Annotated in this window: 32 protein-coding genes and 9 pseudogenes; 24 read left to right on the top strand and 17 right to left on the bottom strand. The window is 55.7% G+C overall.

From position 1 onward, the window contains the following. Window positions 1-371, bottom strand: a pseudogene (locus tag G9463_RS12930) (histidine kinase); the annotation flags it as partial. A gap of 244 nt (window positions 372-615) precedes the next feature. Between G9463_RS12930 and G9463_RS12925 the strand changes: the two are divergent. Beyond that, window positions 616-888: pseudogene (locus G9463_RS12925) on the top strand (IS5/IS1182 family transposase); the annotation flags it as partial. Window positions 889-1,171: 283 nt separating this feature from the next. Here G9463_RS12925 and G9463_RS12920 read toward each other — a convergent pair. After that, window positions 1,172-2,218, bottom strand: coding sequence for a PAS domain S-box protein (locus G9463_RS12920; RefSeq protein ID WP_004966438.1), 1,047 nt, complete (start codon window positions 2,216-2,218; stop codon window positions 1,172-1,174). Between the two features lie 169 nt (window positions 2,219-2,387). On the opposite strand from G9463_RS12920, the gene G9463_RS12915 reads away from it, so the two are divergent. Together G9463_RS12915 and G9463_RS12910 are read left to right on the top strand one after the other, a co-directional pair. After that, window positions 2,388-2,591, top strand: a complete 204-nt coding sequence (locus G9463_RS12915; protein ID WP_004966200.1) for a hypothetical protein — start codon at window positions 2,388-2,390, stop codon at window positions 2,589-2,591. Further along, on the top strand, window positions 2,584-2,799 hold the full coding sequence (locus G9463_RS12910; RefSeq protein ID WP_004966437.1) for a hypothetical protein: 216 nt from the start codon (window positions 2,584-2,586) through the stop codon (window positions 2,797-2,799). The genes G9463_RS12915 and G9463_RS12910 overlap by 8 nt, the downstream gene beginning before the upstream one ends. A gap of 179 nt (window positions 2,800-2,978) precedes the next feature. Here G9463_RS12910 and G9463_RS12905 read toward each other — a convergent pair whose 3' ends face one another. Beyond that, window positions 2,979-3,476: a hypothetical protein gene (locus G9463_RS12905; RefSeq protein WP_240150031.1), complete on the bottom strand. Its 498-nt coding sequence runs from the start codon at window positions 3,474-3,476 to the stop codon at window positions 2,979-2,981. Window positions 3,477-3,671: 195 nt separating this feature from the next. Here G9463_RS12905 and G9463_RS12900 point away from each other — a divergent pair, with 195 nt between their 5' ends. The 3 genes from G9463_RS12900 to G9463_RS12890 all read left to right on the top strand — a co-directional run bounded on the left by G9463_RS12900 (window position 3,672) and on the right by G9463_RS12890 (window position 5,777). Beyond that, window positions 3,672-4,358, top strand: a complete 687-nt coding sequence (locus G9463_RS12900) for a hypothetical protein (RefSeq protein WP_165896906.1) — start codon at window positions 3,672-3,674, stop codon at window positions 4,356-4,358. Window positions 4,359-4,415: 57 nt separating this feature from the next. Beyond that, a complete protein-coding gene (locus G9463_RS12895) occupies window positions 4,416-5,315 on the top strand; it encodes a transcription initiation factor IIB family protein (RefSeq protein ID WP_165896905.1) in 900 nt (299 codons plus the stop codon). A gap of 75 nt (window positions 5,316-5,390) precedes the next feature. Further along, on the top strand, window positions 5,391-5,777 hold the full coding sequence (locus tag G9463_RS12890) for a hypothetical protein (RefSeq protein ID WP_165896904.1): 387 nt from the start codon (window positions 5,391-5,393) through the stop codon (window positions 5,775-5,777). Between the two features lie 8 nt (window positions 5,778-5,785). Here the strand turns inward: G9463_RS12890 and G9463_RS12885 are convergent, their stop codons facing one another. Then, window positions 5,786-6,154 carry a hypothetical protein gene (locus G9463_RS12885; protein WP_165896903.1) on the bottom strand — a complete coding sequence of 123 codons (369 nt, stop codon included), beginning with the start codon at window positions 6,152-6,154 and terminating at the stop codon, window positions 5,786-5,788. A 106-nt stretch (window positions 6,155-6,260) separates the two neighbouring features. Here G9463_RS12885 and G9463_RS12880 point away from each other — a divergent pair, with 106 nt between their 5' ends. Both G9463_RS12880 and G9463_RS12875 read left to right on the top strand, forming a co-directional pair. Beyond that, the gene (locus G9463_RS12880; RefSeq protein ID WP_165896902.1) at window positions 6,261-6,701 is read left to right on the top strand and encodes a hypothetical protein; all 441 of its coding nucleotides are present in this window, start codon (window positions 6,261-6,263) and stop codon (window positions 6,699-6,701) included. Between the two features lie 53 nt (window positions 6,702-6,754). Then, window positions 6,755-6,886, top strand: a pseudogene (locus G9463_RS12875) (PadR family transcriptional regulator); the annotation flags it as partial. A 91-nt stretch (window positions 6,887-6,977) separates the two neighbouring features. Here G9463_RS12875 and G9463_RS12870 read toward each other — a convergent pair. Beyond that, window positions 6,978-7,499, bottom strand: coding sequence for a winged helix-turn-helix transcriptional regulator (locus tag G9463_RS12870; protein ID WP_004966427.1), 522 nt, complete (start codon window positions 7,497-7,499; stop codon window positions 6,978-6,980). 194 nt (window positions 7,500-7,693) lie between these two features. Here G9463_RS12870 and G9463_RS12865 point away from each other — a divergent pair, with 194 nt between their 5' ends. From G9463_RS12865 to G9463_RS12840, 6 genes are all read left to right on the top strand, one after another. Beyond that, the gene (locus tag G9463_RS12865) at window positions 7,694-8,053 is read left to right on the top strand and encodes a hypothetical protein (protein WP_205254234.1); all 360 of its coding nucleotides are present in this window, start codon (window positions 7,694-7,696) and stop codon (window positions 8,051-8,053) included. Between the two features lie 465 nt (window positions 8,054-8,518). Then, window positions 8,519-9,034 carry a hypothetical protein gene (locus G9463_RS12860; RefSeq protein WP_165896908.1) on the top strand — a complete coding sequence of 172 codons (516 nt, stop codon included), beginning with the start codon at window positions 8,519-8,521 and terminating at the stop codon, window positions 9,032-9,034. 268 nt (window positions 9,035-9,302) lie between these two features. Further along, window positions 9,303-10,115 (top strand): N-6 DNA methylase, encoded by an 813-nt coding sequence (locus G9463_RS12855; RefSeq protein ID WP_240150029.1) that lies wholly within the window; start codon window positions 9,303-9,305, stop codon window positions 10,113-10,115. 63 nt (window positions 10,116-10,178) lie between these two features. Next, window positions 10,179-10,454: a hypothetical protein gene (locus G9463_RS12850; protein ID WP_004966348.1), complete on the top strand. Its 276-nt coding sequence runs from the start codon at window positions 10,179-10,181 to the stop codon at window positions 10,452-10,454. Between the two features lie 116 nt (window positions 10,455-10,570). Next, entirely contained in the window at window positions 10,571-10,858 is a 288-nt protein-coding gene (locus G9463_RS12845) for a PadR family transcriptional regulator (protein ID WP_004966347.1), read from the top strand. An 803-nt stretch (window positions 10,859-11,661) separates the two neighbouring features. Next, on the top strand, window positions 11,662-12,858 hold the full coding sequence (locus G9463_RS12840) for a Cdc6/Cdc18 family protein (RefSeq protein ID WP_165896900.1): 1,197 nt from the start codon (window positions 11,662-11,664) through the stop codon (window positions 12,856-12,858). Between the two features lie 145 nt (window positions 12,859-13,003). Here the strand turns inward: G9463_RS12840 and G9463_RS12835 are convergent. From G9463_RS12835 to G9463_RS12820, 3 genes and pseudogenes are all read right to left on the bottom strand, one after another. After that, a pseudogene (locus G9463_RS12835) lies at window positions 13,004-13,666 on the bottom strand (tyrosine-type recombinase/integrase); the annotation flags it as partial. A 59-nt stretch (window positions 13,667-13,725) separates the two neighbouring features. Beyond that, window positions 13,726-14,127 (bottom strand): hypothetical protein, encoded by a 402-nt coding sequence (locus tag G9463_RS12830; RefSeq protein WP_229380460.1) that lies wholly within the window; start codon window positions 14,125-14,127, stop codon window positions 13,726-13,728. 356 nt (window positions 14,128-14,483) lie between these two features. After that, window positions 14,484-18,947 carry an MSCRAMM family adhesin SdrC gene (locus G9463_RS12820; protein ID WP_240150028.1) on the bottom strand — a complete coding sequence of 1,488 codons (4,464 nt, stop codon included), beginning with the start codon at window positions 18,945-18,947 and terminating at the stop codon, window positions 14,484-14,486. Between the two features lie 968 nt (window positions 18,948-19,915). Between G9463_RS12820 and G9463_RS12815 the strand changes: the two genes are divergently transcribed. Next, a complete protein-coding gene (locus G9463_RS12815) occupies window positions 19,916-20,830 on the top strand; it encodes a hypothetical protein (protein ID WP_165896899.1) in 915 nt (304 codons plus the stop codon). Between the two features lie 92 nt (window positions 20,831-20,922). Here the strand turns inward: G9463_RS12815 and G9463_RS12810 are convergent, their stop codons facing one another. After that, window positions 20,923-21,945, bottom strand: coding sequence for a site-specific integrase (locus G9463_RS12810; RefSeq protein WP_165896898.1), 1,023 nt, complete (start codon window positions 21,943-21,945; stop codon window positions 20,923-20,925). Between the two features lie 312 nt (window positions 21,946-22,257). On the opposite strand from G9463_RS12810, the pseudogene G9463_RS12805 reads away from it, so the two are divergent. Further along, window positions 22,258-23,422 (top strand): annotated as a pseudogene (locus G9463_RS12805) (ISH3 family transposase). Between the two features lie 235 nt (window positions 23,423-23,657). Here the strand turns inward: G9463_RS12805 and G9463_RS12800 are convergent. From G9463_RS12800 to G9463_RS12790, 3 genes are all read right to left on the bottom strand, one after another. After that, a complete protein-coding gene (locus G9463_RS12800; protein ID WP_370457913.1) occupies window positions 23,658-24,308 on the bottom strand; it encodes a universal stress protein in 651 nt (216 codons plus the stop codon). Window positions 24,309-24,559: 251 nt separating this feature from the next. Then, a complete protein-coding gene (locus G9463_RS12795; RefSeq protein WP_165896896.1) occupies window positions 24,560-25,213 on the bottom strand; it encodes a TrkA family potassium uptake protein in 654 nt (217 codons plus the stop codon). A gap of 2 nt (window positions 25,214-25,215) precedes the next feature. Next, complete coding sequence (locus G9463_RS12790) at window positions 25,216-26,670, bottom strand: APC family permease (RefSeq protein ID WP_014030785.1); 1,455 nt, start codon at window positions 26,668-26,670, stop codon at window positions 25,216-25,218. A 211-nt stretch (window positions 26,671-26,881) separates the two neighbouring features. Here G9463_RS12790 and G9463_RS24530 point away from each other — a divergent pair. The 4 genes and pseudogenes from G9463_RS24530 to G9463_RS12775 all read left to right on the top strand — a co-directional run. After that, window positions 26,882-27,150, top strand: a pseudogene (locus G9463_RS24530) (NAD-binding protein); the annotation flags it as partial. After that, entirely contained in the window at window positions 27,142-27,534 is a 393-nt protein-coding gene (locus G9463_RS24525) for a TrkA C-terminal domain-containing protein (RefSeq protein WP_370457914.1), read from the top strand. The pseudogene G9463_RS24530 and the gene G9463_RS24525, both read left to right, overlap by 9 nt. 389 nt (window positions 27,535-27,923) lie before the next feature. Further along, window positions 27,924-29,603, top strand: a complete 1,680-nt coding sequence (locus tag G9463_RS12780; RefSeq protein ID WP_165896895.1) for a TrkA family potassium uptake protein — start codon at window positions 27,924-27,926, stop codon at window positions 29,601-29,603. A 172-nt stretch (window positions 29,604-29,775) separates the two neighbouring features. After that, a complete protein-coding gene (locus G9463_RS12775) occupies window positions 29,776-30,327 on the top strand; it encodes a diadenylate cyclase (RefSeq protein WP_014030783.1) in 552 nt (183 codons plus the stop codon). Between the two features lie 168 nt (window positions 30,328-30,495). On the opposite strand, the pseudogene G9463_RS12770 reads toward G9463_RS12775, so the two are convergent. Both G9463_RS12770 and trkA read right to left on the bottom strand, forming a co-directional pair. Beyond that, window positions 30,496-31,086: pseudogene (locus G9463_RS12770) on the bottom strand (cation:proton antiporter); the annotation flags it as partial. Window positions 31,087-31,701: 615 nt separating this feature from the next. Then, window positions 31,702-33,060, bottom strand: coding sequence for a Trk system potassium transporter TrkA (trkA, locus tag G9463_RS12765; protein ID WP_255458698.1), 1,359 nt, complete (start codon window positions 33,058-33,060; stop codon window positions 31,702-31,704). A 163-nt stretch (window positions 33,061-33,223) separates the two neighbouring features. On the opposite strand from trkA, the gene G9463_RS12760 reads away from it, so the two are divergent. The 3 genes from G9463_RS12760 (at window position 33,224) to G9463_RS12750 (ending at window position 38,260) form a co-directional block, all read left to right on the top strand. Further along, window positions 33,224-34,756 (top strand): TrkH family potassium uptake protein, encoded by a 1,533-nt coding sequence (locus G9463_RS12760; protein ID WP_014030780.1) that lies wholly within the window; start codon window positions 33,224-33,226, stop codon window positions 34,754-34,756. 838 nt (window positions 34,757-35,594) lie between these two features. Next, window positions 35,595-36,026, top strand: a complete 432-nt coding sequence (locus G9463_RS12755) for a universal stress protein (protein ID WP_014030778.1) — start codon at window positions 35,595-35,597, stop codon at window positions 36,024-36,026. Further along, window positions 36,023-38,260, top strand: coding sequence for an amino acid permease (locus tag G9463_RS12750; RefSeq protein WP_014030777.1), 2,238 nt, complete (start codon window positions 36,023-36,025; stop codon window positions 38,258-38,260). Before G9463_RS12755 ends, G9463_RS12750 begins: the two co-directional genes overlap by 4 nt. A 658-nt stretch (window positions 38,261-38,918) precedes the next feature. Here the strand turns inward: G9463_RS12750 and G9463_RS12745 are convergent. After that, the gene (locus tag G9463_RS12745) at window positions 38,919-39,311 is read right to left on the bottom strand and encodes a hypothetical protein (protein ID WP_165896894.1); all 393 of its coding nucleotides are present in this window, start codon (window positions 39,309-39,311) and stop codon (window positions 38,919-38,921) included. Next, complete coding sequence (locus tag G9463_RS12740; RefSeq protein WP_165896893.1) at window positions 39,311-40,192, bottom strand: ParA family protein; 882 nt, start codon at window positions 40,190-40,192, stop codon at window positions 39,311-39,313. The genes G9463_RS12745 and G9463_RS12740 overlap by 1 nt, the downstream gene beginning before the upstream one ends. Before the next feature lie 492 nt (window positions 40,193-40,684). Between G9463_RS12740 and G9463_RS12735 the strand changes: the two are divergent. After that, window positions 40,685-41,407: pseudogene (locus G9463_RS12735) on the top strand (RNA-guided endonuclease InsQ/TnpB family protein); the annotation flags it as partial. Window positions 41,408-41,559: 152 nt separating this feature from the next. On the opposite strand, the pseudogene G9463_RS12730 reads toward G9463_RS12735, so the two are convergent. Further along, a pseudogene (locus tag G9463_RS12730) lies at window positions 41,560-41,665 on the bottom strand (IS5/IS1182 family transposase); the annotation flags it as partial.

Here is a 41,665-nt window from a genome sequence, read left to right as displayed (position 1 = left end):
TCGGAAGCTTGGACGTAGTGGACGGCCACGAACTCGGACGTGAGGTCGTCCGATTCGAGCAAGAGGTAGTCCCTGATGACGCCCGGTTGCCCGTTCTGGAACTCCTTGACCGACGAGAGCGTGCGGGTCTGCCGCCGGAAGCCGTCAACCCAGTTATCGAGGCCGTCAGCCTGTAACTCGGCGGTCGAGACGACCTGTGCCTCTACGCGCTGGTCAAGCGTTCGCGTCGTATCAGTGTAGAACACCGCTCCGATTCCTCCGGCAACCAGGACCGCCACCAGCACCGCAGCCACGAACTTCCGGACGAAGCTCCCCCGCACAGCGGCCGGGACGAGGTTGGCGACTCGGGGACGGAAATCTCGGTTCACCATTCGTTCGGCGGTTTCCAGTTATCGTACAAAAAACTACCAGATATATAGAAGTACTGATACAAGTATATACGAACAATCTGGATAAATTCAGGCAATAGAACGTCTAAAAGGCTGTCTCCAGAACCACCTGTCTGATAATCCGACATCGATATACATCCACTCATTATCAAGTTCAATATTTCGGTGTGATACGGCTCAATTGAATCTACAGATAGTGCCGGGACAGGTCGTTAGAATCACGAGTATGGAGCGGGAGAGTGATGTTATGTCCAGCCCCCTCTTCGGCTTCATGAAGCAGGTGGCTTCACTCGCTCAAAAGCTTACTGACGCTGTGCTGATGGAACTGAGTGATCCAGCCGGCAACGGGTTTGCTGGCTGGAAGCACGCAGTTTTGCTCTATCTGCGTGAACGTATGAGCGCGGAATACAAGGAAATTATCGACTGGGCCGAAGAGATGGAGCGTGTTCGAGTGGTATTGAACCTTCAGCGCGGGGAGTTCCCCGCGCATTCGACGCTGTTTGACATCCTCCCCGCGCTAAACAGTAGTTGCCGAATCAGATTCACATCGAAGCAGCCAGGGCGGTGTTTGCTCCAGAATCGCAGCGAGTGTGACTCTTCTCCCAGCTGTGAGGCTCGGAGCCAGCGAGGGAGCGCCGCCGGCAGGGCGCCGCCAGGCTTCACACCGCATCCAAGCAGACGCTTCCTCTAACCCGATGTGATCGACTGAAGCGGAGTGAGCAAGAAAGAGTGGATCACTAGAACGCCTACGCCAGCGGCATACTCGCCGTCCACAGCGGTAGTTACTGGTCTGACGGACTTGCTTCTGGAGGGAAATAGAAAGAGACAGTATTACCGGAATTAGTCCGATCAAATGTAATTTCGCCACCAAGGGATTCCACACACCACTTCATTACAAACAGTCCCACCCCGGTGCCATGTGAAACATCCGTATTTTCTATCGATTCATCGAGCGCATTCAGCTCAATGTCTGGGATAGGAGGACACGAATCACTGATACTGACTTCGACCCGACCGGTATTCGGTGATTCGCCAATAGTTATCGTGACTGATGGGGCTGTACTGTTGCTGTGGACGATGCCATTCTCAATAGCGTGCCTCAGTGCCTGATTGAATGCCGAATCAATACTGAACCACATCTCGGTCTGTTTCTCAACAGTGAGCTTCGCGGTGGGGTACTTATCAGATAATTTTTCAACAGTCTCCGTGACGGCAGCGAAGGTATTCCTGCGGACCCGTTTGGTTTGGGCTGGCGTTGTCGCACGTTCGATCTCTCTCACAGAGTCCGTTATCCGATCAATATCGTTCGTCTTCTCTTCAATTTTCTCTGTGTGCTTGCTGATTCGATCAGTATCAACCTCTGACTGTATTTGCTGTGCCCGCCCAGCGATGACAGTCAAGTCGTTCCGGAGGTTATGACGCATAATACGGGAGAGTAAGCTTACTCTGCGGCTAGTGTTTGTGTATTCGGTAATATCCCGTATCTCGGCGAGGGCGAACGGTTCCCCATCAATGCTAAGTCGTGAGAGATCAATCTGGGTCCAGATTAGCCTCCCGTCTTGTCGTTTAATCCGCCACTTGAAACGCTGGGGCTGACCATCGACTGCCAGTTGGATCTGTTGAACGACATCATCTCTGGAAAACGCATACGTATTTGCACTGTATGCTTCAACACTCATCTTCCGGAGAGCTTCCGTAGAGTACCCGAACATTGACTCCAGACTCTCGTTGGCATCAACGATCGTCCCCGACTCAGGGTCAAACAGTGCAATCCCGACACGGAGTTGTTCAAACTGCTTCGGGAGCCGAGTGGGTACCTGATAGGCCATGATTACCCATGTCTAATTAAACAGTATCATTGTTCCTATGAAATATATATAGTCTGCCGACCACTCCTGTCCGAGAATAGAATCACGCTTTAACCAGCTCTAGTCGCCGAATTTTCTGTGCCCCAGCGGGGTGAGGGGCGTCCCACTGAGGGCGCTCTGCCGACTGATTATGAGTAAGAACAAGACAGACAAGACGGCTGCACAGCAGTACGACAACTACCCCGATCCCGACGCCATCGTTCACTTTGGCGATGTCTCGGAGGAACTGGTCGAGTTGGTCGAGGAAACGCTAGAGACGTCCGAGTTCCTGTCGACCTCTCGCGACGACCTGCCGGAAACGACGCTGCTCGTCGAGGCGGTCGAAAATGAGTGACGACCACCTGTTCATCGTCGTGGAGGGTGTCGGGCCAGCAGATTTTCCTGAGAACGAGGCGAGTTCCAACACGCAAGACGAGGCCGTTGCTCTCGCGAACGATATCCACGACCTGATTCGTGAGGAGTACGGCAAAGACGAGATCGAGGGCGTCATCCCGGTTGTCAATCCCGACGCACACGAGCAGATGCAGGCGACCGAACTCTGACAGGCGGCGAAACGGCAGTTTCTTTAGCCATGATGCTGGCTGCAACGCCTGCTCAGTAAGCGTGCTTACTCCTCGCTCAAATTCATAACAATAATTGAATATTTGGGAGAAACTGTCCAGAAGAGGACACGCCAGTAATTTAGTAAGATTTGAAACAAAACGTTCTGGCTACTGGCAATTCAGGAGTTCTGTTTTTCTTTCGCCCACTCAAGTGCGGGCTCAAACTCTTTGAATCCCTTCGTAAGTACATTATCAGCTTCATTTTTCTGGCTGATCGAGAGTCGTGCAATCCCATCAGCAACATAAGCTGTGAAGTCGACATCCGACTGTTCAGCTACATCGGTCCAATTGTCTTCGACATGGTCCAACACCTTGGAATCCATCTCTTCTACGCCACCGATGGTGACGACAACGCTCTCCATTTCTGGGTCACTGGCTGTCTCAACGTAGTGCTGCTCTGCGTTTTCCATATCGCCTGCTTCGATAGCTGCGGGCAGATCCTCAATCTTCCAGATTCCAACACCGTCGTCTTCTTCGTAATCAACGTATTCGGATACTGAAGTTGCCATCAAATTAATAATCTCTGGCATCGCATAAGAATCAATCCCACAGGTTCTCAAGAACGATACTGAGAGTAGCAGTCCCTCCTGAGCCCGTTTTAATATCGTGGTCAGCATAGTACAAACCTCCTGCATTGTGTCTCATTTTTCGGAGAGTTACAATAGACGGTTGGCATTTTCGACCATTCCTACAGCCTGTGTTTCCCGTTTTAACTCGAGAATAGCCGTCCATTTCAACAACTCTAGTCCCCGAATTTTCTGCGCCCCAGCGGGGTGAGGGGCGTCCCAGAGAGGGCGTGCCGCCTGTTGCACATGGCTACCACAGAATCCCATAGCGACGCCGGCAGCATCGACGAGAGCGAACTGGAGGAGGCTGACCCGAACAACCGGACCGTTCGGGCGTTGACCGAAGTGATGACCGTGTTGGACTCGATTGGTCAGGCACGAAACGCCGACGACCTCTTCCTGGTCAACTCCGGGTCTGGCTCAGAGTACCTTGTCGACACTCGAACAGGGAGTTGCGAATGCAAGTGGAAACAGTTCAACCCCGGTGAGGAGTGCAAGCACCAGAAGCGAGTCGCCTTCGCCACCGGCGAGCGACCCATCCCGCAGTGGGTTGACGACGACGCTCTCGACGACCAGTTCGGATTGCACGTCGACGGCGAACCCCGCAAGGCAGTCGCTGACGGTGGAGTCATGCAGGTTCGGTTCAACGACGGCGGCGTCACGGACCCGACTGAGGACCCTTTGGCTGTCTCTTCTGAGGACGAACCACGCACGAAACGAGCGAAGCAGGAAGATATCGACGTTTCCTTCCTCGCAAAGCCCGGTCGCTACGAGGTTCACTCAGCGTCGGATAGCCGGTACGAGGTCGACGTGCTCGAAGAGACGTGCAGTTGTCCCGATGTCGCCGAGCGATGCAAGCACCGTCGCCGGGTCGAGATCGAGATTGACGCCCAGCGAGTCCCCCGCCCGGATGGAAAACTGCCAGACGCCTAACCGGGGGCCGCAGTGTGTTTTCTGCGCCTCTAGTCAGGTGAGAGGATGTCTCGAAATATGTCTTCACAAACTGTCCAGACAGCGTTGTCTGCAGCTACGCCGGGTTGTCCCGAGTGTGGCGGCGAACTCGATAGCAGCGGGCGAGAAACGAACTGCGAGGACTGTGGCCTGGTGACCGACCAAGACCAGATCGACCGCAGGCCAGCGTGGCGGACGTACGACAAGGAGGAACAGAAACGGACGGGCGCACCTCGGACGGTCACTCGCCACGACCGAGGCCTGTCGACGAACATCGGCTCGGTTGAGAGTGCAGACATCTCTCCGAGACGGCGTCGACGGCTTGCTCGCCAGCGACAACTCCACGGCCGGTCGAAGTTCACCAGCAAGCGCGACCGGAATCTTGCTCACGGGCTTGGCGAAATCCGACGCATCGCGAGTGCGCTATCTGAGAGCAACGCGGTGAAAGAGCAGGCATCAACGCTCTTCAAGAAAGCCCAAGACAAGGACCTCCTGATCGGACGGTCGATTGAGGGCGGTGCAGCGGCCGCTGTGTACGCCGCCTGCCGGTGCAATGGCCTCGTGACGATGGAGACGGTAGCCGACGTTGCCCGGTGTTCAGACTCCCATATATGGAACTGCTACCGGACGTTCTTGGTGGAACTCGATCTCCCAATCCCAGTATCGCTCCCGGTGGACTGGGTGGCGCGGATTTGTTCGGACCTTCCATTCGACGTTGCCCCGGAGATTCGCCAGCGAGCGCTCGAACTCGCAGAGCAGGCGACCGAGTCCACCGAGATCAACGGGCGACCAGACGGTATCGCAGCCGGCGCTCTGTATCTCGCCAGGAAAGAGTCAGATATCCGGCTCACACAAGCGACGATCTGCGAGCCACTGGATGTGCATATTACGACGGCCCGTCAGTGGTTCCAGGAGATCGAGGAGCATATCGTTGAATGAATTCTCGCGACCGTTGTTTTGCGTACCCCGGCGAGGGTGCAGGGCGAGCCAGCAAGCACGTCCTGAGAGAGACATATGTCAGTTACTGATACTCCAGAATCGGCGGCACAGCACGACTCTTCGAGTGTTTTTGCGGCGGTCCCAGCGCCACGGTCGCCAACGAAAGTCGCATCATTTGTCGAACGAGTCCTTGTCGAACTTCGCCACGAAGCGGTGGCTGCTCGGTACGTGACTGATCTAGACCAAGCCGGAGCGAAGACGATCTGGTGTCGAGTCGAGCACACGCCGTTGGATGTCGACGCAGAGTACGTCCAGATTCGAGACGATCCGCGATTAGGGGTTGGCGTCGAGCCGTGTTCGCAGGCGACGGTTCGAGAACGACTGTGCCAGTGTCTTGACCACGACCGGACTGGGCGCGTCGACGTTCGGCCGCTGGCCGACGTTTCGATGGGCGACGGCTGAGCTGTGCTTCAGGTCTGGTTCCGCATCGGCAGGTCGAGATCACCGAGGGCAGCGTGTTGGCGGAGAACACAGAGATGTGGGCAGACGGTCGTCGCCTGGAAGACTTCGCAGCTGCACCAGCCGGCGTGGGTTCCGTTAGGATGCTCGGCCAGCGAGCAGTTCACGGGACAGTCGTCGTCAACGGAGACGAGGAACAGGTCCGGGCGACCGCCCTTCGTTACGTTGACACTGGCATCAAGGGCGGTGTTCCACGTTGCTGACCGACGCTGTCGGATCTGCTGGAAGTCAAGATCACGGGTCCCGCTGGGCTGGCGGGATATCCACTGATCTGGGGGAGAACACTCGCTAGTCGTAGTGGGGGACTCGGCTGTTTTCATGATGAGTCCTCGTACTAATACATATACCCTCAAACAGCAAAAAAGTTGCGACAGAGGCGATACAGAGCTGATTTTGTGTTTCTCTAGTGGCTGAGAGAATCCAACAATGAGTAGTGGATACCGACGAGGGACTACCGGGCCGAAAAAGTTGAAGTGGCGATGGAAAGATGAGACTGAGAATCGGTCGCTGCCCCAATCGTGGGCCGACAACGGTCGCACAGAATCTCCCGAAGAAGATGAGGTGCAACTGTATGCAATCCAGTGTCGGGCTGGGCTCTTACTTGAGTGGCTGGTGAATACACGAACAGGAAAGCTACTCAGAGGGCCACTGAGTGAGAAGCCGGGGATTCGTGTTCTGTACGTTACCGCCGACGGTGAGTATGCGGTCATGAGGCAGCTGGAGGCCCGCGAAATTGATGACAGTTGGAAGCCGCCCAAGCAGTTTACCAGCATCATCGCGAAGCACCCGGAGGAGGCTGATCCAGTTCTAGACTCCAGCCAAGACCACTATCGACGGGGGGTCAAAGACCTGTACGACGTGGAGTGAAAGCGGCGATCTCATACCAATATGCTCATATATGTAATATTGTAACCGCGAATATGCACGACCTGACAGGATTTCAACGGGACTTATTATTCATCGTCGGTGGCTACTCCGAACCGGCCGGAGTCACGATCAAAGACGACATTGAAGAGTACTACGGGAAGGAGGTTCATTACGGCCAACTTTATTCTGTCTGGCGGTATCTCCGCTGGGAGAACGTGACGACATCCCACCATGGCGAGGGTCGCCTCTGACAGTGGTCGTTCAGGAGGGTCATGTTCAGCGGTGTTGCTCGCTGAGAAGGCTATCGACGAGTCGGGTGAACCGGTCGACGAACCGGTCCGGAATAGACGGGGAGATCTCACGGAGCAGTTCGTGCGTCCGCTCGGGATGTGCCACGACAAGTGTGATACGGTTTTGCTCGTCTCGCTCCTTTAGAATTACATCTTGTTCGATGAGGTGACTTAGGTGCCACTCAAGCGTGCTCCGGGCGATACCGAGCGAATCCGCCACCGCCTGTGGTTTGACCGCCTCGTTTTCGAGCAGGTACCCAAGTATTTCCCGTGATGTTTCACGCCGGAACAGCGCCAGTGCACCTCGTTCCCACGAATCGAACTCCGGGGGAAAATAGTGGGTGCGACCGTACAGGCTCTCCTCTATTACTTCAGCTTCGTCTGACAGCTTTCGGGTGTGATACTGAATCTGGCCTGGAGCAAACTCAAGTGACCGCACCAGTTCGTTGAAGTGGGTTCCAGGATTCCGGCGAATCTGGAGTTCGATTCGTGTACGTGTCGTTGTCATAGGTCTATCCGAACGGTGACAGCCTTCTGCGGCACCGTTGTCTACAAGTCTCCCATGTTGGACCCTATATCTCACGGTCCGACAGTTGCTTTCGGTGAATGAACCAGAAGGGAAGTGAGATAGGGGGACTACCAATCATATCTATGCAGGCATCCACATCGGATTGTCCTGACTGAATCCGAGGCTCGACCCAGATGGCCTTGATACTACACACTAGGATCAGTATCGCTCAGCCGCTCCACTTTGGAACCTCAATGTCCGAGAGTCTACTCGTCACCGCTCTCGGGGTGGGAGCAGTGTTCTCGATGCTTGTGGCGGTGCTTTCGTTCATGGCGTTCTACCATCGCCGGACGGAATCCTATCTACTCATCGTAGTAGCGTTCTCGACGTTTCTCGGGAAGACGAGCGCTGGAGTTGCGTATCTAACGGGGTGGATGGATGCCGGTATGCACCACTCGTTTGAGCATTTACTTGACGTTATCATGATGACGCTCGTACTTGCCGCGGTCTATTATGCGGGTTCCAATGAAGCCCCGCGAATTGGTGCGGAGTGATCAAGATGCACGCTCGCCGCTGGCCCGTCGGGAGCGTACATCTCGTTCCGATTCACCACACCTGGCTGGGAAATCATCCAGATCGAGAGAGCAGTATACCCGATCAGCAACATGAGCAGCAGCATATATCCTTTTCGCGCCGCCGACAGGGAGCGGTAACGCTCGACAGCGACAGTATAAAATACTGGTTCGCTATAGGGATAGCCGGGCTGTCTGCCTCATACTGTTGGCTGTACCTATTGTAGGATATTCGCCAGTTTGAGTGGCGAAATGCGTCACAGACGTACAGCCGACAGTATCAACTATTCACTGTCGGGCTGGATTCGTTGATTGGACCAGAATCACTATACAGCGAAGCCCCGTCGAGCTGTTTGTAGGATGTCAGATCGACAAACGAGACTTGACCCAACACAACTGGCACAGAGTACTACGACCCGACGACGGCTGCTTAAACGTACAGCCGGTGTGACGGCGGCTGCGGTATCCATCCCTGCGGTCAGTGGCCTCGCAGCAGCCCATTTTCCGAACAAGCTCGATATTGACGTCCAACCTGACAACGCCGACAATTACATCGATGTCGACGAACACGACACTGTAGAGGTGGTCGTCCAACCCGTCGAATTCCTCAACAGTGATGGCGATCAGGAGACATTCGACCCGACGGCAGAGCCCGTCCGGTACCGGTTCGGTTCCCGCTCAATGGTCGAAGACGGCGATGGTGCCCGACCGGAAGACGACGGCGAAGTCCGTGAATTCAACGGCCACGATGGCGAGAGCTACGAAGCCCTCGTAATGGAATTCCCGGTCGACAAGATGGGCTTTGATGGCGGCGAAGAGACGGCATGGCTCTACTGGGAGCGCGACGAGTCAGGGGAACACGGCTACGCCGGCATGGATTCTGTCAGTATCCACGGGACAACCGCCTCGAATCAGGACATTATAGAAGTGCTACAGCAGTTACTAAGCAGGTCCAACGAGTAGATAATATCGCAGTTCGATGGGTGGGGTATTATTCATCGAAGGCACCGGCGCGCGCATTACTACAGTTGGTTCATGCAGAGGGGTACTGGTGAGCAGTAAAAACCATCTTGGCAGTGGCTCCAGTAGTGTTGGCGCGCGGTGACTTGCTATCGGCCGTTTCCTTTTCTCTACCCGCTTGAGCAGGTGATTACCAAACTTTGACCGTGCCGTCGAACAGGACGGATCCTGACCGACGTTCCCGATGGCATCTTGCAGACTCTCCAGAAAGATGTCGGACGTCGACGAGATTGTTGCAACGCTTGAGCAAATTCGCCAGCGCGGGCACAGCGCCCACACAGTCTTCCGAGACTGGGTCAATCTCATGCTGTTCGCACTGCAGGACCGAGACGATCCGTATCTGGAGATCGTCGACAACTATCGCGAACGCGGCGATATGGACCATCCAGACGGACAGCGCTCGGTCGACCTCTTCGCCAAGGCGTTCGGCCAGCTGCAAGAACGGATGGCGGCTACCGACGCTGATGTTCTGGGCGCTGTCTACGAGGAATACGGAATGTCCAGCGATGCGTTCGGCCAACACTTCACGCCCCACTCTGTTTGCGAGACGATGGCCGAGATCGCCGGCGTCGGAGACGAGAGCGATAGCGATGATAGACAGACGGTCCTTGACCCGGCCTGTGGGAGCGGTCGAACACTGCTGGCCGCCGGTCGAAAGCAGCCAGACGCGCTGTTTGTCGGGCAAGATAAGGACCCACTGTGTGCCCGAATGACGGCGCTGAACTGCTGTTTCCTGAATCTGGATGCCTACGTTATTCAGGGCGACTCACTGACTGTCGAGTTCCAGCGAGCGTGGCAGACGTCGTACTCTTCGCTGGGTGGGAGCGTTCGCGAGCTAGACGACGAGGAGGTCGAAGAGCTACACGAGTGGGTGACCGACGCCTTCGAGAATACGGTCGAGGCGGAGAACCAGCCCAGTCCAACGCAGGGGACAGGCACGGGCTCGGAAGATCGAACACCTCCCGTTGCGACATCTGTTCCGAGTGAGCAGGCCAGTCTGGGTGCGTTCGAGGGTAGCGATTGACGGCTGTTTTGTGAGCCCCAGTCGGGTGCGGGGCGTTCCAGTGAGAGCGTCCCGAAGAAAACCATGTCAGAAGAATCAGACACAGAGCCAGACACGGCTCCAGACCCAGTTGAAAAGGTTGAACGAACAGACGTTGGCTGCAGTATGGAAGCACGGTTGGATCGAGGCACTGACACTCGCGATCAAGACAGAGTGACGATCAAATCGAAGGGTGAGACTGCCGAGGAGACGATTGTGGAGTTCTACAAGCTCCTAGAAGAGTACGAGCAGGAAATCAGTGGTCGGCTTCGGAATGTTCAGCCCGAGGAAGACGAGGCAGACAAGGAAGACGAGGATTAACAGCTAGTTTACCATCAGATTTCAGCCGGTTTCGAGACCGGTTCTAGCCATCAATGCGTCTGGATTTTGGTCAATTTCATTAGACTTAATGGCGCAAAGTTGTTAGCCATCCTGAAATGTTTGACCTCACCAGTTTTCAACGTGACCTGCTGTATGTGGTGTACGGTCTAGACGGCCCACATGGCCTCGCAATCAAAGAGGAGATGGAAGAATACTATGAGGGAGAAATCCATCATGGGAGGCTGTACCCGAGCCTTGACACACTTGCCGACAAAGGGCTCATTGAGAAGGCACAAAAAGACAGACGGACCAACATCTACTCAGTCACGCGACGTGGCGAACGAGAGATAGCTGCTCGAAACGAGTGGGAACAACAGTACGGAACGAGTGAGCTTTCTAGATGACTGTCAACTCGCCTGATTCTGATCCGACTCTGAATGGCCACGCCGCAGTCGAGATTGAGAGCGTGGTTCACGCGGTCGTCTCAAAATACGATGAACAGGGTTACAGGGGGTAATTTACAGAGTGTGGCACCAGATTGGAAGACTTCCAGACGGCGAGACCATCCGCGGTGATCGTAAGGAGGTAGAGGGTGTGAGACGTACTCTATGGCACGCCAGCATTAGACTGGTCTGCAGTCGCACCCCTCATTGCCGCTGTAAACAATCGAGAACAGTTGCCTGTCTCTTATTTTTATGTAAGGTCATGTTTGTACACCCCTCATTGCCGCTGTAAGTGAATAGGTAAAGCAGCCACAGCGTGTTACCATATCAAGTTGATAACTCTGCGCAGCCACCGAATTAGGACAGGCATCATCAGTTTTATTATGGTCTATGCTGTTTGGTACCGTATCACGCTTTAGCGTACTAAAATAACGACGCTTTAGCGTCGGTAGCATGAAATACCGGTTTTCACTCTTCTACACAGGGTCTGTTCGAGCGCGTGTAGATAGCGTGTCGGTATGATATCACTCATTATGTGCCCGCTTTCATCTGGAAACTCATCTCAACTGTTACAGCGGCAACACGGGGTGTGGGAGTACTACTACCTTCTAAATTCATACAGTATCCTGGAGTAGGATATCACCAATAGATGGGAACTGAGCGACTGATATACGACTTTTCAAATATAGCATACCAATCTTACCTGTTTTACAGCGGCAAGGTGGTGGACAATATTAATATGAGGTCCATGAGATTGTGTTGGTATGAATGAGTCTGAGTCGTTCTTCGGCAATCCAGATCCAATCTTTGCTGACAAGGAACTCCTCAGAGTGAGCCACCTTCCGGAGAGTGACCGGATAATCGGACGCGACACTGAACTTCGAAAGCTCGCTAATGCTATCAAAGACGCCCAGCGGGGAGACACCCCGAACAACGTATTGGTTTACGGAAAAACGGGTACGGGCAAAAGCCTGTGTTCAAAGTATATAACTCGCGATCTCACTGAGGCGGCAGCCGACAACGGTGTCAAAATCGGCGTCGCATACGTGGACTGTTTCCAAGAATCAACTGAGACACAGACAGTCCGCACAATTGCTCAAGCACTCAATAGCCCAGAAGAGACAGAAATAACAGTTCCACATACTGGGGTGAGTACCTCGGACTATTACCGCCGTCTCTGGGATATTCTTGATGCACGGCTGGATGTTGGAATCATTATTCTTGACGAAATAGATAAATTAGAAGGTGACAACGTACTAATGCAACTGTCACGCGCTGCCGAAGCAGGCAAGGTGACAGAAAGTACTCTTGGTGTGATTGGTATCAGTAACAAAATCCGTTACAAAGACTCTCTCAATGAACGACTTAAATCAAGCCTGTCGGAACGAGACTTCGTTTTCCCACCGTATGATGCGAACCAGCTCCGTGAGATCCTCAAATCTCGTTCCGATGCTTTTCGTGAGGATGTTCTAGATGAAGATGTTATCCCGAAAGTAGCAGCACTCGCAGCGAAGGAACATGGAGACGCGCGCAAGGCAATCGATATCCTCCGATATGCAGGGGAGATTGCCGACGAACACGACGATGATACAGTAAAAATCGAATATGTTGATGAGGCGCATGACCGTGAAGAGCAGGCTAGACTTTCTGAGCTCATTGCCAAGCAGCCAGAACACTCAAAACACCTGTTACAGTCGCTTGCGTTACAAGTACAGGATACGTCAGGTGAGAACCCTCCAATCCCAACGAAAAGCGTCTATTCGGTGTATGAACGCCTTTGTGAGAGCAATGGAGTCGATCCACTGAAAGTGCGACGTGTTCGGGATCTACTCTCCGAACTTGCGTTTCTCTCGCTCGTTGAGCAGGAGCGCAAAGGGCGGGGAAAGGGCAAGGGCGCACACACAGTAAACCAACTTGTTGACGACCCTGAAGTTGTGATTAAAGCGTGCAAGTCAGCGTAAATCGCCCGAGGCCAAGCTCTATTCGCCTTGACCACGAGTGAAAATCGCGAATGTGACTGAACCAGTAATTGTGATCTGGGGTGACAGGCACGGATCGCACTCCAGAGCCCGAACTACTCAGCACCCTTTGCAATAGCTGTATCTTTCACTGCTTTCCAATGATATCGTTCGCTTCATCGCGTGTCCGCTTTGCGGCCTCCTGAGCGTACCCTTCATGGGTCGTTTCGATTGATTTGTGACGGAGTACATCTTGCGCCAGCTGTGGATTCTCGCGATAGATCTCCCGCCCGAGGCCACGGCGGGCACCGTGTGGCTTCAGCGGGTCTTCGAACTCGTAGTCGGACCACTCGCAGAGTTTGGCAAGGATATCCCGGGCCGACTGCGTGGTGATCGACGGCGTGGGATCAAGCGCTTTCGCAGCGTTGTCGAGTCTGGGGAACACGGCCTCATTCTCGTCAGGTTCTCGAAGTTGCTTCCAGCGCCGAAGCGGGCGAAGTGCATCGTCGAGGATCGGCGCAGACTCGCGGGAACGGTTCTTGCCGAATACTTGCATTGTACCAGCCTCTAAATCGACGTGACGCCATCGCAGGCCGTTCCGTTCTTCATCATCAGAAACAGCGACGAGCTCCGCGCTGCGAGCACCGGAGTAGGCGAGCAAGAAGACGAGTGCCTGGTCGCGGTAGGCCGCCGTGCGGTCGACGTCATCGCTTTCGCCGGCGTCGTCGACGCGGGCGGTCGCAGTAGCGTAGATAGCATCGCGGTCGCGTGTCGTCCAGTACTGCTGGTCTGTTTCAGTCTCGTCTTCGAGAGCGGGCACGCGAGATCCGTCGCGATGAATTATTGTAGACTTTAGATCTAAAATCGCGGTCAGTGATAGCGTTCCGTTTTCGCTAGCGAGAGACCGAGCTGGTCGGCGACTTCCTCACACTGCTGGCCCTCGTGTCCGCACTGCTTGGGTGGTTCCGTGACGGCCATGAAAACGCCACCTGAGTCGAGTTCTTCGACGTAGTAGGCCGGTGCCGACAGGACTTGCTCGCGACCGATTGCCTCGACAGTTTCCGAACGGAAGACGTTGTACTCGTACAGCGGTGGTTTGGTCCTCGTCGCAAGGTCTTCGACCGTCTCATCTTCGCCGATAGCGAGGCCACCGCGGCGGCCAAAGCCCCATTTTGGTTCGAGAATGTTTGCGGCTTGAGCAAGTACTTCGACAAACTCTTTCCGCATTTTCTTCACTTCGGGAGGAGAGCCATGATCATCTGAATCTTTCATCGCGTAAATCCAGGTTGAAAATTGCAAATTGGGCTTTGATAAGTCTGACAGTAGACCCAATTCGCTCTTTCTCCGTGCAATTGTCAGATCATCGTGGCTCAGCAGCACCTCAACTGACCACTCTGGATACGTAGATATTGTTTGGAGTATCTCTTCACGCCCTCCGACTATATCTACTTCATTGGTGTATTCATCTATTTTACTGGCACGTATCCCATATTCTCGAGGTCCGCGATCTCGCCTACCGTACTCCGGGAACGCGTTAATGAGCGTCTCGAAGATATCACTAGACGGTTCCTCATCGAGGACATAGGTAAGTTCAATCAGATCGTAATCTTCCATTAGTAGCCTCCAATTTAATCCGTGATAATTGATCCAGAGTCTTCATCGACCACTTTGATCGTAATGTCTGCAGACCCCCATTTGCTCTTCTGCTCCCATTCCGTAATCTTTGAACTGACCAAGTTTTGATCCCCAACGCGATTCGCCCGGATCTCCAGTGTGTTGCCATCGAAAGCAACATCCTCATGTTCCTTCATAGTTCTAAGCTTTCTGTCGAATTGTTGGTCAATCTTGCCTTTCGTATATCCGAACGATCCTTTCGATTCGACAATCTTGCCAGATTCGACTTGGATATCCAGTTCCCCGTCATACTCATTCGAATCGGGGAGTTCAATACTCATCCGCTCGATATTCTCTGCACCGATTTCATCGGCCCGACGCACTTCATCAAGTGCACCACCAACGTTTCCAGGGTCTCTTGAATTGATGAAATCATCGACGGGACCGCTATTCAGACCATCGACACCTTCCAGATTGTCGGCATGTGTGGCGAATTTCTCGATATCATCGGTGTCGGCATTGCCTCGTTCGAGATTGCGAGCTGCAGCCGTGCGGAACTCGTCAGCACGGTCGATATCCAAGTCGAGTACCCGTTGGAGCCCGTCGCCGTCTAACTCGTCAACGAGCTTGACGCCAGCACCGTCAGTCTCAGCAATGAGTTTCTTGGCCCGTCGCTGCTGAGTGCTGTCGAGGTTATCGACCTTTTTGACGGCCCTATCGATCTGGTCGAAGGAGTCGACGCTGTCGTCATCAGCCGCGCGAGCGACGGCCCGGCGGAAGGACTGGTCGAGGTCGCCGGAGCCGTCGGCGAGAATGCGGACGGTTTCGCCGTCGGCTTTGGCGATAAGTTCGGTGCCGTCGTCTCCGGTTGCAGCAAGGACGTCGTCAGCACCGCCTTTGCCGCTCGCGTCGAGGTTGTCGTAGCGCTTGACGGCGGTGGCGAGTTCATCGCTATCGACCTCGCCGCTCTCGTAGGCCTCAGTAAAGCGCCGCTGGGTAGCGGCGTCGTCTATCTGGAGGAGCGCGTCGGCGGCGTCCTGATCGCTTTCCGCCAGATCGTTGAGTGCGCGACGCCCACTGGGCCCGGTGTTCTCGAAGAGGTCGGTGGCCTTCAGCGTCGGGTCGTTGATGTCGGTGTTGCCCAGGTAATCGCTCCCGTCACTGTCGAGTTGGTCGAACTGCTCGGTGGTCCGTTGGCGCTTCGGCCCGGGCATGTCGTTGAGCTTCGCGCTCATGCGCCCGGTCGGCACGTCCGCGTCGGGGACCGAGTCGTCGACTTTCCCAGCCCGCCGTAGTGCTGTCGGCTTGACGCCGTTTGGCACTCTGTCGGGTACCGCCGAGTCGGCGGCGTCGACCAGCCGTCTGAGCTTCGATGAACTACTCAGTCCCTTCTGGAGGACGCTCGACCCGCCAGAGGCAAACGCGGGCGCCACTGTCCCAGTCGAGTAGCCCAGCGACCAGCCGCCGCCAAACTCTTGGTAGTACTGCTCGCGGGAGTCGAAGGGATTGCGGGTCTCGTGTTGCTGGCGGAGCTGGCTCGCCATCATCTGGGGCAGTTTCGTGATTATCGCGGGGTTGTTGGCGATGGTCGTCGCCAGCTGGGCCATCTGGCTCGCGTAACCGCCAGGGTCGGAGACCATCTGGGCGACGCCAGCGACGCTCTCACCGACCACCGTCGACGCGCCCGAGGAGAGGCCCATCCAAGCGACGAAGCCGCCTTTGCCAGGACTGGCCGGGAAGCTTGCGTATTTGTCGGCCGCCTGTCCGAACGTGTCCGGCCCGCTGAGCTCCTTGCGTTTGCGGTTGTCGTGGATATCCGTGGCGCTGGCGTCGACGGTCACTGGCGTGAAGAAGCCGGTTGCGCCGGTGTATATGGCATCTAGCGCGTCACGCTCGACCTCGATGCTGGCGTCGAAGTTTCGGGCGGTCGCGCCATCGCCTAGGCCCGACCACTGCCTGCTTCCGGCCTTGTAGAACTCGATTCGGGAGATGCCGCTCTGGTCGGAGACGCTGACGCGAGCTGTGTAGCTGGTTCGGGCGGTGTTGTCGGCGCTGACTTCAAGCGGTTCGACCAGTGGCGCTTTGTGGTCGTGGATGGTCGGGTCGTAGTCGTTCGAAACCTCGTAGTAGTCGTCACTGCCGTCGTTGTCGGAGTCGGCGACAGTCGGGCTGGTCCCGAGGCGACGCTCCTCGTGGTCGTCCAGCAGGTCGCCGTCGGTGTCTGTCGACAGTGGGTCGGAGCTGACGTTTTGCTTCCAGAGCACGCCGAGGGCGTCCCCACCGTTCTGGCGGGCGCTGACGAACTGTTCAGCCGTTGAGGGCGAGCGCGCGAGGTAGGTGTTCCACCCGCGGTTTTCCTCGAGGTCGGTGAGTTCGTCCCCGTCGCTGTTGACCTCGGTCGGATCGGAGTTGGCGACCGCGATGCTCGTCGTGAGCGTGCCGTTTTCAGCGGTAGTCTTGTAGATGACCTCCTCTCCGTCGGGGATGCCGTCTCCGTCAGTATCAGCGTCGTACGGGTCCGTCGAGAACGTGCTTGCGGCGGCGGTCGGGAGCGTCCAGTTCTGGTTCTCTACAGAGTCACGGATGCCATCGCCGTCACTGTCGAAGGTCTCGCGTGGGACGACCTCCGCTCGCATATTGACGCCGTCGGCCGAGAGGCTGATGTTCGCGGGGCCGTGAGCGAGCGTGGAGACGTTGACCGTCGTCTGAACGGTGCCGACGGTCCCGATAGCGAGTTCTTTCGAAACTGTGGTTCCGCTCGCACCGGTCACCTCGATGCTCGCTGCCGGATTGGTGTTGGTCTGCTCGGTCTGATACACCACCGTGAGGTCGTCAGTGCCAGACGAGAGATTGTGCGTGATATTGGCACTACCCGTGTCGCCACTGACGTTACTGGAGGCGTTCTCGTTGGGGTCGCCCGGGACGCTGATGGTGATGTTCTGGTCTATTGCCAGTGACTCGTTGGTTGGGTCGGTCGCGCGTCCGGACAGAATCTCCCAGTCATTGAGTTGGCCGGGGGTGATCGGGTCTCTCACCGCCTCCTCGTTGAACCTCGGTTTGATGGTAAACGTCGCGTTGGTCAGCTCGCCTCGGAACGCCCCTCCGTCGGTGTTGTCGTCGTTCCAGCTCCAGTCAGGCGTCGTGCCGTAGTTGTCTCCGGGGTCGTCCCGAACAACCCAACTCCCGTCACTGATCGGGAACTCGTAGAGTTCGAACGAGACGGCGGCACCGGACCCATCTCTCGGTTTATCTTGCAGTAAAACCAGACTGAGGCCGTTCGGACCGGACCAGAAGAACAGCCGACTGGTGTCGCTTTTCGCGACCGGCAGCGGAGAGTTGATCTCAGCGTTCGCGTAGTCGTAGAATTTCTCGATGGTCTGCCCGTTGCTCAGTGGTACCACCTCGTAGCTGTCCCCGCCCTGTTCGATGGTTATCTTCCGCGTCGTGGGTTCCCCGCCAAGCACGACGGTCGAGTTGCCGGTCAGGTTACAGGCGTTCCGACAGCGGAACGAGTCGCTGGCGTTGAAATCGACCGGCTCGCCGATACTGACCTGCGTCGCGCTGACCCACTCGTCGGTGTCCAGCACGGTGAAATACGAGAAGTGCTCGACGGTGGCTTTCGCCGTCCCGTTCTCGATAGTCGTCTCGACCTTGCTCCAGGTGTCTTTCGAGGAGCCGTTCCATGTATAGATAGAGAGGTTCTCGTACTCAGACTCGGGGACCGAGGCGTCGACCGGGAGTTCGACTGTCGCGTTCTCGAAGGCCGTGCGGTTCTCAAGCTGTATCGTCGGGCCGGCACTGGCCGATGTGTTCTCGAAGAAGTCGGGCTTGGCCTCCATGGTGACGCCGGCCCCCGACCCGTTCGTCCGGAGCGTGACAGTGGCGCCGGTCGATTCGCTGTCCATCGCCGTCTCGAAGGTCTCGTTCCCGTCGAGAACGCCGTCGCCGTCTGAATCGTTGTTCAGCGGGTCGGTTCCGATGGCGAGTTCCTCGTCGTCGTCCAGTCCGTCGGCGTCCGTGTCCGGCAGCGTCGGGTCCGTCCCCAGCTCGATTTCGCGACTGTCGTTCAGCGAGTCGACGTCGGTGTCGGGTCGGTCGACCAAGGTCCCGCGCTGGGCCTCCTCACCATTGGTCAGTCCATCACCGTCAAGGTCGCCCGAAGCGTCGCTTGTGCCGTCACCGTCCGTATCGGCATCGAGCGGGTTGAACTGGTTGTTCCGGTATTCGAAGCCGTCTGAGAGGCCGTCATCGTCCGTGTCGCTCACGAACGGGTCCGTGCCGATGGCGTACTCGACGTATGTCCCCAGCGTGTCCTGGTCGAAGTCCTCCATCCCATCGATGACGTCGTTGTCCGCTTCGGTGTAGTTCGTCAGAGGGGACTCGCTATCGTTGTCGGTGGGGTCGGTCTTTGTGACGTTGCGCTCGTAGCTATCGGGGAGCCCGTCGTTGTCACGATCGTTGTCCAGATAGTCCGGCATCCCGTCGCCGTCGCTGTCGGCGGTGCCCTCCGTCCCGTCGGGGGCCCCGTCGCCGTCGGCGTCGGTGTCGAGCCAGTTGACCGTCTCGTCGAAGTCGACGTCGTGGCTGTAGTTCTGGCCGTCAAGCGCTTCGGTCCGGGTGGTGATGCCGTCGCCGTCGTCGTCGGTGTCGCGGTAGTTGGGCGTCCCGTCACCGTCAGTGTCTTTGGTCCCTTCGCGGATGTCGGGGATACGGTCGCCGTCGCTGTCCGCGTCACGGGCATCGATGATGCCGTCGCTGTCCGTGTCGATGGGCTTACCGCCGTTGGTTTCGGTCCAATCGCCGATTCCGTCGCTGTCGGTATCGGTGTCGAATGCGTTGGTGCCGAGCGCGATTTCGACAGTATCGTTGAGTCCGTCGCCGTCAGCGTCGGTCTCGGTCGGATTGACAGCCTGAACGTAGAGCCACTGGCCGTCGCTGACCGTGACTCATCCGTCACCAGTGAAGTCGAAACTCGAACTGTAGTTCTGGACGGAGGCGTTCGTGAGATGAGCAAGCAACGCCTGGCTGTCGACGACGTCGAAGCTGCCATCACCGTTGACGTCCTCGAAGCGTCCATCACCGTTCGGGTCGGTCGGGCCCGCCGAGCCGACGACCGGGTCAGGTGTCACAGCCGTGTTTCCGGCGCCAGTGCCGATGCCGGTGTTACCCGCGCCCGTACCGGTGTTGCCTGCATTGCCGGCCTGTGTGAGTGCGCCGGCCGGAACCGCTGCGACGACTGGGCTGGTGACGAGCAATACGGTCAGGATGACCGCCAACAGCGGCCGTGCCTGCTCACTTACGAGTTCGATACCCTCACGAGTACGACTGTGACCTCTAGACATGAAGTATTCCAGTGTTAATTCAAGGATTACTTTCGGTTTATTTAATACTGTGGGAATCGGGTTCGATAATATCGATGCAACTCGCTCGTCTCATGAGGGTAGTATTGGTTAGCGCTGCGCTGATTGGGAGTACTGCTGTCGTTTCTGGTGCCGGCGGGACAGAGGTTCGACTTTCGCCGGCTGCAGAGAGCGTTGATTCGGGCGCAACCGTCGAGTACGAGCTGGTGGTGGCCGAGGCCAGCGGTGGTGTCGGTACGTTCAACGCGACAGTGTCGCTCAACGACAGCAGCGTCGCGACCATCGAGAGCGTCAGGTATGCCGACAGCCCAGCGTACGCCAAGCAGCCCGATGGCGGGGCGTCAGTGCAGTTGGCGGCGACGGGAATGAACACGCTCCAGAGCGGCCCAGTGGAACTCGCGACTGTCACTGTCCAAGCCGAGAATTCCGGAACTGTCGGGCTCTCCGTGAGTGTCGCGGCGCTGGGTGACGAGAACGGCAGTGCCTACTCGGTCACCGGAACAGAAGGGCGCGTCCTCACCGTCGAAGGCCAAACCGACGATGAGAATGGGTCGACACCAACGCCGACGGAAACAGCCACACCAACACCAACGGACACGTCAACGCCTACGCCGACTGCAACAGAAACTCCTACTGAGGAGGACTCTTCGAGTTCCGGCGGTAGTAACAGTGATGATGGTGATGACAATGACGATGATAGCGATTCCGGCAGCGGTGACTCCAGTGACACAGTAACAGCGACGGACACACCGACAGGAACGGAAACAACGCCGAGTGACACCCCAACAACAACGGCCACGGAAACTGAACACTCGACCGAGACAGACACCAAGCAATCAACCTCAACCCAGACCAGCAGTGGTGGGCCAGCAATCACCCCGTCTCAGACCGGGACCACAGACACTGTCGAGCCGTCTGGCGGCTCACCCACGAATCTGCTTATTGCCGGGAGCATGATCGTCGCTGTTCTCGGTGGGATCATCATCTATCGTCGGTTGTAGAAGCGAGTCCAAGACACACGACACGGTCTCACCTCGCTGACCGGCTCAATTGGGGGTCGTCTGTCGCTTCCTTGTGAAGAGTTGTCGGCAACTTACTCACCGCCGATGATATCGTTTGCTTCATCGCGTGTCCGCTTTGCGGCCTCCTGTGCGTACCCTTCATGGGTCGTCTCGATGGACTTGTGCCGGAGTACGTCCTGTGCCAGCTGTGGGTTCTCACGGTAGATTTCCCGCCCGAGGCCACGGCGAGCACCGTGAGGTTTCAGCGGTTCATCAAAGTCGTAGTCGGACCACTCACAGAGTTTGGCGAGGATATTCCGAGCTGACTGGGTTGTGATCGACGGCGTCGGGTCAAGTGCTTTTGCCGCGTTGTCGAGTCGCGGAAACACGGCTTCGTCTTCATCGGGTTCTCGAAGCTGCTTCCACCGCCGGAGTGGACGGATAGCATCGTCAAGGATCGGTGCAGACTCGCGGGTGCGGTTCTTTCCGAACACCTGCATTGTGCCGGCTTTGAGGTCGACGTGCCGCCACCGCAGGCCGTTCCGTTCTTCATCATCAGAAACAGCGACGAGTTCCGCGCTGCGAGCACCGGAGTACGCGAGCAAGAAGACGAGTGCTTGGTCGCGGTAGGCCGCCGTGCGGTCGATATCGTCGCTTTCGCCGGCCTTGTCGACGCGAGCCGTCGCGGTAGCGCAGATAGCGTCGCGGTCCCGGGCGGTCCAGTACTGCTGGTCTGTTTCGGTCTCATCGGTCGGGAGCGGACCTTCGGCGTGGTTGGTCTTGGCCGGGTTCGTCGGGATCAAGCCCTCATAGACACCCCACGTGAGAAACGAGCGGACATACGCGAAGTACCGACGAGCAGTCTCCGGTGAAATATCGTCTCGGTCATCAGCTCGAGCAAGGTCACGAGCGTATTGCCGACAGAGGTCGTCGTCGATATCCTCGGGACTGAAGATACCGTGCTGGTCCCGGGACCAAGCTGCGAACTTCCGAAGCACGCTCGCGACGTTCGTTCGGTAGCGCCCGGAGTCGATATCGACCAGTCGTTTCTCGATGGCTGTTTCGAGGGCGTCACCCCCAGGAGTAGCGTCGTATGCAGGCGGAAGACGATCCATGCTTCCCGTACAGCGGCCTCCCGCCTAAAACTGATGGTGCTTACTGGCATAATACAAACCTATCTACAAAACCAGAATATCGGCGTTTCAGTCACTCTGTGCGTGAATATTCGGGCTTTCTGTGCCTGATAAAGTCTATATAGCTATATCAATCTATCTTAAGAATAGGTTGAGACTACAGGGGGTCTAGCGGGACTGTGATGCGTGTTTTTAGCCGATTCAGTCCGCGAGAGCTGCCTCAAATCACTCTCCAAATGGCTATTCTCAGCACTTCACAAAGCCAGTTAATTGAGAGGTCTGCTTGCTGAAGGTGTGCCTACGACCCAGCAAGCAGACAGTGAAATCCACGAGAACCAGCTTCTTAATTTCCTCGTCAACACCCTTGACGGGAAATTGATCTCAGTCTCTGCGATAATGCTGAAATCGAAGCTGAGGACATCTACGAGGTCCTCGTCGGCGCTTGCGCCGACGGGACCTCGATATCTGAACTCTGCGAGACCAGTGAAGATTCTCCCCATCAAAACACGATTCTGTACCACCTCCGCGAGAAGTTCGACCTAACGTCGGTTGAACAAGTTGGGAACGCACTCCTGCAAAAGGACATTTTAGAGGTTCTTCCCGAGCAGGTGGAGGTCGTGCAGACCTCCACCTGCGGCCCTACTACGGTGACGTGGACGAAACAGCTGGCCTCTACCACTCAGAGGCAAAGCGTGGAACCACCGCGTTCCACGCCTATGCGACACTATACGCGCGCGTGAAGAATAAACGATACACGCTGGCGGTGCGCAGTCTCGTCGACGGCGACACCGCCAGCAGTGTCCTCGCTGAGTTTCTTGGTCTCCTCGACGGCCTTGACCACAGCGTCAAGGCCGTCTATCTTGACTGAGAATTCTACGATAGCAAGTGTTTCACGCTTCTTCAAGCGCACAACTACGCGTACGTGATGCCAATCGTCCGGTGGGGAAAGACGATCAAGCAGGAACTTTCGGAAGGATGGAGTCGTGTCATCCAACACGAGCTGACGGGGAAACTCGACGGTCACAGCTGGACCGTCGAGTTTTCCGTTTACATCGACTGTACCTACCAAAACGAACGATACGACGAACACGGAGTGGCGCGTCACGGCTACGCCGCTGACGCGCCGCTCATTGAAACACCACGAGATGCTCGATACCACTACGCGAAACGCTTCGGTATCGAGGCCATCTACCGACTCTCCGAACAAAGCATTGTAACGACCACGACGCAGAATCCGGTTGTACGGCTGCTGTACGTTGTGGTAAGCTTACTCTTGCAGAATGTGTGGCGGTATCTCCATTGGGAGTAGGTGGCGACGCCCCGCCGTGGCGGGCGTCGCCTCTGGAAGTGGTCGTTCGAGGAGTTCATCAACATGCTGTGTCGGGCAGCGTGGACGGCCCTCGCGGTGCGTCGGGCCGTCCCCGCGAACCGGCCACCAGGCGACCGGTTCCACCGGTAACTCCCACCGGGCTAGCCAGCGGTGTGAGTGGCGACGCTGTCGCGTCGGCGGCTGATCGCCGCCGACAGCGACCGTTGTCCGTCGATCCGCCTAATGATACTCTCGTTGAGACGATCAGTGCAACCGCTCCGACACAGAACTCAGGCTTCAGAAACAGCTAGCCGAGGATGCTTTGTGAGGTACTGAGGTTGACACACAAATTCGGTCCGCAGTGAGGATGCCCCATCAGAGGAATTCAGACACCCGAGCGGATTGTGAGTTGAGGTTTGGCTGTTTCTTCAGCAAGCGTTTTTTGAACAGACCCAAAGACTCGCTCTCGCATTGACGGTTCGGTCTCGCCGAGGACAACAAAGTCAAAGTCAGAAACACGCGAGAGGACTACATCAAGCCGTTTATTTTCCGTCGATTGTTCCCACTTGATTCGGTCGGGATCGATACCGAGTTCCGCAAGTCGATCTGCGAGGCCGCGGAGCATATACTCTGTTGCATCATACAGACGTTCATTGTCGTTCGTTGCGGCGTGAAAGAGAAGGAGTTCCACATCACTATCGGCAAACAGGGCTCCAAGGGTAGTGACAATCCGATTGAGATCGGCATTCGGTTTCACCAGAACAAGTCCACGTCTCGTCTCCGACGGCGACGATGTTGTCCCCGGAAGGAGGATTGATTCACACTCGTACTTGTTCGCGGCCCCATTGATTGATTGGTCCTTATCATTTGTAAATACCAATCGAGTCTGCACCGTGGCACCCTCATCGGTAAAACGGCGTGCCACTGTCTCAAGTCGCTCCTGAGCTTCCTCTTCGAACTGATTACGGACTTGGCTGGGGGCCGATTGGTCCGGAATTGGCCAGTATCCCAGAAGGATAACCTCTGATGATTGCACTATCTGAGTGTCTATCTCAGACCGAGATGTTGAATCGGACACATCAATCGGAATCAAGACCCTGTTGAGCGATTCCGGCATAACGTACGAAGATACGCTCCCCAGCGCTTATTTGTGTTTTCCCTGTCACCTCAGTGAGTCCAGTGGCTACATCACGTGGGTAGTTGTGCAACAGGACAGGCCCGACCACGGTTCACAGACAGTCGAGACGGATGCCACGAGGCTTGACTCCGAGGTGATTGATTAGCCGCCTAGCCGCGCATCAAATTCATGACCTCATCGACCACGTCAGGTTCGACAGCGACGACGTAGCTGCTCCCCGGTGTCAGGGTCGTGTCGGCACGAGCGATTTGCTCACCGTTCGCGTCGGACACGACGAGGGTTCCCTCGGGAAAGCGTACGTCCGAGAGCGCTTTCCCAGCGGCCGGAGCGCCGTCAGCAACGCAAATAAGCATGATATCGAGGGAGCCCGTGACGTCGGCAAGTGTTTGGACATCGCTACCCAGGATTTCGTTGGCCGCCACTCTCGAGCCGGCCCGTTCGGGAAAGACCACCGCGTCGACGAATCGGGTGTAGGCCTCACCGGCTGTGCGGTCAATACGCGCGACCGTCCGGATGTCGGGTGTCAACTCTGCGGCAGCTAAACAGACCGCGAGATTTAATCCTGTTTCACCCGTAAGCGCGGCAATTACGTCCGCTCGCTCAAGGCCTGCCTGTTCGATGATATCCGGATTTGTCGCGTCACCCTGGATAACAGTCGCTATCCATTTATCGGCGATATCCGAGACGATACGGTCATCGCGTTCGATTATCGTCACGTCGTGACCGCGGTCAGCGAGTATCTCGGCTGTCTGGAAACCGACGCGTCCACCGCCAGCGATGATAATGTCGAGGTCACTAGTCATGGTTAGTCTTCAGCTTCAGGTGTTATTTCAGTGGCGGCAGCCGCCTGTTCGCGGTCCGATTGCCCTTTGACCCGTTTAAGCGCGAAATACACGAGGGCTCCGAGCAGAATCCACGCCATGCTGAGTGCCAACGCCAATGGATCTGTTCGGAGCAGGTACTCCACGAGCACCCCTGTTAGAAGCAGATTGAGCGCGATACCAATCAGTGGCGGTGCCGGGTAGAACGGCATCTCGTACGGCCGGTTCATGTTCGGGCGCTCCCTGCGGAGTCTGATGACGGCGACGTTGACGATAATGAACGACAGCAAGAAAAACAGGCTCGACATGTTGCCAGCACTTTGTGTCGGCAGTGCCACTGACCCGAGCATCACGACTGCGCTGGCGAGGATTGCGACGAACGGCGTCCCGTAGCGGTGGTGAATCTGGCCGATCGACGGGAGCAACTGTCCTTCACGTCCCATCGAGAACGCCACGCGTGACGACGCGATGACGACTGCGTTGAGGGCGGTGAGTGTCGAGAACACGGCCCCGAAAACAATGAGTGCACCACCGTTCTGGATAATCGGTAACCCGGTCGGCATGAACGATGTTGCTGCCGTGGCGATGCCGGCTTCGCCAGCGTCGGCGAGTCCCTCAGCCCCGAGCGTCCCGATGGCGACTGTCACAACGGCCAGATAGACGACAACCGTAACGGCGAGACTGATGAATATCGCCTTGGGGATGTTTTCACGCGGGTTCTGTACCTCCTCGGTGACGGTGGTGATGAGGTCGTACCCCTCGAAGGCAATGAAGGTTAGCCCCATCGCCGGCAGAACCGCGGCCGCCCCGCTGCTCTGTGGAAACAGCGGCTGGAATTCGGCCCCGGAGAACATCGGAGACGCGAGTCCGAACGCGACGAAGACCACCAGAATGGAGACTTTGATGATGGTGAAAATCGTCTCAACACTGCCGCTGGCGGCCGTCGAGACAGCGTTGAGCGCTACGAGCCCGAGGACGGCCACGAACGCCAGCACGAAGGCCAGCGGGAGCGCCGCGTCGATGACTGGAACCGCGACAGCACCCACTTGATCCGGTGGCGGGACCACACCGTAGACGTGCAGCAATTCGAGAAAGTTCGGTGCAAAACCCAGCGCATACAGCGCCCCCGCAATCATGTAGGCAAACCAGAGCATCCAGCCCATGATGAACGAGGCGAAGTCGTCGAATATCTCTCGCACGAAGGCGTATCCACCGCCGCTTTTCGGAATCGAGGCGGCAAGTTCCGCATATGAGAGTCCTGTGAACGCTGTGACGACGCCATTCAACGCAAAGACAAGAATCGCTGCCGGACCAGCGATTTCGGCAGCCAGTCCTGTCAGCACGAAGATACCGGCCCCGATCATCGCTCCCATCCCAATCATCGTCGCGTCAAGTAACCCGAGTTCAGCCTCAGGTGATCGAGTCTGGCTCTTACTCATTGCGTCCTGTTTTTATTCGGCGTGCCATCAATCGTACGCTGTATGCACTTTGTTCAGACCATTTGAGTACCGGGGAGAGTTCTTCCATTGGAAGAACGGTGAGTGGATTTTTTAAAAGCTTATTATAGCTGTTCCCCGGTACAATAGTGGTATTCTCGACCCATTAGAACTGCCGGGGCATTGAACATGACGCGTTTTAAACAATACTGCAATGACCCGAACAAAGCGATTTGTCATCGCCGGTGGCGGCCGTGTCGGGAAACAGACCGGCGAGAATCTCGCGGATCAGGGTCATGACGTACTGCTAATCGAATCCGACGAGGAGCGTGTTGAGACATTGTCCGATGCGTACATCGGCCCCGTTATCCACGGCGACGCCACAGCCCGTCAATTCTTGAACAGGCCGACATAGCCGATGCGGACGCCATCGCCGCACTCACTGACCAACCGGGCACGAACCTCGCAATCTGTATGGAGGCCCAGCAGTACGCCCCGTCGATTCGGACCATCGCGAGAGCGGAGACGGGGACGGAGCAGGAGTACGACGAGGTGGTGGATGCGACGCTGCTACCCGAGTATCTTGGTGGCGACTATGCGGCAGATATACTGACCGGCGAGGATATCCGCACCCTCGTCTATCCGACCGCTGAGCTCGACATCCTCGAAGTGAGTGTCGCCCCATCGGCCCCCGTTGCGGGGCGCCGTCTCGATGAAATCGCTCTTCCGTCCGGAAGCCTGTTGATCTCGACGGCGGACCGGACGGAACTCGCAGGAGCTGATACGGTGCTGGAACCTGATGAGCGCTATATTCTCGCTATCGAAACCGACGTGGTCGATGAAATGCTGAATCTCATGCGTGGCTAGCATTATAGAGATTAAGACAGAGTACAACCACGAGTGATTGGAATTCTATATATAACCGATAGGCGACTTCTGAGCGGTTCAGCCATCGCATAGCTTTCGACCAGGCTAGCGGAATATTTCTTCAGAGAACAGGTCGTATCGTAACCCAGCAAATATTCTACCTGCGGTATAAAAAGTACCGGCATGAACCCAGGGGTGGACGTCACAAGTCGGTTTCAGGGTCGAGGTACCTGAGATCCTCACGAGCCTATTAACGATTGTTTGGGAGTGGCCAGTGGCCCTGCCACGAAGACTCACATCCGCCATTGAGTATACCTAAGACTATATAAGTTGAAATAGTATCAGGAACTCTTTTCAAATCATAATAACTATACTGGTAGCACCCACCGATGTTTGACCCTCTGAAACGACTGACTAATATCCAGCTTTCTCGGCGAGACCGCCTCGTCACCTATTACCTCACCGGGCTCGCTGCATTGATTGTTGTCTATACGGTCACGTATAATTTCGCGCTGGCACAATTAGAGGGGGTCAACCAATCGATATTCGCGTCGTTCGAATTTATCGTCCAGACAATGACGACGACTGGATACGGCCAAGATTCGGGTATCTGGAGCCATCCATTGATGTTCTTGTTCGTTGCAGCGACACAGATCTCCGGCATCGCGCTCGGGTTCTTTACACTCCGGCTCATCATCATCCCGCTGTTTACTGGTGCAGAGGTCAATCTTGACAATCGTCTCACCTCCAAGCAGGACCACGTCATTATTTGTGAATACCGTCGGGATTCGGCCGTACTACTCGACGAGCTAAGAGAGCTCGGCATCGAGTATGTCCTGATCTCCTCGTCCGAAGAGCACGCCAAGGAACTCGCTGACGACGGGTACTCCGTCATTGACGGCTCACCGCAGGATACGTCGGCGTTCGAACGAGCCAGCATCGATTCCGCACGGGCCGTCATTACAGATGCCGGTGATGCGAACGTCAACACTATTCTGACAGTGCGCTCGATCGACCCGGACATAGAAATCATCACCCTTACCGACGACAGCGATATGCGTGATATCCTGCTGGATACGGGCGCCGATACCGTGCTGTCACCACACGGCGTTCTCGGTCGCCGACTCGCTGAAAAGGCCATCTCCTCGTTCAGTTCGGACTTGACGGATACAATCGATATCGGCGGTGAGATAGAGGTCACAGAAGTCCCAGTCCAGCAGGGGAACCGACTCATCGGGACGCGAATCCGCGACTCGAAAATCAGGGAAGAGACCGGCGCAAATATCATCGGTGCGTGGATCGACGGGGAGCTACAACTCCCACCTCACCCGGATGCGATTATCCGCTCGAATACGGTATTGCTCGTCACGGGCGCCCACGATGCCCTAGAGGCGTTCAGTGACTTTACCCAGCCGGCCCGAACGCTCCGGAAACACGAGCGTATCATCGTTGCCGGACAGGGAGAAGTCGGCCAGGCTGCACGTGACGTTGTGTCCGAGAGAGGGCTTGATACCGTGACGATTGATATCGAAGACCGAGATGGCGTGGATGTCGTGGGTGATTCCGGATCTGACGAAATCTTGGCTGAAGCGGGTATCGAGAGTGCTGGTGCTATTATTATTGGTCTGCCGGATGACTCTGCGGCACTACTGACAACCGTGTTAGCTCGGTCGTTGAATCAGGATATCGAAATCCTCGTTCGGGTGAGTGACACCGATGCGACCCGGAAGGCACTCAGTGCTGGAGCGGACTACGTGCTGTCGGTTCCACGGGTGAGCGCTCGAATGGTCGCCAGGGAACTCCGCGGCGAGGATGTCCTTGCACCAGCGAGTCAGATTCGGCTACTCCGTGTTCCCGCCACACCGCTGGCTGGGTCGACACTCGCCAAGTCAGGCATCTACGAAAAAACGGGTTGTCGCGTCATCGCTATCGAGGACGAGTCTGGGTTCACCAGCGCGGTTGATCCACAACGGAAGTTCACTGGAACCGAGCACATTGTCCTCGTCGGCTCCGATGAGTCAGTCCAGCAGTTCAGAAAGCAGTTCGACGTCTCACCGATAAAGTCTTAGAGATAACAGCCTGGGGGGTATCTAACCCTGCTGTTCGATGGGAGTGGATCTCTCTGAGGCCGATGATTGCGCCACAGACCGACCCAATATCGAATCGATACCTGATCTGCTGTCAATCCGTAACCGACCGGTCTTATTACAGTAGACAAGTGAATGTAGGATACGGATTCTCATGACGGACCCGGATCCACTACGAGTCGAATACACGACAGTGAGAGAGCTGATTGATTTTCTCATGTATACGGTCGAGAGCATCAGCCTTGGCTTCGATCGGTGGGAGGAAGAGCACATCCGCGGCCCTGGATTGTATTTCGTTATCGTGACTGGGGTCCACTCCGGGGCATATGCTGACTCATTAGGCGAGAATATGTGGCCGACCGAAACCTGTCAGGTCGTGTCGGAAGATCTTGATAGACTCGTCGAGGCGGCACGCACGGTTGGGTTCACACGTGATGGTGCTGTTATCATCAGCACGGACGGCACCATCCAAGAGCAGATGGTCCGAATCAAAAGCCAAAGTGACGCCGACGAAGACACACCGCTTGATTATGCCGACTGGATGGGAACAAAGCATCTGAGCGCCATTGAGGTCTCGGTTCGTTCAGAGGTCGTTGCAGCTATCACACTCAGCGAAGAAGACGGACGGATGTCGCTTTTCCAAGATGGCAGTTACGAGGATTACAAGCGCCACGAATTAGGTGGTGTGTGGCGTCCATCAGACTAATCAAATCGTCTTTGTCCCCGCTCACAAGTCGATTCCAATTTCACTACCCCATAAAAAAGGCAGTTAGCTACCTCTACGACGGATACATATCGTCGGACGGTATATCGGAGACCAGAATTGCTTCGATCCCTCAGCGAGTATTTCCGTCGGTTGCGGTTGCTCGTGTGGAACCAGCAAAAGGAGGATGACACCCAGTGCGACTCCGATCGACTGGACAGCCGCCCCGATATCACCGCCCCCAAGCAGCAGTGCCGAGGCGATCATGAGGTACACCGCGATGACGAGGTCCTCGTAGACGAGCGTCCCCAGCATCGGTTCGGCCTCATCGTTGGCGATCCACCCGATGTCGATGAGGGATTTCATAATGATGGCCGACGAGGAGATGTAGACGATTCCCGCCACCAGAAACGCCGGCAGGAACGCCCGAAAGAGGACGAACCCGAGCACCAGCCCGCCCCCGAAGTTGACGACGAGGTCGACCGTCCCGGCTTTGCCGATGCGGCTCCGGTTGGCGAGCAGGCGATTGAGGTTGAACTCAAGCCCAAGGAAGAACAGCAGGAACACGATACCGAGTTTTGCTCCCAATTCGACGAACTCGGTCGCGTCAAGCGCGTAAGGACCGAGTCGCCTGGCAACATTTGGACCGAGAAGGATGCCAGCGCCGATATAGAACGGGACGACCGACTGCCGGAGCTGGCTGGCGATGCTACCGACGAGTGCAACCGCGGCAAATAACACTCCGAGTTCGAAAAGCGCCACTTCACTGACCACACCACATCACCTCCAGTTCGTTCGCCATGGAGTCACTCTGAGTTAGCGGCGGCGTTGGAGAGGAACGAGTCGAACTTCTGCAGATCCTCCTGGGAGCCTAATAAAAACGAGCGAGTATCCAGTGAAAATCAGACTATTCGCTCCGTCGGTGTCGTCAAATCGACCCCTGTCGATGGCACTAAAAACTAGGAGAACGGTAGTGGGCAATCATTATTTTTGACTTATTTGCTTTCCACAGTTTGGACAATACCTGACAGAGGACAACACAGGATGGAGAAATTTCACTTCGAATTCGTAGTCACAGTGTGGACAGGTATTATCGGGCGGTTCACGCATCCAAATTCGGAGATTGGGCTCTGGTTCCTTCTTTTGAATCCTCCCAGCCATGGTGAGACTTCGAAGGATCGACCACATGTTACCGAGAGATGTACCGATGCGGTCTGCCAACTCTCGGGTAGTATAGGGTACGAACGGTTCCATTTCCTCGTAGACCGTTTCATCTGAGATCTGTCCAGAATCGTGGTTGTCCGATGGGGGATCAGTGGGCATTTGATAGCAGTACACTCCGGACCGTTGTAAACGCCTATATTCACAGTGACTCCCTCAGATGGCGTTCATGACTTCTGAGAGGATATGGGTACTAACAAAGAGCACGACGTGGTCGCCAGGCTTGATAATGGTCTCACCCCGAGGGACAATGAACTCACGGCCACGGGTGACTGCGCCAATCACAACTTCGGATGGAAGGTCAGTGATGCTTTCGTTGATCGGACGGTCCGCGAGAACACTCTCCTCAGTGACTTCGATCTCGATAACCTCTGCTTGACGATTCTCAACTAAAGAGAGATTCTCGATCTGTCCTTCTTGAGTGAAGCGGATAATTTCCTCGGCAGTAACTTCCCGCGGGTTGACTGCGACGTCAACGCCCACCGCCTCAAACAACGGGGCGTACTCCCCGTCTTCAACGATTGCAACCGTCCGCTGGACGCCAACATCCTTGGCCAGCAAGGAAACGAGAAGGTTCTTTTCGTCGCTATCTGTCGCTGTGATGAGTGTCCCCACCTGGCCGATATTTTCACTGCGGAGGAACTCCGTATCAGTTGCATCGTTATTCAGCACTAGAGTGTGTTGTAGTGTCTCGGCCAGTTCCTGTGCTCGATGTGCATCTTGTTCGACCAGGCGCGGCTCGATATCTTGGCCTTCGAGTCGTCGTGCCGTATGGTATCCGATATCGCTACCGCCAACAATGACGATATCGTTACTCTTGTCTGGGACAGTAGCAGGGGTAACTGTTCTCGAAAATGCCCGAATGCTTGCTGCCTCACCAATGATAATCACTCTATCTCCGGCTTCAATGAGGGAATCTCCATCCGGGATAATAATGTCCTCATCTCGGGCAATCGCAGCAAATGTCAGTGCCTCGAACTGGTCCGCCTCCGCAACAGTTTGGCCGACAAGTTCGTTTTCTTCCATAAGCTCAAATTCAGCCATCTGGACAAGGCCGCCAGAGTACGTCTCAACATCAACTGCTGCTGGGAGTCCGACGATGCGAGCAATGTTATCAGCTGTCAGGAGATTCGTTGAGACCATGAAGTCCACGCCGAATGCCCCCTCAGACAGTTCCCACGTATTAAAGAAGATTTCGTTACGGACTCTGGCAATCGTAAAGGCGTCGCTGACGGTCTTTGCTGTCCCACAAGTGACTAGGTTCGTCTCATCATCGTCTGTGCTGGCGATGAGCATATCGGCCTCCGCAATGCTAGCTCCCTGTAGTGTCTCAAGGGAGGTTCCATCTCCCTCAATCGCCAGCACATCTATTGAATAAGTGAGTTGTTCAACTTTTTCGGGGCTAGTATCGATAACGACGACATCGTGGTTTTCAGAAAGACTTGCTGCGATATTTAACCCCACCTGGCCAGCGCCGACAATCACTACTTGCATTGGCTTCCGGGAACCGTTCATACTCTGATTAATAGACGACACCCACTAATGGTCGTTCTGCATATCCCAGTTTGATGACGTATACTATATGGGGCTCTCGGCAGCATCGGGAGACGTGAAGACTTTTTATACTCCTCTCAACATGGTGATGACGGGAAGTTAAACGGAGAGAGTTGATTCTACTATGAGAAGCTACGTCGACTGGCGATCTGGGTTTAGCTTCGTTGGGACAATCCTGCGGAAACTATCTATGGCCCCGCTCGTTCCGGCTCTGGTTGCAGTGTATTACGGTGAGAATATACTCCCGTTTATTGTCACCACAGTAGCTATGTTTGGAGCTGGTTTCGTACTCGAACAACTTCGTGATGACCGGGAACTCGGCAAGCGTGAGGCGTTCCTAATGGTGAGTGCTACATGGCTAATTGTTCCTATTTTTGGTGCCATTCCGTATCTTATCGCTGGTCAGGGGACAATCGCACAACCCGTGAATGCCCTGTTCGAAAGCATGAGCGGATTTACGACGACCGGGTCAACTGTTCTGGCAGAAATCTCTTTTGAACAGCACTCCCACTCGATTTTGTTATGGCGACAACTCACACAGTGGATTGGGGGAATGGGGATTATCGTTCTCATGGTCGCAATTCTCTCTGAACTGTCTGTCGCTGGAGCACAAATCATCAACGAGGAAGCACCCGGTTTTTCACTTGAGAAGTTAACGCCACAGATTCAGGAAACTGCACGAGCACTGTGGAAGATCTATCTCGGATTCACTGTTGCCGCCGCTCTCGTTTATTATGCTTTGCACTTCGCCGGGGTCGCTCCAAACATGGGTGCTTACAATGCCGTTGCACACGCTCTTACGACAATGCCGACAGGTGGTTTTTCGCCCGAAGCACGGAGTGTCGAAGCCTTCGCTCCCATCGTCCAGTGGGCAGTGATGCCGTTCATGATCGTTGCCGGAACCAATTTCGCGTTATTGTGGTACCTCTTCAACGGTGAACCGAGACAACTAACGAAGAATCCAGAGTTCCGAACGTATCTCCTCGCTGTAGCTGCCATTGGCTCGCTCTTATCTGTCCTCTTAGTAACTGGATTAGGGATAGCGGAGATTCCGACCAATATCGGTCAGCTTTCCGGGGATCTGGAAAATTCGCTACGCCAGGGACTCTTTCAGACAATCGCGATCATCACGACCACGGGGTATGCCAGTATGGATTTCAATACATGGGGAGAGTCAGCTCAACTGGTTCTTCTGTTCGCCATGTTTCTCGGCGGGTCAGCTGGCTCAGCAGCGGGGTCTGTCAAAATCATTCGCTGGTATATTGTCTCCCGAGCGATGGGTCGACAGTTGTTCACGACAATACATCCGTCGGCTATTCGACCAATTCGTCTGAACGACGATACAGTCAACGAAGAGACTGTTCGAGACATATTTGTCTTTATATTCACATTCGTCTCGATATTCGTGTTTTCAACCGTGTTAATCTATTTAGACGCACTCCGTATCGGCCTCGATATCTCCGCACTCGAAGCAATCAGTGCCACGATTGCCACACTCGGGAACATCGGTCCGGGTGTGGGTATCGTCGGCCCAATGGACAACTTCCGGCCGTTCTCTGCGCCGGCCAAGCTCTATATGGTGGTTCTAATGTGGATCGGGAGACTTGAGATTATATCCGTGCTGGTAGTCTTCACGCCGAGCTTCTGGCAGCGATAGGAGTGAACCGCCTCGGGGTCAAGCTCCGAGGCACTCAGCCTGTCCCGCCTGTAGAGCACTCTGGATTACCGTATTACTCTCTTTGACTTCAAAATTCGCTGACCGATTTTCGAACGAGTATAGAAACTGTGCTCTCTGTAGATACATCCTATCTCCAGAAAGCGTCGTTGAGACAGAATCCGCTACCGATAGGCCCAGTATGAAACAAACGATAGGAAATGAGAGTTCACATAAGGATCAAAAAAAATTGAATCGCCTGCGGGAGGGTAACTCGAAGTACTGCCCCGCTGCACCCGAGACTAATGAAACCAAACAGGATAGCAAGCTGTGATTTATCATCCTCTATCCCGACCAACATCTGGTACAAAACGAACGATCCGGAACTCTGTAGCATAAATAGTCCCATCAGTGCCCCACCACTTACAAAAAATGGGTCTGCTTCGAGTGAAAAGACTGGATACGATAGAGCAGGCCATCCGAGCAAAATTGCAGATATACCTGTAATGACGTAGAGAAAGAACGGGGCCAATACTACAAGAGTGGCACGGACCCCCATAGCTAAAGTGAATTTGAGAGACGCCTCCAGAAGAGTAGCTATCATGGCCATCCGTGATTGAGGCGAATCCAGCGTATCGGACACAGCTATCTCGTATCGGCGTTATGTGGGGAGAGCTTATCAAAATACTGTAACGACTGTATACCTATCGAAAAACATCAAACTGGTGAAATTTTTGCCTTGTAGTATTGAGTTGGCAGAGCCGCAATTCGTCATAGACTGGCCCCACACACTACGGAACTGGATACACACTCTTAACAGATAGTGGATGAACCTACCAGTATGAGCAGTGAGACCGACGACGAAGATATCCTTGCACACGTGCTTCTTCCCGTCGCTCACGAAGCCGACGCGTTAGCGACGGCAACCGCGCTTGAACCATACGGGCCAGCCAATGTGACCGCCCTTCACGTTGTAGAGAAAGGCGGTGGCGTTCCGGACAAGACGCCAGTCGAACAGTCCGAAGAACTGGCCGAGGAGGCGTACGCTGCCGTCCGGTCAGTGTTCCCCAATACCGGCGAACATACCGCATACGGTCGAGATGTCGTGGAGAAAATATTCGAGGCCGCTGACGAGGTCGACGCCAGTGCCATTGCCTACCGTTCCCGCGGCGGGAATCGCCTCATGCAGTTTCTGTCCGGCGACATTTCGGTGAAGCTGGTGACCCAGGCAAATCGCCCCGTCATCGCGCTCCCCCGAGAGGAAGAGTCATGAGCGAGGAAGACCTCGCCAAGGACCTCGGACCACTCGCGGCGCTGACCATCGGTGTCGGAACGATGATCGGTGCAGGCATCTTCGTTCTGCCGGGCGAGGCTATCCTCAAGGCTGGGTCGCTGGCGTCTGTGGCGTTCGTTTTGGGTGGCATCATCGCCATGTTCACGGCACTGTCTGCCAGCGAACTCGGCACTGCGATGCCCCGATCAGGTGGGGCCTACTACTACGTCAATCACGCGCTGGGGCCGATGTTCGGGTCGGTCGCTGGCTGGGCCAACTGGCTCGGACTGGCCTTCGCCAGTGCCTTCTACATGGTCGGGTTTGGCCGGTACATTGCCCGCATCTTCGGTCTCTCCGGTAGTGTCGGTGTCGGCCCGATATCGATCACCGTAGTGAAGATAATCGCGCTCGTCGGTGGCGCCTTCTTCGTCCTCATCAACTACGTCGGTGCGAAGGAGACCGGCCGGCTTCAGAACATAATCGTCGTCCTGCTGATTGGTATCCTCACGGTGTTTACGTTCCTCGGGACGCTCCGAGCCGAACCGTCGAACCTCCCGGCCGCGACGGACGTGGTCACCACCCTAGAGACGACGGGCCTCATCTTCGTCTCCTATCTCGGCTTCGTCCAGATTACGAGCGTCGCCGAGGAAATCAAAGACCCTGGCAAGAACCTCCCGCGAGCGGTCATCGGCAGCGTCGTCATCGTGACTGTCATCTATGCGCTTGTCTTGGTGATCATGAGCGCAGCCGTCCCACAGGGCTTCATCGCGGACATCATCAGCTCTGACGCCGAGAACCCCATCGCTGTCGTCGAGGTCGGGAGCTACATCCAGGGGGCCGCGATGGGTGGTGCACTCCTGTTCGGCGGCTTGCTCGCTACCGCTTCCAGTGCGAACGCCTCTATCCTCGCGTCCTCGCGTATCAACTTCGCCATGGGACGCGATCGGATCGTCACACCAGCTCTCAACGAGATACACCCGAAGTACGGAACGCCGTACAGAGCCATCGGTATCACTGGCGGTCTGATTCTCCTGTTTATCGTCATCGGGGACTTAACGCTGCTTTCGGGCGCTGCATCGGGACTCCATCTCATCATCTACGGGTTGCTGAACCTCGCACTCATCGTCATGCGGTACGTAAACCCCGAGGAGTACACGCCCGACTTCGTCGTCCCACTGTATCCCTTGATGCCAATTCTCGGTGTCGTGCTCTCCTTTGCGTTGCTGGTGTTTGTCGCCGGAGACGCCCTGTTGCTTTCGTTTGGTATCGCCGCCGCGGCGGTACTATGGTACGGACTCTATGCCCGCTCACGTACCGAAAAACAGGGGATCCTCTCGAAACACATCATTTCACGGTCCGAGAAGATGCCCGACGCGGCCGTCAACGCGGCGGCCGGCGTCCAACCCGATGGCGGACAGTACCGTGTGATGGTGCCCCTGGCCAATCCCGAACACGAGAAGGACCTCATCACACTCGCCAGCGCTGTCGCCAAACAGCGCGGCGGGAGTGTAATTGCCACCCACATCGTCACGGTGCCTGACCAGACGGCGCTCTCGGCCGCTGCCGAGCGGTCCGACGAGATAGACAAGAGCTCACAGCACCTGCTTGATAGCGCCCGTGAGGACGCTGAAACCTTCGGCGTCGATGTCGAGACACATACTATCCTTTCGCACAAATCCTACGAAGCCATCTTCGATGCCGCCCGCACACACACCGCCGACCTCGTCGTGATGGGATGGGGCCCGGACTCACACGGTTCACCAGGGCGGGCCGAATCGGCTATGGACGAACTCACCGAGGCGGTCCCCTGTGACTTCCTCGTCCTCCGTGACCGCGGGTTCGACCCCTCGCGTATCCTCCTTCCCACAGCTGGCGGCCCAGACTCTGAGCTGTCAGCCAACATTGCGAAGCTGCTCCAGTCCGAATACAACTCCGAGGTGACGCTGCTCAACGTCAACGACGACCGCGGGGCAGGCGAGCAGTTCCTCCAGGATTGGGCGGCCGACCAGGGATTAGAGGACGCCGAACTCCTCGTCAAATCCGGTGACGTCGAAACAGCTATTATGAATGCCGCTGATGACGCCACACTCCTGCTCCTTGGCGCGACTGAGGAAGGGTTACTTCGCCGACTCGTCTCCAGGTCGCTCGTGTTAGACGTTGTTGACGACGTGGAGTGTTCGGTACTGCTGGCGGAGAAACACCGTGACCGAGGCCTGATTGAGCGACTGTTCTGAATGGGGGACCTCTCTACATTATCCGTTCGGTTGTGCTAAAACTCGTTGAAATAGCGATTCGAAGACGTATGCATTGAGAGCGCCAGTCTCAACTACCAGCTCAAATTCTTACCTTTGATAAACAACACTATTGTTGTCCGCATAGGTTCATGATTCCCTTTATGTATTCTGTAGCTTCGGCCACTCCTGTACTGCAGACGGCAGACGAATCATCGCAGGGTCACGCATGAGATACCACCGGCGCTCTTCATGACACGGAGACGATTGAACTCGTGCATTGAGAGCGGCGGTCTCAACTTCTGTGGGGATGCCGAAGACCGAATTGTGTCGCAGTTTGTCGAGCAGGCACTCTAATCGGGGCAAGCGAAGGAAGGTAGTTCCATATGCATTGAGAACGCTGGTCTCAACTTCTGGTCGTGTACCCTTTCGAATAGAAATCGACATTAGAAAGTGTAAGACAATCAAAATCTGGTGTCTAGAAATTCGGTCAGTCCCGAGACGTGATCTTACCCAAGTTCGGAATATATTCGCCGCTGTCAGTCGGCGATGTCACCCGTTCTAGTCCTCGTCACGCTACTACTCGTTGATTTGTCCCAGCAGCATGTTCGAGACATGGCGGTTGGTCTCTTTCAGGTCGGTCACTTTTACGAATTAGGCTTCAGGACTTCCGACCGTCTATCACGAGTTCTGCAAGCCGGTCTGGGTTTTCCATCGCCAACTTGAGCAGTGCCTCGTGGTACTCCCGTTTCGGGATATCCCGCAAGCCAGCATCGCGGAGTTCACGTTTCACCTCGAAGTCGAGTATGTCCTCGAACTCGTCCCATGTGTCGGACCTCGGGTAGATAGCCTCCTGTGAGGCGTCGTCGTACGGGAACGCCGGTCGACGCTTCCAGTCGTTGCCGTCGTTTTCTGTAGACGGTTCCGACTGTTGGCGGTCAGTCTGATTTGTATCTGGCATAGGTTTTGATTTCGCCTCGCCCGCGTCGTCAGCGTTGTCGGCGTCGTCGGCATCTTGCTGGGCCGCTGCGTCTTCAAGATCATCGAAACCCATTAGCGACGCACCTCCCCAGTCTCAACGATTTTTGCGAGTTCGTCGTAACACTGGAGTTGATCGCACCCAGGGTCGTAGTCGCGCAACGGTACACCCTCGTCGTTCGCATTGTCGATAGCCGCTCGGTGTCGAATACCAGGAAGGTCATGGTCATACGCTCCGTTATCCACGTTCTCCCAGTCCTCGGGTGAGAGATACGCGTAGTTCGGGACGTGTTTTGCGACGGCCTCGCGGGTGGTCATTTCCCGGAGTAGCCGGCGGTCGCGCGTGTCTTGGTCAATACGGTCGCTGAGGTCTGTCGGCGTCACGGCGAGAATATCGAGATCGAAGTACTCCCGGGCTTCCATGACCAAGCGTTGGACTGTATTCGTCAACCCGGTCTCATAGCCGTTCTCTGGCCGGAGTGGGATGATAATGTTCCCGGTCGCATACATCGCATTGTCGTTAAGCTTCCCGCGATTGGCCGGACAGTCAATGACGATATAGTCGTACGTTTCGCCGAGCAGTTCGCCGACTAGTTCCTCTTTGAGACGTGTCGTCCCCATCGTAGCCTCCTTAAGCCCCGACTGGACGTCTTCTAGGTCAACGTGAGCTGGGAAAAGGTCGAGCCCATCACTAACGTTTGTTATGTAATCATGCGGGTCCGCGCCGTCAAGCAAGACATCGGCGGCGTGGTTCGTGTTCCAGCGCTCACCCCGGTACGCGTCGTCATGACCTAGAATAAGCGTCATGTGGCCGTTGTCGTCAAGATCGATCAGTAACGCGCGTTCGTTTCGATGGGCAAGCTCGCTCCCGAGGTTGATCGCTGTCGTTGTCTTTCCGAAGCCGCCTTTCAAGACGCCCACACTGACTGCGCGCGGCGTTGGTGCTTCATCACTCATAGCAGGCTTATCTACCTTAGGTGACTTAGCTGTTCTGCCTTAGGTAACTTAGATAGTGTGCCTTAGACACCTAAGGTAGCTTATTTAGATGAGGTAGATTACGTAGGTGGAATAGCTGATGTATTTGAGACCGCCAAGTTATGATTCCGTTATCAAAGAGCCGCATACCAAGTTAGCAGGATCGTCACGCCTAATGGTATCGTGAAAATGACTAGCATCGCGACTAAACGTAGGTTGTTACCCTAGCTCCCTGCAAATATTTTATTTCCCTCGATACACTCCCCAAGCACCCGTTGAAACGCGTCTTGATACCGCTTTACGGTTCCCGTATCATCTTCCAGATACGCTTCGATCGTCCTGATTTTTGGCTTCAATTCAGACGCTGCGTTTGGTGATCGGGATTAATTAATCGATACCCCGGTATCTGCTGGTCCTTCTCTACAGTGACCGTGTCGTCAGTCATAGAATCGGACGTCTGATCGTAGCTAATGACGCGAGCTTCGCAGTTTCACATACAGTCAGTCTGGCTTCAAGCTCGACAAGAAGGGCAGTCAGACTGTGCTGTCACTCTCGAACCTCGGAGATATACCGATTCGACTCCACCGAGCCATCCCCGACGAGGCAACGCTTGGAGCGCGAGCAACGGAACCTCTCGCGGAAGCAACACGGGTCGAACAACTACAAGAAGCAACGGCGGCGCGTAGCGGAGTGTCATGCGGACCTCCGACGCAAGCGCCGCGACTTCTTACACAAACTCTCGAACTACTACGCTCGGAAGTATGACCTCGTGGCGGTCGAAGACCTGAACGTGAAGGGGATATGGAATCGCCGTCGAACAGCCGCAACACGGCGTCCGCCGCGTGGCGAACATTCCTCTCGTTGGTCGAATACAAGTGTGAGCGGGAGGGTACACACTTCGTCGCGGTCAATCCGAGTGGGACGACCAAAGAGTGTGCGTCCTGCGGCGTTTCGACCGATAAGCCGTTGTGGGTGCGCGAGCACACCTGTCCCGCCTGCGGGTTTGAGGCGGACAGGGACGCGAACGCGGCGTGGAACATTCTTTCTCGCGGTATCAAGCAGTTAGGAGTGGGTCACTCCGAAGGAACGCCTGTGGAGACTGTGCTCCCTGTGGATACACCCGTGTCTGCAAAGCGCGTCGTGGAAGCAGGAAGCCCTACCCTCAAGGAGCGAACGGCGCAAGCCGTGAGCGAGTAGGGTAGGGTAGTTCACTCCTGTAATCAACATCTCAGCCCAAAGTGTCTCAGCCTCGAAATCAGAATTGCATCCAACCGTCCGGGGAAGTAAAGTTGCAGGCTCTCAAGTATAGTGTATAGTTGACTGACTAGGAGGGTGTCATAGAACTCTTCTCACACCGTGATGATCGTGCTTCCCGGATTGTCTCCGCGTTCGTAATTGGTGATTGCGACGACCAGGCGAAGACACAGTGCGAGGAAGACCTGCGCTCGTGCGTGG

The sequence above is a fragment of the Haloarcula sp. JP-Z28 genome (assembly GCF_011440255.1).
Taxonomy (GTDB): domain Archaea; phylum Halobacteriota; class Halobacteria; order Halobacteriales; family Haloarculaceae; genus Haloarcula; species Haloarcula marismortui.
This window is presented reverse-complemented; position numbering and strand designations above follow the sequence as displayed.

What these genes read in the sequence shown, in the direction of transcription:
- G9463_RS12840 (WP_165896900.1), top strand. Translation starts at nt 11,662, where the DNA reads ATGAATGAGTCTGAGTCGTTCTTCGGCAATCCAGATCCAATCTTTGCT.
- G9463_RS12775 (WP_014030783.1), top strand. Translation starts at nt 29,776, where the DNA reads ATGACGGACCCGGATCCACTACGAGTCGAATACACGACAGTGAGAGAG.
- G9463_RS12750 (WP_014030777.1), top strand. Translation starts at nt 36,023, where the DNA reads ATGAGCGAGGAAGACCTCGCCAAGGACCTCGGACCACTCGCGGCGCTG.
- G9463_RS12745 (WP_165896894.1), bottom strand. Translation starts at nt 39,311, where the DNA reads ATGGGTTTCGATGATCTTGAAGACGCAGCGGCCCAGCAAGATGCCGAC.
- G9463_RS12790 (WP_014030785.1), bottom strand. Translation starts at nt 26,670, where the DNA reads ATGAGTAAGAGCCAGACTCGATCACCTGAGGCTGAACTCGGGTTACTT.
- G9463_RS12830 (WP_229380460.1), bottom strand. Translation starts at nt 14,127, where the DNA reads ATGAAAGATTCAGATGATCATGGCTCTCCTCCCGAAGTGAAGAAAATG.
- G9463_RS12865 (WP_205254234.1), top strand. Translation starts at nt 7,694, where the DNA reads ATGGCCTTGATACTACACACTAGGATCAGTATCGCTCAGCCGCTCCAC.
- G9463_RS12900 (WP_165896906.1), top strand. Translation starts at nt 3,672, where the DNA reads ATGGCTACCACAGAATCCCATAGCGACGCCGGCAGCATCGACGAGAGC.
- G9463_RS12845 (WP_004966347.1), top strand. Translation starts at nt 10,571, where the DNA reads ATGTTTGACCTCACCAGTTTTCAACGTGACCTGCTGTATGTGGTGTAC.
- G9463_RS24525 (WP_370457914.1), top strand. Translation starts at nt 27,142, where the DNA reads ATGGAGGCCCAGCAGTACGCCCCGTCGATTCGGACCATCGCGAGAGCG.
- G9463_RS12895 (WP_165896905.1), top strand. Translation starts at nt 4,416, where the DNA reads ATGTCTTCACAAACTGTCCAGACAGCGTTGTCTGCAGCTACGCCGGGT.
- G9463_RS12795 (WP_165896896.1), bottom strand. Translation starts at nt 25,213, where the DNA reads ATGACTAGTGACCTCGACATTATCATCGCTGGCGGTGGACGCGTCGGT.
- G9463_RS12890 (WP_165896904.1), top strand. Translation starts at nt 5,391, where the DNA reads ATGTCAGTTACTGATACTCCAGAATCGGCGGCACAGCACGACTCTTCG.
- G9463_RS12820 (WP_240150028.1), bottom strand. Translation starts at nt 18,947, where the DNA reads ATGCCGGACTATCTGGACAACGATCGTGACAACGACGGGCTCCCCGAT.
- G9463_RS12915 (WP_004966200.1), top strand. Translation starts at nt 2,388, where the DNA reads ATGAGTAAGAACAAGACAGACAAGACGGCTGCACAGCAGTACGACAAC.
- G9463_RS12755 (WP_014030778.1), top strand. Translation starts at nt 35,595, where the DNA reads ATGAGCAGTGAGACCGACGACGAAGATATCCTTGCACACGTGCTTCTT.
- G9463_RS12855 (WP_240150029.1), top strand. Translation starts at nt 9,303, where the DNA reads ATGTCGGACGTCGACGAGATTGTTGCAACGCTTGAGCAAATTCGCCAG.
- G9463_RS12885 (WP_165896903.1), bottom strand. Translation starts at nt 6,154, where the DNA reads ATGAAAACAGCCGAGTCCCCCACTACGACTAGCGAGTGTTCTCCCCCA.
- G9463_RS12880 (WP_165896902.1), top strand. Translation starts at nt 6,261, where the DNA reads ATGAGTAGTGGATACCGACGAGGGACTACCGGGCCGAAAAAGTTGAAG.
- G9463_RS12905 (WP_240150031.1), bottom strand. Translation starts at nt 3,476, where the DNA reads ATGCTGACCACGATATTAAAACGGGCTCAGGAGGGACTGCTACTCTCA.
- G9463_RS12920 (WP_004966438.1), bottom strand. Translation starts at nt 2,218, where the DNA reads ATGGCCTATCAGGTACCCACTCGGCTCCCGAAGCAGTTTGAACAACTC.
- G9463_RS12910 (WP_004966437.1), top strand. Translation starts at nt 2,584, where the DNA reads ATGAGTGACGACCACCTGTTCATCGTCGTGGAGGGTGTCGGGCCAGCA.
- G9463_RS12780 (WP_165896895.1), top strand. Translation starts at nt 27,924, where the DNA reads ATGTTTGACCCTCTGAAACGACTGACTAATATCCAGCTTTCTCGGCGA.
- G9463_RS12850 (WP_004966348.1), top strand. Translation starts at nt 10,179, where the DNA reads ATGTCAGAAGAATCAGACACAGAGCCAGACACGGCTCCAGACCCAGTT.
- G9463_RS12870 (WP_004966427.1), bottom strand. Translation starts at nt 7,499, where the DNA reads ATGACAACGACACGTACACGAATCGAACTCCAGATTCGCCGGAATCCT.
- trkA (WP_255458698.1), bottom strand. Translation starts at nt 33,060, where the DNA reads ATGAACGGTTCCCGGAAGCCAATGCAAGTAGTGATTGTCGGCGCTGGC.
- G9463_RS12740 (WP_165896893.1), bottom strand. Translation starts at nt 40,192, where the DNA reads ATGAGTGATGAAGCACCAACGCCGCGCGCAGTCAGTGTGGGCGTCTTG.
- G9463_RS12810 (WP_165896898.1), bottom strand. Translation starts at nt 21,945, where the DNA reads ATGGATCGTCTTCCGCCTGCATACGACGCTACTCCTGGGGGTGACGCC.
- G9463_RS12760 (WP_014030780.1), top strand. Translation starts at nt 33,224, where the DNA reads ATGAGAAGCTACGTCGACTGGCGATCTGGGTTTAGCTTCGTTGGGACA.